This is a genomic window from Pseudomonas moraviensis, assembly GCF_900105805.1.
Classification (GTDB): Bacteria; Pseudomonadota; Gammaproteobacteria; order Pseudomonadales; family Pseudomonadaceae; genus Aquipseudomonas; species Aquipseudomonas moraviensis_A.
Genome location: NZ_LT629788.1, coordinates 2,450,008 through 2,507,678, shown reverse-complemented (window position 1 = coordinate 2,507,678; position 57,671 = coordinate 2,450,008). Strand labels below are relative to the sequence as shown.

The following is a 57,671-nucleotide window of genomic DNA, read 5'->3' as shown; positions in this document are numbered from 1 at the left end:
TGCAACTGGAAGCCCTGGCGCATGCGTTCCCAGATGTCCTGGGGCGCCACGGGAGTGGGCTTCTCGGTCAGCCAGATCGGCTTCTGCTTGGCTCGCGCAGCAATGTTCGGCGTGTGCGTCGCTTCAGTCTGCGGAGCGTGGCTGGAACAACCCGCCAGCGTGGCGGACACAGCCACCGCGATGGCTTGCGCCAGGCGGGTCAAAGCATCTGAATTGACGGACTTACGTATGGATGACGACATTGGCTGGAAGTAAGTTCCGGGCAAAAATGTCGGGCGATTCTAGAAAGCGCACCCCCTGCGGTCAACCATTGAGAATTTCCCTGCCCGCCAGCCGCTTGCTCAGAACGTGTCTTTCCAGGCTCGCAACACTGCAAACACCTCGCTCGGCGCCCGGTTTTGAGCGCCTTCCCGTTCGTCCACTTTTTGTGTAACCAATGTTTCAGAAGTGCGTAAAAACGGATTGGTGAGCTTTTCCAGGGCCAGCGTCGACGGCAGCGTCATCACGCCGTTCTGCCGTTGCTGAGTAACCTTTTCCAGACGAGCGGCAGTGTGCGGATTGCCTGGCTCGACGGCGGCGGCAAATTTGAGATTGCTCAAAGTGTATTCATGGGTGCAGTAGACCAGCGTATCTTCCGGCAGGGCCGCGAGACGGCTGAGCGAGTGATACATCTGCTCGGGTGTGCCTTCGAACAGCCGGCCGCAACCGGCGGCGAACAGGGTGTCGCCGCAGAACAGCAGACCATGGTGGTAATAGGCGATGTGCCCCAGGGTGTGGCCGGGCACCGCATAGACATCGAAGTCCCAGCCGAGCACGCTGACGCTGTCGTTGTCTTTCAGCGCTACGTCGCGCGCCGGGATGCGTTCGCTGGCCGGGCCGTAGACTTTGGCACCGGTCGCCGCTTTCAGGCGCTCGACACCGCCGACATGATCATGGTGATGGTGGGTAATCAGGATGTCGCTGAGCACCCAGCCCGGATGCGCGTCGAGCCACGCCTGCACCGGGGCGGCGTCGCCCGGATCGACCACCGCACAGCGCTGGGTCTGATGATCCTGTAACAACCAGATGTAGTTGTCGGTGAAGGCGGGCAGGGCACTGATCTGTATCATCGTCGGATTCGCCAAGCGGAAAACATTGGCGCATCTTAGTAGTTCCTGGCGCGTTGGAGAATGACATGACCGATAAAGCGTTCGCTCAGGCCGATCCCGACTGGCTGGCATTGATCAGCGCCGCCCGCGAATGGCTGTCGGGGCCGCTCGGGCAATTTCTGCTGGATGAAGAACGGCGCATGCTCGATGACGAGCTCGGCCGGTTCTTCGGCGGTTATCTGGTGCATTACGGCCCGTCCGCCGAAACCCCGCCCGCTGCGCCGCAAGTGCAGCGCAACGTGCGGCTCGGGGCGCCGTTGCCCGGGGTCGAGATCGTCTGCGAAGAGCAGGCCTGGCCGTTGAGCGAGCATGCTGCCGACGTGGTGGTGATGCAGCACGGTCTGGATTTCTGCCTGTCGCCCCACGGCTTGCTGCGTGAAGCGGCCAGCAGCGTGCGTCCGGGCGGGCATCTGCTGATCATCGGCATCAACCCCTGGAGCACGTGGGGCCTGCGGCATTTCTTCGCCAACGATGCCCTGCGCAAGGCGCGCTGCATATCGCCGTCGCGGGTCGCCGACTGGCTTAATCTGCTGGGCTTCGCGCTGGAGAAACGCCGCTTCGGATGCTATCGTCCGCCGCTCGCGTCGCCCAAGTGGCAGAACCGTCTGGCCGGCTGGGAACGCAAGGCCGGTGACTGGCAATTGTCCGGCGGTGGCTTCTATCTGCTGGTAGCGCGCAAGATCGTGGTGGGGCTCAGGCCGTTGCGTCAGGAGCGCCGCGAGCCGATGGGCAAGCTGATTCCGCTGCCGATGGCCAAGGTCAACCGTCGCCGCATCGAACCGTAAACCCTCTTTTATTTGTGGCCGGGCTTGTCCCGGCCGCGGTCATTGTCGATCCGTGATTGGCAGGACAGGCATTTTTCTGGAAAGACTGGCATGAGCGAAAGCGTGGAAAGCGTCGACACCGTAGAACTGTTCACCGACGGCGCCTGCAAGGGCAATCCCGGCCCGGGTGGCTGGGGCGCTCTGCTGGTGTGCAAGGGCGTCGAAAAGGAACTGTGGGGCGGCGAGGCCAACACCACCAACAACCGCATGGAACTGCTCGGCGCGATCCGCGGCCTCGAAGCACTCAAGCGCCCGTGCGAAGTGCTGCTGGTGACTGACTCGCAATACGTGATGAAAGGCATCAACGAGTGGATGGCCAACTGGAAGAAGCGCGGCTGGAAAACTGCCGCGAAAGAACCGGTGAAGAACGCCGATCTGTGGAAAGAACTGGACGAGCAGGTCAACCGCCACAAAGTCAGCTGGAAATGGGTGCGCGGGCACATCGGCCATCACGGTAACGAGCGGGCGGACCAGTTGGCCAATCGTGGCGTGGATGAGGTTCGTGGGTACAAACAGTCCTGAGTTTTCCTGATAGTCCGTGGTGCCTCATTCGCGAGCAGGCTCGCTCCCACAGGGAAATGTATTCCAGACCTTGAATTGGAATACATTCCAATGTGGGAGCGAGCCTGCTCGCGAAGGACTCGCCACGGTCTGACTGAAACACCCCACCGAGCGTGTTAACATCCGCGCCTTTGCACGATTGACCCGTTGAGAGCTGAGCACTGATGGCCACCAGATCCGTTGTACTCGATACCGAAACCACCGGCATGCCGGTGACCGATGGTCACCGGATCATTGAAATCGGTTGCGTCGAACTGATCGGTCGGCGCCTGACGGGCCGGCACTTTCACGTTTATCTGCAGCCGGATCGCGAGAGCGACGAGGGGGCGATCGGTGTGCACGGCATCACCAATGAATTCCTCGTCGGCAAGCCGCGCTTTGCCGAGGTCGCCGACGAGTTCTTCGAATTCATCAAAGGCGCGCAGCTGATCATCCACAACGCGGCGTTCGACGTTGGCTTCATCAACAACGAATTCGCCTTGATGGGCCAGCACGATCGCGCTGACATCACCCAGCACTGCACGATCCTCGACACCCTGATGATGGCCCGGGAACGTCACCCGGGACAGCGCAACAGCCTCGATGCGTTGTGCAAACGTTACGGCGTCGACAACTCCGGCCGTGAACTGCACGGCGCCTTGCTCGACTCGGAGATTCTCGCCGACGTCTACCTGACCATGACCGGCGGCCAGACCAGCCTGTCGCTGGCCGGCAACGCCTCCGACGGCAACGGCACGGGTGAGGGCGCGGATAATTCGGCCACGGAAATCCGCCGTCTGCCGGTCGATCGCCAGCCAGCGCGCATCATCCGCGCGACCGAAGACGAACTGGCGGCGCATCTGGTGCGGTTGGAAATCATCGCCAAATCGGCGGGAGCGCCGGCGTTGTGGACGCAGATTGCCGAGGCTGATGCGCAGGCCTGAATGATCGAAAAATCAAAAGAACTGAAGATCAAAAGATCGCAGCCTTCGGCAGCTCCTACGGGGATTGCATTCCAGAGTTGAGAGACGAGGAAGGCTGCGATTTTTTGCGTTTGGCGACATGAAGCCAAGTTGCCACCCTCGCCACATTCGCTGCAACCCTCTACCCTGAGTGCATTGGCGGGTGCAGATCTGCCGCCTCAGGACACTGAGCCTCATGTACAAACAGTTGAAATTTGCGCTGGCAATCATCCATCGCGACATCAAGGTCGACAGCGTCGGCTGCGTCAAGGAATGAGGACCTTTCCCAGTATGCAACCGGTCATGAATCCGAAATACCCAGGGTTGTCGGTACGCGTCGCCGACGAAGGTTTTGCGCCGTATATCTGGGGCAGCGACTTCAGTTTCGAGGTCGCCGCCTATGGTGCAGCCGTGATCGGCAAACCGGTCGCACAATGGCCGGTGACGCCGATCGTGCCGTACCGCAAGTGCTACGGCATCGATCCGGAGGAGTTCAGCGCCTTTCACAACGCGCCCGACAGCGCAATTTTCATGGCGTATCTGGACGACGAGCCGGTCGGCCATCTGGTGATCAGCACCAACTGGAACGGCTTCGCCCACATCGATGAACTGGCGGTGCACGCCCCGGCCCGGCGCCACGGGGTGGCCAAGGCGCTGCTCGATGTGGCGCAGTTCTGGAGTCGCAAGAAAAAGCTGCCGGGCATCATGCTCGAAACCCAGAACAACAACCTCGGCGCCTGTCGGCTGTATGAGCGCTGCGGTTACGTGATTGGCGGCATCGATCAACTGCGCTATCGCGGCATCGATCCACACACCGCCGAAGTCGCGTTGTTCTGGTATCGCCTGTTCGACAACCCGTTGGAAAAACCCCTCAGCTCGACAGCATCGCCTCGGCTTGTTCCGTGATGATCGCCAGCAGCGACTGAATCGCCGCTGACGGCGCGGCGTGCTTGAAGGTCAGGGCGTAGAGGCTGATCAGCACCGCCGGTGACAGCGGGCAAACGTCCAGCCCACTGGCGCGAGCGCCCAAAGCGGTGAACGGATCGACGATGGCCAGACCTTCGCCGGCCTCGACCATGCTGCGCATCATCTGATGGGTCTGCACGCGGGTCTGAATGCTCGGTGCCGGGCGCAACGCCTGCAGCTTGTTTTCCAGTGCCGGGCTCAGCGGATCCTGACCTTCGAGACCGACCATGGCCTGACCGGCCAGGTCTGCCAGAGAGATATATTTCTGTTTCGGTTGCAGCCAGCCGTGCGGCGCAAGCAATTGCAGCTTGCCCTGGGCCAGCGGCTGACAGTGGATGTCGGGGTGTTCGGGATCGTGCAGGCTCAGGCCCAGATCGCTTTCGCGCAATAACAGGCTGCGGACGATGTCGCGTGTCGGCGCGCTGAGGAGGCTGCAAGGTGCGTCGGGCAAGCGTCGGCGCAGGGTCGCAAGACTTTGTGGCAGTAATTGTTGGGCCAGCGGCGGGGTGCCAATGATGCGCAAGGGCGGGGCGAGGTATTGCTTGAGGCTGCTGGCCAGACGCTGCACCGGCTCCAGCGCTTCATAGACGTGTGCGATTTCCACCTGCAGGGCGCGCGCTTCGGGCGTCGATTGCAGGCGCCCGCGAACGCTGGCAAACAGCATGAACCCCAGCTGACTCTCGGCTTCGCGCAAACGCTCTTCGACCTCGGTCACGGGCAATTGCAGCCATTCGGCGGCGGTGCCCAGGTGACCGGTCTGCAAGAGCGCCTGAATCACTTCGATGTGGCGTAAACGCATGCGTGAAGTCCATGTTCAGCAGGTGGGGTCAGACGCTGAATCCTACCCCAAGTCTGCACGCATGACTTCTGCTCATAACGCAGGGTTATTGAGCGACGGTTGGCTCAGGTTCGCGGATCAGGGTAATGCCTGATTGAACCAGGAGAAACTCGCTGTCACTGACCTTGTTGACGCGATCGCCAATGGCCAGTCTGTAAATGGGCTCCGAGCCAGTGGATCCGCCTGCAGACGGGTTCGATTCCTGGAATTCATGCACGGAATAAACACGGCCTTCCGCGTCTCTTGCATGAAACTGACCGACGAGTACTGCTGCCATCTGCTTAGAACCTCTGGAGATAAAACGCTTGATTTGCGGCTTTGTAGACCGTCACCAAGCTCGGTAAGTTTTCTTACAGGAAAAAAATATTCCTAGCGCAGGAAAAACCAATGATCACTGGTGAAAGCGTCACTGGATCATCTATAACTAGCGACTCTTCCCACAGACCATCGAGAGTCTTCCATGAGCAATGTCTACAACGTCGCTGTAGTGGTCGGTAGCCTGCGCAAAGCATCGATCAATCGCAAAGTCGCACTGGCCCTCGCCGAACTGGCACCGGCCAATCTCAAGCTCGAGATTGTCGAAATCGGTGAACTGCCGTTGTACAACGAGGACATCGACGGCGATTCTCCGCCCGCAGCCTACAGCACTTTCCGTCAGAAAGTGGCGTCATCCGACGCAGTGCTGTTTGTCACCCCCGAGTACAACCGCTCGATCCCGGCACCGTTGAAGAACGCCATCGACGTCGGCTCCCGTCCTTATGGCCAGAGCGCGTGGAGCGGCAAGCCCGGCGCGGTGATCAGCGTATCGCCAGGCGCCATCGGCGGTTTCGGCGCCAACCAGCACCTGCGCCAGACCTTTGTTTTCCTCGATATCCATTGCCTGCAACAGCCGGAAGCGTATCTGGGCGGTGCGGGCAATGCGTTTGACGAAGCGGGCAAGCTGAGCGAATCGGTGAAGCCGTTCCTGCAGAAATTCATCGATGCCTACGGCCAGTTCGTAGAGCAACACAAGAAGTAATCTCGTACACGGTCCCATGTAGGAGTGAGCCTGCTCGCGATAGCGGTCTTTCAGCTGACAATAATGCTGACTGATACACCGCTATCGCGAGCAGGCTCACTCCTACAGTTTTATCTACTGACTTTTTGAAGGCTTCTGCGAATGCTCGCTGCGTCACTGATTTTCCTGCTGACCATCACCCTCGTCATCTGGCAACCCAAAGGCCTCGGCGTCGGCTGGAGTGCAACGCTGGGCGCCGTGCTGGCGTTGATCTTCGGCGTCGTTCATCTCACGGATATTCCGCTGGTCTGGCAGATCATCTGGAACGCCACCGGCACCTTCGTCGCACTGATCATCATCAGCCTGCTGCTTGACGAGGCCGGCTTTTTCAATTGGGCGGCGCTGCATGTGGCGCGTTGGGGGCGGGGCAGTGGGCGCAAGCTGTTTGCCTTCATGGTGCTGCTCGGCGCGCTGGTCTCGGCGCTGTTCGCCAATGACGGCGCGGCGCTGATTCTCACGCCGATCGTGATTTCAATGCTGCTGGCGCTGCGATTCTCGCCAGCGGCGACCCTGGCCTTCGTCATGGGCGCCGGGTTCATCGCCGATACGGCGAGCCTGCCGCTGGTGGTGTCGAACCTGGTCAACATCGTTTCCGCGGACTTCTTCCACATCGGCTTCAACCGCTATGCCGCGGTGATGGTGCCGGTCAACTTCGTCAGCGTTGCGGCGACGTTGGGCATGTTGCTGTGGTTCTTTCGCCGCGACATTCCTGCGTCTTACGACCCTGAACAACTGGAAAACCCGAGCACCGCGATCCACGACAAGGCGACGTTCCAAGCCGGTTGGGCGGTGTTGGTGATCCTGTTGATCGGCTGCTTCGCCCTCGAACCGCTGGGCATTCCGATCAGCGCTATTTCCGCGGTGTGCGCCGCGCTGCTGCTGGGTATCGCCGCGCGCGGCCACAAGATCTCCACGCGCAAAGTGATGAAAGAAGCGCCGTGGCAGATCGTGATTTTCTCGCTGGGCATGTACCTGGTGGTGTACGGCCTGCGCAATGCCGGACTCACCAGTTACCTCGCCGGGTGGCTGGACGTATTCGCCGGCCACGGCGTGTGGGGTGCGGCCATGGGCACCGGGGTTTTGACGGCGCTGTTGTCGTCGATCATGAACAACCTGCCGACCGTGCTGATCGGCTTGCTGTCAATCGACGCGAGTCAGGCCAGCGGGGTGATCAAGGAGGCGATGATCTATGCCAACGTGATTGGCAGCGACCTGGGGCCGAAGATCACCCCGATCGGCAGTCTGGCGACGTTGTTGTGGCTGCATGTGCTGGAGCGCAAGGGCATCCATATTGGCTGGGGCTATTACTTCCGTGTCGGAATTGTGTTGACCGTACCGGTGTTGCTGGTGACGTTGGCGGCGCTGGCTTTGCGGCTTTCGCTGTAGACCGGGCTGACCCCAATCGCGAGCAGGCTCACTCCTACAATTTGAAATGCGTTCCCCTGTAGGAGTGAGCCTGCTCGCGATGGCGGTGGCACAGGCACCACAAATCTCAGGCTTGGCCGGGGACATTCGGCCAGAGATCCGCCACCAGAAACAACCGCTCCGCCTCTTCCCATTCGCCTTGGGCATTCTCGGTCAGGCGCACCATCAATTGCGCCGGGGCCAACGCTGGCAGGTCTTGCAGCCACAAACGCAAATGCTCATCCGCCCAGACCTGATCCGCCGGGTAGTGCGCCGGCGCCAGCCAGGCGTGGCGGGGCAGGGGTTGCCAGCGTCCTGGCGGACGTTGCGCGACAAACGCCGGCCAGTCCTGCTGATGCAGCCAACTGCCACGCAGATGTTGCGGATGGGCGCCGTTTGGTGAGTCGGCCTGCCGGGGCCACGGATACAGCAGATAACCGCCCAGCCACAACTGCGCGCTGAACGTTTCGATGTCCAGCGCCGCCAGCGCTTCGCGGCTTTCCGGGCGCGCCGAGATCGGTAACTGATGCTCGGCCAGATGCGCCAGTTTGCGATCCAGCCGGTCATGACAACCCGGCCCCAGCCACTGCGCGGGATCGCGGCCGTCGCCAGCCTGCGGGCCCAGGTAGAGCTTGATCGCCAGTTCCAGATGGTGCACGCCGTCGCGGTCACGCAACAGCATGTCCAGTTCGCCGAGGGTGTGCCCGGCGCGGCGGATCGGCAGGTTGGCGGCGATCAGTTCGATGCCCGGCGCATGCTCCACGGCGAACTGCCACAGGCGTTCGTAATACAGGCCCAGACGCCGGGTGCGCGCCTGGGACAGCCATTGCAGCAGGCCGTAACTGTCGCGGTCGAGCTGACGCAGCCAGTGTTCGAGACGCTGCGGGTCGTGCACCCAGTCGCTGCCGGCCAGCGGATGGCGCTGTGGCCACGGCGTGTCGGCGAGCATCGGCGGCGCGAGGATCACCCACGCCAGGTCCCGCACTTCGGGATGGCGTAATTGATGGGGCAGCTGAAGCAAATCGGGAAACAGGATCATCTTGCGAGCATAGCCTTAAACCTGAGCCCACCCTTGAGGCTGAAAGGATTTTGTCTATCTGGCGCTTTCGCCCATAATCGGGTTTTCGCGTTTTCGATTGTCCGCAGAGGTCCCATGGAGCAATTTCGTAATATCGGCATCATCGGTCGCCTGGGCAGTTCCCAGGTGCTGGATACCGTCCGCCGACTGAAACGCTTTCTGCTCGACCGTCACCTGCATGTGATCCTCGAAGACACCATCGCTGAAGTCCTGCCGGGCCACGGCCTGCAAACCTCGTCGCGCAAGATGCTCGGCGAAGTCTGCGACATGGTCATCGTCGTCGGCGGTGACGGCAGCCTGCTCGGCGCCGCGCGGGCGCTGGCCAGGCACAATATTCCGGTTCTGGGCATCAACCGTGGCAGCCTTGGCTTCCTCACTGATATTCGCCCGGACGAGCTGGAAATCAAGGTCGCCGAAGTGCTCGACGGCCACTATCTGGTGGAAAACCGCTTCCTGCTGCAAGCCGAAGTGCGTCGCCATGGCGAGGCCATCGGCCAGGGCGATGCGCTCAACGATGTGGTGCTGCACCCGGGCAAATCGACGCGGATGATCGAGTTCGAGTTGTACATCGACGGCCAGTTCGTCTGCAGCCAGAAGGCCGACGGCCTGATCGTCGCCACGCCCACCGGGTCCACTGCTTACGCGTTGTCTGCCGGCGGGCCGATCATGCATCCCAAGCTCGACGCTATTGTGATTGTGCCGATGTACCCCCATACCTTGTCGGGACGGCCAATCGTGGTCGATGGCAACAGTGAGCTGAAAATCGTCGTGTCCAAAGATATGCAGATCTACCCGCAGGTCTCCTGCGACGGCCAGAACCACTTCACCTGCGCACCGGGCGACACCATTACCGTGAGCAAGAAAGCGCAGAAACTGCGCCTGATTCATCCGCTCGATCACAATTACTACGAGGTGTGCCGGACCAAGCTTGGCTGGGGCAGCAAGCTGGGGGGTGGAGGCGACTGATGCTCGATCCCGCGCGCAGTTACGACCTGATCGGTGACGTGCACGGATGCGCTCTGACCCTCGAACACTTGCTGGACCGTCTCGGTTATCACAAGCAGGGCGGGGTCTGGCGCCATCCTTCACGCATGGCGGTGTTCGTCGGCGACATCATCGACCGTGGCCCGCGGATTCGCGAGGCGCTGCATATCGTCCACGACATGGTCGAGGCGGGGCAGGCGCTGTGCATCATGGGCAACCATGAATTCAACGCGCTCGGTTGGGTGACTCCGGCGCCACCGGGCAGCGGCAAGCAGTTCGTGCGCGAACACACCAAGCGCCATGCGCGCCTGCTGCAGGAAACCCTGACGCAATTCGAAAACCATCCGGGCGACTGGCATGACTTCCAGCAGTGGTTCTACGAGCTGCCGCTGTTCGTCGATGCCGGACGCTTCCGCGTCGTCCACGCCTGCTGGGATGCCGGCTTGATCGAGCCGCTGCAGGCGTTGTTCCCCGACGGCTGCGTCGATGAGCATTTCCTCCAGGCGTCGGCCGTTCCCGGCAGTTTCGCCTGCACCGTGTTCGACCGTTTGCTGCGTGGCACCGATATGCGCCTGCCGGGCGGCCTGACCATGACCAGCGGCGACGGTCTGGTGCGTTCGTTCTTCCGCACCAAGTTCTGGGAAGACGACCCCAAAACCTACGGCGATATCGTGTTCCAGCCAGATGCGTTGCCGGAACCTGTCGCGCAAACGCCGTTGACGTCCATTGAAAAGAATTCCCTGCTGCGCTATGGCGTCGACGAACCGTTGCTGTTCGTCGGCCACTACTGGCGCAGCGGCAAACCGGCGCCGATCCGCCCGAACCTCGCGTGCCTGGATTACAGCGCCGTGCTCTACGGCAAACTGGTGGCCTATCGTCTGGATCAGGAAACGCGCCTGGATCCGCAAAAATTCGTCTGGGTCGATGTCGAGCGGCCGGAGGTGCTGCAATGAGTGCGGTAGCGGTATTGCGCCTGCCGTTGGCGGTGGATTTGAGCGGCTTCGTCAAGCTGCTGCAACGTATGCAAGTGCCCCATCGGGTCAGCGAAGCAGCGGGCGAGCAGGTGCTGTGGGCGCCGGAGGAAATCAGCGAGGACGTGCGTTCGCTGTACGAGCGCTTCCCGGCCGGCGACCCGGATCAGCAACTGGACATGCCTGTGGGCCAGACCTTCAAAAGGCCGGGTTTTGCCGAACAGCTGAAACACGCCAGGGCCACCGGATTCATTCTGCTGTTGAGCCTGATCGTCGGCGGTCTGACCTTTCTCGGCGAAAATCTGGAAACGCTGCGCTGGCTGACCTTCCTCGATTTCCGCGTGATCGGCGAGTACATCCACTTCACGCCGCTGGCCGACAGTCTGGCAGCAGGGCAGTGGTGGCGGCTGATCACGCCGATGCTGATCCACTTCGGCATCCTCCATCTGGCCATGAACGGCATGTGGTACTGGGAGCTGGGGCGGCGCATCGAGTCGCGCCAGGGCAGCATCAACCTGATCGGCCTGACGCTGCTGTTCAGTCTGGTGTCCAACTATGCGCAGTTCGTCTGGAGCGGCCCGAGCCTGTTTGGTGGGCTGTCCGGCGTGCTCTACGGTTTGCTCGGGCATTGCTGGATCTTCCAGTTGCTGGCGCCGAACCCGGCCTATCGCCTGCCGCGCGGGGTGCTGGTGATGATGCTGGTGTGGCTGGTGGTGTGCATGTCCGGGCTGGTCTCGCTGATCGGTTTCGGCCAGATCGCCAACGCCGCGCACCTGAGCGGGTTACTCATCGGATGCTTCACCGGTTTGTTGGGCGGTTTGTATAACCGCCGTAAACTGGCCGTCTAAAATTTTTGCTTCAGTAAAGAGCACGGAGACCCTGATGTCCTCTTTCAACGACATGATCAGCAACATCACCCCGGACATCTACGAGAGCCTGAAACTGGCCGTGGAAATCGGCAAATGGTCGGACGGCAACAAACTCACCGCCGAACAGCGCGAGCTGTCGTTGCAGGCGATGATCGCCTGGGAAATCCAGAACCTGCCGGAAGACCAGCGCACCGGTTACATGGGCCCGCAAGAGTGTGCGTCGAAGTCGATCGAAGTGCCGAACATCCTGTTCAAGTCGGATGCCATCCATTGATCGAGATTGGCCGCGGTGCAATCAGCAAAATGTCGGCGCGCCTGGACGGGCCGAACGTGCAGTACGCGTTTCGTCTGGATGATGTCGAGGTGCCGGTCAATCCGTTGATCGGCAGCACGCTGCGTCTGGAGTTCCTGGGCGCGATCCATTGCAGCCATTGCGGGCGCAGGACCAAAACCAGTTTCAGTCAGGGCTATTGCTACCCGTGCATGACCAAACTGGCGCAATGCGACCTGTGCATCATGAGCCCCGAGCGCTGCCATTTCGACGCCGGCACCTGCCGCGATCCGGAGTGGGGCGAGAAATTCTGTATGACCGACCATGTGGTTTACCTGGCCAATTCGTCAGGCATCAAGGTTGGCATCACCCGTGCTACGCAGTTGCCGACCCGCTGGCTCGATCAGGGCGCGAGTCAGGCGCTGCCGATCATGCGCGTGTCGACACGCCAGCAATCGGGGTTTGTCGAAGACCTGTTCCGCAGTCAGGTGGCGGACAAGACCAACTGGCGCGCATTGCTCAAGGGCGACGCGGCGGCGGTGGATCTGGCGCAGGTGCGCGATCAGTTGTTCGAAAGCTGCGCCGAAGGCCTGCAAGGTTTGCAGGAGCGATTCGGCCTACAGGCAATTCAGACGATTGCCGATGTCGAACCGCTGGAAATCCGCTATCCCGTCGAACAATACCCGGCGAAAATCGTCAGCTTCAACCTGGACAAGAACCCGATTGCCGAAGGCACGCTGCTGGGGATCAAGGGCCAGTACCTGATCTTCGACACCGGCGTGATCAACATTCGTAAATACACGGCCTACCAGCTCGCCGTGCATCAATAAGGATTCCAGCATGCGCACCGAACAACCGAAGATGATTTACCTCAAGGACTATCAGGCGCCCGAGTACCTGATCGACGAAACGCACCTGACCTTCGAGTTGTTCGAGGACCACAGCCTGGTTCACGCGCAACTGGTGATGCGCCGCAACCCTGAGCGCGGTGCCGGCTTGCCGCCACTGGTGCTCGACGGCCAGCAACTGGAGCTGATCTCGGTGACGCTGGCGGACCAGGAGCTGAGCGCTGCCGACTATCAAGTCTCCGACAGCCACCTGACCCTGCAGCCAACCAGCGAAACGTTCACGCTCGACACCAGCGTGCGCATCCACCCGGAAACCAATACCGCGCTGGAAGGCCTGTACAAGTCCGGCACGATGTTCTGCACCCAGTGCGAGGCCGAAGGCTTCCGCAAGATCACCTATTACCTCGACCGCCCGGACGTGATGAGCAAGTTCACCACCACAGTGGTGGCCGAACAGCACAGCTACCCGGTGCTGCTCTCCAACGGTAACCCGATCGCTTCCGGCCCTGGCGAAGACGGCCGGCACTGGGCGACCTGGGAAGATCCGTTCAAGAAACCGGCGTACCTGTTTGCACTGGTCGCCGGTGATCTGTGGTGCGTCGAAGACACCTTCACCACCATGAGCCAGCGCAATGTCGCGCTGCGCATTTACGTCGAGCCGGAAAACATCGACAAGTGCCAGCACGCGATGAACAGCCTGAAGAAATCCATGCGCTGGGATGAAGAGGTCTACGGTCGCGAGTACGATCTGGACATCTTCATGATCGTCGCGGTCAACGATTTCAACATGGGCGCGATGGAGAACAAGGGCCTCAACATCTTCAACTCCAGCGCCGTGCTGGCCCGCGCCGAAACCGCCACCGACGCCGCGCATCAGCGGGTCGAGGCGATCGTAGCCCACGAATATTTCCACAACTGGTCGGGCAACCGCGTGACCTGCCGCGACTGGTTCCAGCTGTCGCTCAAGGAAGGCTTCACGGTGTTCCGCGACGCCGGTTTCTCCTCGGACATGAACTCGGCGACGGTCAAGCGCATTCAGGACGTGGCCTATCTGCGCACCCACCAGTTCGCCGAAGATGCCGGCCCCATGGCCCACGCCGTGCGCCCGGACAGCTTCATCGAGATTTCCAACTTCTACACCCTGACCGTGTACGAAAAGGGTTCGGAAGTGGTTGGCATGATCCACACCTTGCTCGGTGCCGAAGGTTTCCGTAAGGGCAGCGATCTGTATTTCGAACGCCACGATGGTCAGGCCGTGACCTGTGACGATTTCGTCAAGGCCATGGAAGACGCCAATGGCGTCGACCTCAGTCAGTTCAAGCGCTGGTACAGCCAGGCCGGCACGCCACGTCTGGCAGTGTCCGAGTCCTATGACGCCGCCGCGAAAACCTACAGCCTGACCTTCCGCCAGAGCTGCCCGCCGACTCCGGACAAGGTGGAAAAACTACCGTTCGTGATTCCGGTCGAGCTCGGCCTGCTCGACAGCCAGGGCAACGAAATCGCCCTGCGTCTGGCTGGCGAAGCCTCGGCACAAGGCACCACTCGGGTGATTTCGGTGACCGAAGCCGAACAGACCTTCACTTTCATCGATATCAACGAACAGCCGTTGCCATCGCTGCTGCGTGGCTTCTCGGCGCCGGTGAAACTGAGCTTCCCGTATAACCGCGATCAACTGATGTTCCTCATGCAGCACGACAGCGACGGCTTCAACCGCTGGGATGCCGGTCAGCAATTGGCGGTGCAAGTGCTGCAGGAACTGATCGCTCAGCATCAGAAGGGCGAGAGCCTGACGCTCGATCCGCGTCTGGTGTCGGCGCTGCGCACGGTGCTGTCCGACGAGTCGCTGGATCAGGCGATGGTCGCCGAAATGCTCTCGTTGCCGGGTGAGGCGTATCTTACCGAGATCAGCGAAGTGGCCGACGTCGAGGCGATTCATGTCGCGCGCGAATTTGCCCGCAAGCAACTGGCCGAAGGCTTGTTCGAAGCGCTGTGGCTGCGTTATCAGGCCAACCGCGATCTGTCGAAAAAGACTCCGTACGTAGCCGAGGCCGAGCACTTCGCCCGACGCGCGCTGCAGAATATTGCCCTGTCGTACCTGATGCTCAGCGGCAAGCCGGAAGTCCTGGCGGCGGCGCTGGAGCAGTTCGAGACGGCCGACAACATGACCGAGCGCCTGACCGCGCTGGCGGTGCTGGTCAACTCGCCGTTCGAAGAGCAGAAGGCCGCGGCTTTGGCCAGTTTCGCCGAGCACTTCAAGGACAATCCGCTGGTCATGGATCAGTGGTTCAGCGTGCAGGCCGGCAGCACCTTGCCAGGCGGGCTGGAGCGCGTGAAGGCATTGATGCAGCACCCGGCGTTCAACATCAAGAACCCGAACAAGGTGCGCGCACTGATCGGCGCCTTCGCCGGGCAGAACCTGATCAACTTCCACGCGGCGGACGGCTCCGGCTATCGCTTCCTCGCCGATCTGGTGATCGAACTGAACGGCTTCAACCCACAGATCGCTTCACGCCAACTGGCGCCGCTGACCCGCTGGCGCAAATACGACAGCGCGCGTCAGGCGCTGATGAAGGGTGAGCTGGAGCGGATCCTGGCGTCCGGAGCGTTGTCCAGCGACGTGTATGAAGTGGTAAGCAAAAGCCTGGCGTAACCCGATCCTGTAGGAGCTGTCGAGTGAAACGAGGCTGCGATCTTTTGATTTTGATGATCACCGCCCCTCACCCTAACCCTCTCCCAGAGGGAGAGGGGACTGACCGAGGTGCCTTTTTCTATCCGCCGACCTGAATTACCGAGTCGAACTCAGGATCTGGAAAGCCCTCGATCGGCTCCCTTTCCCCCTCTCCCATTGGAAGAGGGCAAAGCAGACACAAAAATGCCGCTCAACGAGCGGCATTTTCATTGGCACAACAACCAGCTATTTACGCAGATCAAACCGGTCCAGATTCATCACCTTCGTCCATGCCTTGACGAAATCGTTGACGAACTGCGTCTTCGCGTCGGAACTGGCATACACCTCGGCCAATGCGCGCAATTGCGCATTCGAGCCGAACACCAGATCCACCCGCGTCGCCGTCCATTTCGCCGCTCCGGTCTGGCGATCACGACCCTCGAACTCGTCGGCATCCCGCGAGGTCGGCGTCCACTCCACACCCATGTCCAGCAGGTGGGTGAAGAAGTCATTGCTCAGCGCTTCGGTTTGGTCGGTGAACACGCCATGCCGGGTCTGCCCGACGTTGGTGTTCAACACCCGCAGACCACCCACCAGTACGGTCATTTCCGGCGCGGTGAGGGTGAGCAATTGCGCCTTGTCGATCAGCAGGGTTTCCGCCGCAACCGTGTATTTGCCTTTGCTGTAATTGCGGAAACCGTCGGCGATCGGTTCGAGGAAGCCGAACGATTCGACATCGGTCTGCTCCTGCGAAGCATCGACGCGGCCCGGTGAGAACGGCACCGACACCGAATGCCCGGCGTTTTGCGCGGCTTTCTCCACCCCGGCATTGCCGGCCAGCACAATCAAGTCGGCCAGCGAGATCTTCTTGCCACCGGCCGCGCCGTTGTTGAAGTCGTTCTGAATGCCTTCGAGTGTGCTCAGCACCTTGTCCAGTTGCTCCGGCTGGTTGGCCTGCCAGAACTTCTGTGGGGCCAGACGCAAGCGCCCGCCGTTGGCACCGCCGCGCTTGTCCGAGCCGCGGAAGGTCGACGCTGCCGCCCACGCGGTGGAGACCAGTTGCGAGACCGACAGTCCTGAATCCAGCACCTTGTTCTTCAGCGCCGTGGCGTCGCTGTCATCGATCAGCGCATGCGTTACGTCGGGCAGCGGATCTTGCCAGAGCAACTCCTCTTGCGGCAGTTCCGGGCCGAGGTAGCGAGAGAGTGGCCCCATGTCGCGATGGATCAGCTTGTACCAGGCGCGGGCGAACGCGTCGGCGAGCTGATCGGGATTGGCCAGGAAGCGTCGCGAGATCTGCTCATAGGCTGGATCGAAACGCAGCGCCAGGTCGGAGGTGAGCATGGTCGGCGAGAGCTTCTTGTTCGGATCGTGAGCGTGGGGAACGGTGCCTGCACCGGCGCCGTTTTTCGGTTGCCACTGATTGGCGCCCGCCGGGCTTTTGCTCAGCTCCCATTCGAAGCCGAACAGGTTTTCCAGATAGTTGTTGCTCCACTGTGTTGGCGTGGTGGTCCAGGTGACTTCCAGGCCGCTGGTGATGGTGTCGGCGCCTTTCCCGGTGCCGAAAGCGTTTTTCCAGCCCAGACCTTGTTGTTCAAGGCCGGCCGCTTCCGGTTCGGCACCGACATTGTCGGCAGGGCCGGCGCCGTGGGTCTTGCCGAACGCATGACCGCCGGCGATCAGCGCCACGGTTTCTTCGTCGTTCATGGCCATGCGGCCGAAGGTTTCGCGAATGTCCTTGGCCGAGGCCACCGGGTCCGGGTTGCCTTCAGGACCTTCCGGGTTCACGTAGATCAAGCCCATCTGCACGGCGGCGAGGGGATTTTCCAGATTGCGTTCGCCCTGATCGGTGCGGCTTTCTTCGCGGCCATGCAAGTCGGGCTCAGCCACCAGTGTGCCGTCGCCGGGTTCCTGCACCGGGCCGTTGCTTTTGCCATAACGGTTGTCGCCGCCGAGCCACTCGGTTTCCGAGCCCCAATAAACGTCTTCATCCGGTTCCCAGACATCCGCGCGGCCGCCGGAGAAACCGAAGGTCTTGAAGCCCATGGATTCCAGGGCGACGTTGCCGGTGAGCACGATCAGGTCGGCCCAGGAAATATTGCGTCCGTATTTTTGCTTGATCGGCCAGAGCAGGCGGCGGGCCTTGTCGAGGCTGACGTTGTCCGGCCAGCTGTTGAGCGGCGCAAAGCGTTGCTGACCGGAACCGGCACCACCCCGGCCATCGGCGGTGCGATAGGTCCCGGCGCTGTGCCAGGCCATGCGCACGAACAACGGACCGTAATGGCCGAAGTCGGCTGGCCACCAGTCCTGGGAGTCGGTCATCAGCGCTTTGATGTCTTGTTTCAGAGCCTGGAAGTCGAGGCTTTTGAAGGCTTTGGCGTAGTCGAAGTCCTGGCCCAGCGGATCGGACTTGGGTGAATGCTGGCTGAGGATCTTGAGGTTGAGTTGGTTCGGCCACCAGTCACGGTTCGTCGTACCGCCACCGGCGGCGTGGTTGAACGGGCATTTCGATTCGTTTGCCATGTTCGTATCCCTATCAGGTCTGCGGCCGGCTCGTGCCGACTTCGGACTGGTAAGGCTAGACCCGAGTTGGCAACTCGGCTAATAGCCCGACTATTGGACACTGATAGGCAAACTCTTTCGCCGCACATGCAGGAGCTGCCGAAGGCTGCGTTTTTTTGATCTTGTTGTTCACCGATAAATCAAAAGCAAAGATCGCAGCCTTCGGCAGCTCCTACAGGGGTTAGCTCGATTGCGCGGTGTCGTCCTCCGGCACGTCGTCGAGGATGTCGTCCTGGCCAGGCAATTCGGTGATGACGCTGAAGTCGCTGACTTCGACCGCGCCATTCCCATACCCCAACAAATGAAACGAAAAGGCCTTGCGCGGTTGTGGGTTGTCGAAACTGAAATCCATCTCCAGTGGCTGATCCGCCGTGGCGACCATTTCTGCCGGCAGGCCCAGTTGCACGTCCTGTTCGAATTCCTTGGCCTTGAGCTGAATGTACGCCGCCTGCTGCGGGTCGACCGAACGCACGGTGAGGCGTACGCGGGTGTGTGAGCCTTTGGGCATTTCCAGGTATTGCGCGCCGATCAGGTTGTCGGCCCAGTCATCCTTTATCTGCGCTTGCAGAGGGATGATGTTGTTGCTGCCGAACTGGTAGCGATGGTTGAGCGGCGTGCGCAGCAAGGACAGGTCCAGGGCGTCGGCGCGCGCGGCGATCTGCCGGGCCGGGTGGCCGCTGTAGGTGCCTTTGTAGGTGGCGCTTTCGGCGATGAAGCCGGGGCTTTGGTAATAGCGGCAGCGGCGCGGCAGGTCGCACTCGGAGAAAATGCCCTGACCGTTGTGGTAGCGCAGTTTGCCGTTGGTGAACGACATGATTTCGCGCCCGGAATCGTAGTCGCGAAACAGCGAACGACCGCTCAGCGCCGTCGGTACGGGCAGGTCGAAATAGTCGAGGATCGAAGTGCTCAGATCGACGTGGCCGTACACCCCGGCATTCAGGCGCGGCAGTTGCGCCTGTTCCGGTGCCAGCGTCAGATTGAAACCCCATGAAGAGGCCAGCCGCACGCCGTCGATGCCGTGGGATTCATCCGAGGTGATCACCACCAGCGTGTCTTTCAGAATGCCCTGGCGTTCCAGCCCCGAAAGAAACTGATCCAGCGCATCGTCGAGGTAACCGACGGCGGCCTGCTTCGGCGTCTCATAGCGCTGCAGGTAATCGTCCGGTGCGGAGTAGGGCTGGTGGGTGCCGACCGTCAACAACGTAAGCATCCACGGCTGTTTGTGCTTTTTCAGTTGGCCGACGTAATCCAGCGCGCCTTCGAAGAACGCCTTGTCATCCTTGCCCCACGGGAACTCCAGATAGTTGCTGTTGCTGAACCATTCCAGGCCGTGGGTCGCATCGAAACCGATGTGCGGCATGATCTTGTCTTTGGCCATGAAGCGCAGGCCGGCGCCCTGTAGATAGTGGGTGCTGAAACCGTGCTCGCGCAGCTGCGCCGGCAGGCAGGCCTGATTGCGCTCGTTGAGAGTGAGCATTTCCACGCCCTTGGGCGTGCCGTTGTTGAGCTTGTCGTAGTCACCGCAGAGCATGGCGTACAGACCGCGAATGGTCTGATGGGTGTGCAGCACGTAATCCGGCGTGTTCATGCCGCGCTCGGCCCAGCGGCTGAGGTTGGGCATCAGGTCTTCCTGATAATGACTGCCGATCGCCTCGCGGTTGGCACGGATGTAGGCGCCGGGAATGCCTTCCAGGGCGATGATCAACACGTTGCGCGCCTGACCCGGCGCGGTCAGCAGCTTCTGGCCATTGAGGTCGACGTCGGTGAGCCCCGCCATTGCGGGCGTCGGCTCTTCGAGGTCACCGTCCAGCCATTCCTCGGCCTGGATCTGCAGGTCGGCGACTTCACTGGCGAGCAATTGATGCGGCAGGTTGTACAGGCGCCATGCGTCGCCGTCGTTCGGCCACAGGTTTTGCGCAGCCCAGTGTGCGGCGAACAACACGATTGGCGCGGCCCAGAACGCGCGCGGCAGTGCCGGACGAGACAGACCACGTCCGGCCACTTGAGTGAGCAGCCAGAAACTCAATGCCCCCAACAAAGCGAAAGCCAGGGCAGGGTGCGCAAGTCCGCCGCCGGTGGAATTCTCGACGAACTGCGGGTCGATCAAATAATGAATATCCGAAGGCGTCGGCAGGCGGCCGACGGCGCTGACCAGTTCTGCCGTGGCGATCGCCAGCAGCGCCCAGAACACCAGCACCGGCAAGGCCAGCCACCAAGCGCGACGATGCAGTGCTACCACCAGCAGACTGCCGACGGCCAGATCCGACAAAAAGCCCAGCGGTGTCGACCAGCCCAACGCCGCGCGCAGGCACACCGGTACGATCAATACCAAAACGATCAAGGACAGGAGGCGGGCATTCGGCCGCCGCAGCCAGTTGAAAAGAGCACTCACAAAAAAGGCCTGCATGTCATCAAAGGGTCAAAAAAGTGTGGGTGATGATACCAAGGACAGGCCGGCTGATCGGCTTTTTAAACCTGCGGCTGGCGATCCTTTAAATGTCGTGGACCCAGATCGGGCACGGGTTCTGGACGTATTGCGGCTTTAAAGTCAGCGGAGTTTTTTGTTTCAGACTGTTGTAAGTCCGTCCGCCTCTCGCGATATCCACGCAACAGACAGCCAACCGCTCAGTGCTATCGATATGCGATAAAGATATTTAATTTCTATTTTTTATAGCTATAAAGTCAGACCTTTCAGCCCACCCCCATGCTGCGAGGTTGTCATGGCCACACCGTTCAAACGTTCCGCGCTGACTCTGTTGGCCGCTACTCTGGCAGCGGGCGCGCTGTTCAGTAGCGGCGCTCAGGCCGAAGGCAAGATCAGCATCGCCCAGCAATTCGGCATTGGTTACCTGATTCTCGACGTCGTGCGCGACCAACAACTGATCGAGAAACATGGCAAGGCCCAGGGCCTGGAGATCAAGGTCGACTGGAACAGCATTTCCGGCGCCACCGCCATGAACGAAGCGCTGCTGACCGGTGCGCTGGACGTGGTCTCCGCCGGCGTGCCGCCGATGCTCACCGTGTGGGACCGCACCAAGGGCAAACAGAACGTCAAAGCCATCGCCGCGCTGGGCTCGATGCCCAATTATCTGCTGACCAACAACCCGAACATCAAAACCCTGAAGGACTTCAGCGACAAGGACCGCATCGCCGTGCCAGCCGCGGGCGTAGGCTTCCAGTCGCGCACGCTGCAGATCGAAACCGCCAAGGAATTCGGCGACGACCAGTTCAAGAAATTCGATAACATTTCGGTCAGCCTGCCGCACCCGGACGCCACCGCCGCGCTGATCGCCGGCGGCTCGGAAATCAACTCGCATTTCTCCAGCCCACCGTTTCAGTATCAGGCGCTGCAAAACCCTAACGTGCACAAAGTGCTGAGTTCCTACGACATCCTCGGCGGCCCGGCGACGTTCAACGTGCTCTACACCACAGAAAAATTCCACGACGAAAACCCGAAAACCTACAAGGCGTTCTACGACGCACTGGCTGAAGCCGAGAAAATCATCAAGGCCGACAAACCCGCCGCCGCCCAGGCCTATATCCGCGTAGAACAATCGAAACTGCCGCTGGCCCTGGTCGAGCAAATCGTCAAAGACCCGGAAATCGACTTCACCGTCGTACCGCAACGCACGTTCATCTATGCCGAGAAATTGCAGGAACTGGGTGTGTTGAAAAACAAGGCGGCGAGCTGGAAGGATTACTTCTTTGAAGAGGCGCATGGTGGCGCGGGGAGTTGAGGGATTGGGCATCACCCGGCACTAGTGTAGGAGTGAGCCCGCTCGCGAAAGCGTCGGGTCATTCGACATTTTCGTGACTGACACACCGTGATCGCGAGCAGGCTCGCTCCTACAGGGGATTTGTGGCGGATGCCAAATGGGGCATCACCCGGAACTACTGTGGGAGCGAGCCTGCTCGCGAAAGCGTCAGGTCATTCGACATTTTCGTGACTGACACACCGTGATCGCGAGCAGGCTCGCTCCTACAGGGGATTTGCGGCGGATGCGAAGTGGGGCATCACCCGGCACTACTGTGGGAGTGAGCCTGCTCGCGAAAGCGTCAGGTCATTCGACATCTTCGTGACTGACACACCGTGATCGCGAGCAGGCTCGCTCCTACAGGGGATTTGTGGCGGATGCGAAATGGGGCTTCACCCGGCACTACTGTGGGAGCGAGCCTGCTCGCGAAAGCGGAGTTTCAGCCACAGGTGATTTGCCTGACCTGACGCCATCGCGAGCAAGCTCGCTCCCACAGGTTTTTCTGCCAGGCGAACAGCATGTCCGTCAGCGATCAATGCGTCTTGCTGTGATCGTGGCCGCCCATGTTGGTCAGCGCGCGAACCGGTGCTTTGACCTCAATGATTTCTTTCTCGCCCTTGGCGTTTTCCACGGTCAGGGTCAGCGGCACGCTTTCGCCTTCCTTCAACTGACCGGTCAGGCCCATCAGCATGACGTGGTAGCCGTTCGGGTCGAAGCTCACGGCTTTGCCGGCGGGCAGGTCAACCGACTTCACCGGGCCCATGTTCATGACGTCGTTCTTCATGCTCATCTCATGAATCTGCACGTCCTTGGCCACTGGCGAGGCGACGCTGAGCAGTTTGCTGTCGCTGTCGGCAGTGACGGTCATGAACGCGCCGCTGGCAGACTGGGTCGGCACGGTTGCACGGACCCAGGCGTCGTCGACTTTGGTCTGCGCGGACGCCTGAAAGGCCAGGCCGAGCAGGGACAATGCACACACTGTGCTTTTAAGGTGGTTCAGAACGGGATGCATCAGCAGACCTCCATAACAGTAAGCAAATCTTCCGTGCACTCTTGGGCTGTCAGCGAAGTGGACAGGCCCAGGCGCAACTCACCACGCGAGTCGTAGACGTAGCTGGTGGACGTATGGGAGATGGTGTAGGTGTCGCCGGCCGGGACTTTTTCGTAGAACACGTCGAATTCCTTGGCGGTGGCCTTGGTTTCCTCAAGCGTGCCGTACAGCGCGACGAAGCTCGGGTCGAAGGCTTTGACGTAGGCGTCGAGGATCTGCGGCGTGTCGCGTTCGGGATCGAGGGTGATAAACACCACTTGCAGGCGGTCGCCGTCGCGGCCCATGAGTTTCTTGATCTGCGCGGCGCGGGCCAGGGTGGTGGGGCAAACGGCCGGGCATTGGGTGAAGCCGAAGAAGATCATCGGCATCATCCCGCGAAAGCTCGACAGCGACATGGTTTCGCCTTCAGGGTTCTTCAGCTTGAAGGTGCGTCCGAGGATCTTGTCGCTCAGATCCTTGCCGTACTTGTACGACAGTTGGCCACGGGTATCGCAACCGGCGAGCAGGCCGAGCCCGAGCACGCCCATTCCCGCAAGTACCTTGCGGCGAGTCAACAAAGCCGTCATCTAATACCGCCCTTTGCAGCCCGCAAGTCGGCAGGACTGGCGGGGGGTTAACCGTAAAAGCGCCGCATGATAGCAAACTGAGGCTGATCGCCGGCCGCCGATCGCCGCGCGGTGCCGGATCGGGCGACAAAAGGTGTAAGAAGAAATGACCGAAGATCAGCGCAGCGCCGGCGCCTCCGTCTGCCAGCCACCGCCCAGCGCGGTGTACAGATTGACCTCTGCAACCAGTTGCGCGAGGCGGTCGCTGATCAAGGCTTGTTGCGAAGTGAACAGCGAACGCTGCGCATCGAGAAAGGTCAGGCTGCTGTCGACGCCGTTGCGATAACGGTTCTGCGCCAGGTTGTAGTAGTCCTGCGTGGCTTGCACCAGATCGCGCTGGGCCTGCAGTTGCTGCGCATAGGTGCTGCGCGCCGCCAGTCCGTCGGCGACTTCCTGAAACGCCGTCTGGATCGATTTTTCATACTCGGCGACGGCCACGTCTTTTTGCAGCCGCGCGTAGTCCAGACTCGCGCGCAGGCTGCCGGCATTGAAGATCGGCAGGCTGATCTGCGGCTGGAACGTCCACGCGCCGGAGCCTGCGCTGAACAACCCGGAGAGATCGCGACTGGCGGTGCCGGCACTGGCGGTCAGGCTCACGCTGGGGAAAAACGCTGCGCGCGCCGCGCCGATGTTGGCGTTGGCGGCTTTGAGCCGGTATTCGGCCTGGAGAATGTCCGGGCGCCGTTGCAACAGATCCGACGGCAGCCCGGCCGGCAGCGGCGATACCAGCTCACTGGCCAGTGGCAGCGCCGGCAATTGCTCGGGTACCGGCGCACCCACCAGTAAGGTCAGGCTGTTCAGGTCCTGGGCGACCAGACGCTGATAGCGCGCCAGATTGACCCGCGAACTGTCGACGCTGGTCCGCGCCTGCGCCTGTTCCAGCGCCGAAGACTTGCCAGCCTCACGGTTGCGCGTGGTCAGGTGCAGGCTCTGCTCGTCCGCGGCGAGGGTGTCGCGGCTCAATTCCAGCAATTGCTCATCGGCGCGCCAGGTCAGATAGGCGCTGGCAACGTTGGCCACCAGACTCAGCTCGGCACTGCGTCGCGCCTGCTCAGTGGCGAGCCAGCTCTGCAACGCTTGTTCGCTGAGGCTGCGCACCCGACCGAACAGATCCAGCTCATAAGCACTGATGCCCAGATTGACCGTGTACGCCGAGGTGATTTGCGCCGGGCCGCCGGTGACGCTGGACGGCAGGCGCTGGCGCAACTCGTTGGCGTTGGCCGACACCGCCGGCAGCAGGTCGGCGCGCTGAATGCGGTATTGCGCCTGAAACGCTTGAACATTCAGCGCTGCCACGCGCAGGTCGCGATTGTTGCTCAGCGCGGTTTCGATCAGTTGCTTGAGGGCCGGGTCGTTGAACAGCGTGTGCCAGTCTTCGCGGTTCGTGGTCGGCTGGGTCGCCACCGGGTACTGCGCGGCGCTTGGCGACGGCGGTCGCTCATAATCAGGGATCAGCGAACACCCGGCCATGAGTAGAGCCGTGCACAGTAGGGGAAGGCGTAAGCTCGAACACCTGCGTTTCGGCTGCACATGCGGTAAAGGTCGAGAAGGGTTCAAGCGCCGGCCATCCATTTCGCCAGGCCATGTCGCCCGCTGACACCCAGTTTGGCGGCGGCGCGCTTGAGATACGTCTCGATCGAGCTGTTCTTGACCCGCAGTTTTTCCGCCATTTGCGGCACGGTAGCGCCGGTCAGCAGACCCAGACAGACTTCCTTCTCGCGGGCCGACAGGACAATGGCGCTCAACGCCAGCCGCTCATCGAAGACCTGCGCCAGCGGCGCCTGCTCCAGCTCGGCCAGCGCCGGGCGAGGCAAGCGGGCGAGGCTTTGTCGGGTCATTTGCGCGTGCCGCTCGATCAGCGGCAGCAAGGTGTCGGACAGGCTTTTCAGAAACGCCAGCTCCGGCAGGGAGAACACCCGCTGGGTATGCGGCCGGTACACCGAGATCACACACCGGCGATTGGACGTGCGTGACACCAGATTGCATTGGTGCACGCCGTGTTGCGGATGGCGTGGCAGCAAGGAGGCTTTCAACTGGATCAGCAGTGAGTCGTTCATCTCGATCATTTTCTGCAACAGCGGATGATCGTCCGGTCGCTCGATCGCTGCATGGCATTCGCCAGCCGAAGGCAGGCCTGCACAGCCCAGCGGTTTGATCTCGACCACGCTGGCCTGACGCTCATCCAGCGTCCACTCACTGAGGTCGAGGCGGTTGACCGGCACCAATGTGTCGACCAACTGGAACATGTTGCTGGCGAAATGATCGTCGCCGGTGCTGGCTATCAACTCTCCAAGTTGCCAGTAGAAGTGCGGGTTTTCCATGTTGCGAATACTGCCGGTCAGATTCATATCCTTCTCATCCCTGGTTCAGAGTCATCACCGCTTCGTCTACCGTTCATGCACACGTCACCGCGCAATCATTTCTCCTTGAACTGAGCTGCAGCGGAATTTAATCCTATGCATTTGTCCTGCGTCTGTAGGGGAAAACAGGGACACAAAGTGCCACTATTTCCGCTGAGATGCTGATGGCAGGCGGCTGCGCTCAATCGGCATGCGTGACTGATGAGTCATGCCGAACGCCCGGATTATCGGCAGATGAAGTCTTCCCGGCGTCGACTGCCCAGCGAAAAGCGCTACCTCGGAATGGTGTTTTTCCTACAGATTTTTCAGTCGTTGCTTCAGCAAACAGGGCGCGGCGCGCCTGAGTTCGGGGGGGGAGGGCGAGTGGGGCAGGGAAGCGTTGCGCTTGTCCGGGTTTCAGGTGTCATCCCGTAAACGGGGCCGATGCTTGAATATCCGGCAAATCACATGAGATGGATCTTATGCAGCCTACTTCTGCTCCCGCAGCGGACGATCTGTCCGTGCCTCGCGAAACCTTCGCGCTGACCGCCGCCCAACGAGATATCTGGCTCGATCAACTCAGTCGCGGTGATTCGCCGCTGTACAACATTGGCGGATACGTAGAGCTAAATGGCCGGCTAGACCCGGCGGTCATGCAGGCAGCGCTGCAATCGCTGGTCGCCAACAATGATGCGTTACGCACCGTCCTGTTGCCGGTCGCCGGGGCCGATGGCATGCCCCTGCAAACTTTCGCCTCGACGATGCCAGTGGCCGTGCCGCTGTTTGATCTAGCGGCGCTGGACGATGCGCAAGCGGCGGCGCAGGCGTTGGTAAAGCAGCAAATGCAGCAGGTCTATCGCCTGGACGGCGATCCGTTGTTCCGTTTCTGTCTGATTCGTCTGGACGAAGAGCGTCATTGGCTGGCGACCCAGGCCCATCACCTGATTCTCGACGGTTGGGGCTTTGGCCAGATGCTCAGGTCGCTGGGCGAGATCTACAGTGCACTGAGCGAGGGACAACCAGCGACCCTTTCGGCGCCGTCCTATGTCGATTTCATTGCCGACGACGCGCGCTATCAGGGTTCGGATCGGCACGCCCGCGATCGCGCCTACTGGCTGGACAAGTACCGGACGCCGCCGGAGCCGTTGCTCCTGCCGCGCCATCGTCAGGATTCCGGCCAAGTGTCGCGGGCGGCGCAGGCCCATGTGCAAGTCATGCCCGCGTTGCTGCATCAGCGCATGCAGCAAGCGGCGCGAGAGCATGGCGCTTCGGCGTTTCATGTTTTCTTGGCGGCCTTGCATGTGTATTTCAGCCGCACCGCGCAACGCGACGATTGGGTGGCGGGCCTGCCGATTCTCAACCGCTCCGGTGCCCGTTTCAAACCCACCCTCGGCCTGTTCGCCCAGGTCAGCGCAGTGCGCCTGGATTTTGCTCGGGACTTGCCATTTGCGCAGTTGGTGCAAGCCATCGCCGCGCAGCTGAAACAGGATCTGCGCCATCAGCGGTTTTCCCTGAGTGAAATGAATCGCGCGCTCGGCCTGCTGCGCGAGGACCGCGCCCAATTGTTCGAAGTATCGGTGTCCTACGAGCAGGACGACCACGATTACCGCTACGGCGCGGCCTCGGCGCGCACCGTCAAAGTCTCCAACGGCCACGAAGCCACACCGCTGGCGATCCATCTGCGCAGCAATTGCTTCGACGCTCAGGCCTGGCTGCATCTGGTCTACGACCAGGCGTACTTCGATGCCCAGGAAGTTGAAGCGCTGGGCGCACGGTTGCTGTTGATCCTCGAGCAGGGGCTGGAGCAACCGGCGGTGTCGACGGCAGAGTTCGGTCTGAGCACCGCAGACGAAGCGCAGCTGTTGCAGCAATGGAACGACACGCGGATGGATTTTCCGCAGGGCCAGACCATTGCCCAGCGTTTCAGCGCGCAAGCAGACCAGCGCCCTGACGCCATCGCTGCTGTTTATCAAGGGCAGCAACTGACCTATGGCCAACTCAACAGCCAAGCCAATGACCTCGCCCGACATCTGCTTGAACTCGGGGTAAAACCCGATGATCGCGTCGCCGTGGTCGCCCGGCGCGGGCTCGATACGCTGGCGGGACTGCTCGCTGTGCTCAAGGCCGGCGCAGCTTATGTGCCGATCGACCCGGCGCAGCCGCGCGAGCGTTTGAGCTACTTGCTGACGGACAGCGCACCGCTGGCCGTGCTGATCCACAGTGATTTGCGCGCTCGCTTGCAGTTGCTGCAGGTGCCGGTGATTGCCCTTGATCAACCTGATTGGCCGACCGCCAACGAGGCCGACCCGGTAGTGGCGGGAGTGACCGTGGCCAACCTCGCCTACGTGATTTACACCTCCGGCTCCACCGGCCTGCCCAAAGGCGTAATGGTCGAGCATCGCACGCTGGGCAATCTGATCGACTGGCATTGTCAGGCCTTCAGCCTCGGCCCCGGCCAGCACACCTCCAGCCTCGCCGGATTCGGCTTCGACGCGATGGCCTGGGAAGTCTGGCCGGCCCTGTGTGCTGGCGCGACCTTGCATCTGGCACCGGCCCGTGAAGGCAGCGAAGACATCGATGCGCTGCTGACCTGGTGGCGTTCGCAACCGCTGGATGTGAGTTTCCTGCCCACGCCCGTCGCCGAATATGTCTTCAGCCGCAAAATCAAGCATCCGACCCTGCGCACCCTGTTGATCGGCGGCGATCGTCTGCGCCAGTTCAATCGTGCGCAGTCATTCGAGGTGATCAACAACTACGGCCCGACAGAGGCCACTGTGGTCGCGACGTTCGGCAGAATCGAACCAGGACGAGCGCTGCATATCGGTCGACCAGTGAGCAACGCCACGGTGCATGTGCTCGACCAACAGCAGCGGCCACTGCCAATCGGCGTGACCGGCGAGCTGTACATCGGCGGCGCCGGTATTGCCCGGGGATACCTGAATCGCCCGGAACTGACCGCCGAACGCTTTCTGCGCGACCCGTTCAGTAATGACCCGGCGGCGCGCCTGTATCGCAGCGGCGATCTGGTGCGCTGGCGCGCAGATGGCACCCTTGAATATCAGGGGCGCAGCGATGATCAGGTGAAAATCCGTGGTGTGCGTGTGGAACCGGGCGAAGTCGAGGCCGCGCTGAGTCGCCATGACGCGGTTCAGGAGGCAGTGGTGCTGGCGCGGGACGGCCAGTTGCTGGCGTGGTTCAGCGAACGCCGACCGGTGCAAGTCCTTGAGTTGCACACCTTTCTGCAAGCGCATTTGGCCAGTGCCCTGCTGCCGCAGGCGTACGTGCGTGTGCCGGCGATGCCGCTGACCGCCAATGGCAAAATCGACCGCAAGGCCTTGCCGGCCCCGGGCGCTGAAGCGTTGATACGCCGTGAATATGAAGCGCCGCAGGGCGAAGTGGAAAGCGCATTGGCGCAGATCTGGGCCGAGGTTTTGCAAGTAGCGCGAGTCGGGCGCCACGATCATTTCTTCGAACTGGGCGGGCACTCGCTGCTGGCAGTGAGCCTGATCGAACGTATGCGTCAGCTCGGCATGACTTGTGATGTGCGCGTGTTGTTTGGCCAACCGACGCTCGCCGCACTGGCGGCGGCCGTTGGCAGTGGACGAGAAATCGAAGTGCCGGCCAATCGCATTGCCGCCGGTTGCACCGCGATCAGCCCCGACATGCTGGCGCTGATCGAGCTGGATCAGGCCACTCTCGATCGCGTTGTCGCCAGCGTGCCCGGAGGCGCGGCCAACGTGCAGGATATCTACCCGCTGGCGCCGTTGCAGGACGGCATCCTTTATCACCACATCACCGCCGCGCAGGGCGATCCGTACCTGCTGCAATCACATCTGGCGTTTGCCAGTCTGGAGCGCGTCGAGGCCTTCGCCGACGCTTTGCGTGCGGTCATGGCGCGCCACGACATTCTGCGCACCGCGGTGGTCTGGGAGGGGCTGGTCACGCCAGTGCAAGTGGTGCTGCGCCACGCCGAACTGCCGCTGCGGGAGATCGAAATCGATCGTGCTCAGGGCGACGTTCTCGAGCAATTGCATCAGCGCTTCGATGCCCGGCGCTATCGCCTCGACGTCAGTCAGGCACCGCTGCTGCGCTTGCTGTTTGCCCATGATCCCGCCAACTCGCGGCTGGTCGGCGTGTTGCTGTTCCATCACCTCGCGCTCGATCACATAGCCCTAGAAGTGCTGCGCGCAGAAATGTCCGCCAGCCTCGCCGGACTGCGCGAGCCTCTGCCGCCGGCGGTGCCGTACCGCAATTATGTGGCGCAAGCGCGGCTGGGCGTCAGCGAAGCGGAACATGAGGACTTCTTCCGTGAAATGCTCGGCGATATCGATGAGCCGACCTTGCCGTTCGGTTTGCACGACGTACAAGGCGATGGCCGGGGTATCGAAGAATCGCAGCAACATCTGGCCAGCGAACTGGATGGCCGACTGCGCCAGCAGGCGCGCCGACTCGGTGTCAGCGTCGCCAGCCTGATTCATCTGGCCTGGGCGCGGGTACTGGCGGCAACCTCGGGGCAGGAGCGCGTGGTGTTCGGCACGGTGTTGATGGGCCGCATGCAGGGCGGCGCCGGCGCTGATCGTGCGTTGGGGGTGTTCATCAATTCCTTGCCGTTGCGCGTCGATGTCGACGCTGCGGCGCGAACCGCCGTGCAGGCGACCCACCGGCGCTTGACCGGTTTGCTCGGGCACGAACACGCATCGCTGGCACTGGCCCAGCGCTGCAGCGGCGTGGTCGCGCCGATGCCGCTGTTCAGCGCACTGCTCAACTATCGCCACAGCGAGCGACAGCTCGGCCAGGCAGAAGGGCCGCAGTGGCAGGGCATCGAAACCCTCGCCAACGAAGAACGCACCAACTACCCGCTGACCCTGAGCGTCGACGATTTCGGCGATGGTTTGCAGTTGACCGCCAGAGCCGTGACCAGCATCGGCGCGCGCCGCATCGGCGACTACATGCACACGGCCCTGGGCGGGCTGATCGAGGCACTGGAGCATGACTCGGATCTACCGCTGAGCCGACTGCCGATTCTGTCACCGGCAGAGCGCGACCAGTTGCTGACCCGCTTCAACGCCACCGCAGTTGACTGCCCACTCGAGCAACCGCTGCACGTGTTGTTCGAGCAGCAGGTGCAACGCCGGCCGGATGCAATCGCGTTGCAGGCCGGCGATGCACAACTGAGCTGGCGGCAACTTAACGAACAGGCCAACCGTCTGGCCCGTCACCTGCGTGAGCAAGGCGTGGGACCCGATGCGCGGGTGGCGATCTGTGTCGAGCGCAGTCTCGAGCTGGTGATCGGCCTGCTGGCGATTCTCAAGGCCGGTGGCGCCTACGTGCCGCTGGACCCGGATTATCCGTTGGCGCGTCTTGAATTCATGTTGCGCGACAGTGCCCCGGTGGCAGTGCTGCTGCATGCAGCGACCCGTGACCTGCTGCGTGACACGGATGTAACCGTGGTCGACCTCGACCGCAGCACCTGGGACGAGGCATCAAGCGACAATCTGCAGGTGGCGGACCTGAGTGCGGCGAACCTGGCTTACATGATCTATACCTCGGGCTCCACCGGCACGCCCAAGGGCGTGATGATCGAGCATCGCAGTGTCTGCAACCTGATGCACTGGGGCTCGCAGATCCGCCCGCCGACCGAGGACGGCGCGCTGTTGCAAAAGGCGCCGTTCAGTTTCGACAGTTCGGTATGGGAGATTTTCTGGCCGTTGAGCGCCGGTCTGCGCCTGGTGCTGGCGCGCCCCGACGGCAACCGCGATTCGGCCTACGTCACGCAAGTGATTCGTGAACAGCGCATCAGCGTGGTCAAGTTCGTCCCGGCGTTGTTGCAGCAGTTCCTCGAGCAGGAAGACGTCAGCAGCTGCACCAGCCTCACCGACGTGTTCTGCGGCGGCGGCGACCTGACCATCGCCATGGTCCGTGCCGTGCGCGACCGCTTGCCGTGGGTGCGCCTGCACAATGTGTACGGCCCGACCGAAACCACGGTCGACAGCAGCGCCTGGACCCTCGAACCCCATGAACCGCTGCCCGAGCGGGTCATCCCGATCGGCAAGGCACTGTGCAACACGCGGCTGTATGTGCTCGATCGCAACGATCAGCCGGTGCCACTGGGCGTCAGCGGCGAGTTGCACATCGCAGGCGTTGGCGTCGCCCGCGGTTATCACCAGTTGCCGCAGGTCCAGGCCGAACGCTTCATCGACAGCCCATTTGTGGCGGGTGATCGCTTGTATCGCAGCGGTGATCGGGTGCGCTATCAGGCAGACGGCAATCTCGAGTTTCTCGGCCGCACCGACTTCCAGCTGAAACTGCGCGGCCTGCGTCTGGAACCGGGAGAAATCGAAGCGCGGCTGCTCGAGCATGCTGCCGTGCGCCAGGCCGTGGTGCTGGTGCGCGATGAGCGCCTGGTCGCCTATTTCACCGTGGGCGAAGGCCACCCGGCGCCTGCCATCGAAGCGCTGCGTGAGCATGTCTTGCAGCAATTGCCCGAGTACATGGTGCCAGCCGCCTTCGTGCTGCTGGCGGCGATGCCACTGACGCCGAATGACAAGGTTGATCGCAAGGCCTTGCCGGCCCCCGGCGCCGAACACCTGCTCAGCCGCGCCTACGTGGCGCCCGAGGGCGACCTCGAACAGGCCGTGGCGCGGGTCTGGGCCGAGACGCTGGGCATCGAGCAGATCGGGCGCAACGACAATTTCTTCGAGTTGGGCGGGCATTCGTTGCTGGCGGTGAGTCTGGTGGCACGCATGCGTCAGGCCGGGCTGCACGTCGATGCCCGCACGCTGTTCAGTCAGCCGACGCTGGCGGCACTGGCGGCGCAGACCTCGCGGCAGACGCACAAGGTCGACATCGCGCCCACCACCATTCCGCAGCTCAACCGCAAGCGGCGGATCTGACCGGGCCAGGGCGTCTGCGCTGCTGTGCGGAGCGGGGCTTGTCCCGGCTTCCCATGTCAGACAGCGCCGCGCCGATGTTTTAGTTTTTCCGGGCTGCGCGCGGTGAGCATGGACTCGCTGCTGCGTGCGCCTTTTTTCTTGTCTTTACAGCAGGTTATCCCATGCATTTCAGCGAACTGATGGCAGTTATTTCGACCCATGCGATCCGCCTTCAACAGGAAGATGAAGACCTGGTCATTCTGGGCAGTGACGACGCGCTGGATGATGCGTTGTGGGACAGCCTCGCCGCTCACAAGGCACAACTGCTGGAACTGGTCGCGCAGCACAACGGTGACTGGTTGAGTCCGGCTTATCGCATCACCCCGGACATGCTGCCGCTGGTGGCGCTCGATCAGGTCAGCCTCGACCGCATTGTCGCCGGTGTGCCGGGCGGTGCGGCGAATGTGCAGGACATCTACCCCTTGGCGCCCTTGCAAGAGGGCATGCTTTATCTGCATCTGGCGGCAGCGGCGGGCGACCCGTACGTGTCGCAGGCGCGCTTTGCCTTTGTCAATCGTGAGCGCCTGCAAGCCTTTTCCGATGCGCTGCAATGGATGATCGGCCGCCACGACATCCTGCGCACTTCGTTTGTCTGGGAGCGCCTGGACGAACCGTTGCAAGTGGTCCAGCGCAAGGCTGCGCTGCACTGCGAAGAGCTCGAATTGAACGGCAATGGCGAGGTGCTCGAGCAACTGTTGCAGCGCCACGACCCGCAGCATTTCCGTCTCGATGTGCGGCAGGCACCGCTGCTGCGCCTGGTGTTTGCCGACGATCCGGGCAATGGCCGCGTGGTTGCCTTGTTGCTGTTCCATCACCTGATCATGGATCACCTGGCGCTGGACGTGATCCGTCGCGAAGCCCAGGCGTTTCTGCTCGGGCACAGCGCGCAAGTGGCGGCGCCAGTGCCGTATCGCGATCATCTGGCGCGGGCGCGGCTGGCCGCAAATGAATCGGCCCACGAGGCATTTTTCCGCGAGATGCTCGCCGACATCGACCAGCCGACGCTGCCCTGCGGCTTGCGCGATGTGCAGGGCGACGGCCACTCGATCGAAGAAGTCTCGCTGCTGCTCGACGGCGCCCTGAGTCGCCAATTGCGCGAGCAGGCGCGGCAACTGGGGGTGAGCGTGGCCAGTGTCATGCACCTGGCCCTGGCGCGGGTTCTCGGCGAATTGTCCGGGCGCACGGCGGTGGTGTTCGGCACCGTGCTGCTCGGGCGCATGGCGGCCGGCGAGGGTGGTGAACACGCGCTGGGGATGTTCATCAACACCTTGCCACTGCGGGTCGATGTCGGCGCCGACGACGTGCGCGCCGGCGTGCTGTTGACCCATCGCCGCCTGACCGCGCTGCTCGGCCATGAGCAAGCCTCGCTGGCGCTGGCGCAACGTTGCAGTGCGGTGGCAGTGCCGACGCCGCTGTTCAGCGCGATCCTCAACTACCGTCACAGCAGCGTCGATGAAGTCGCCGAAATCATCGAGATCGCCCCGGGCGTGCAAGTGCTGGGCGCGCGCGAACGTACCAATTATCCGCTGACCGTCAACATCGATGACCTGGGCGAAGACTTGCGTATCACCGCACTCGCGGAGTCGAGTCTGGGCGCGCAACGCATCGCCGATTATCTGCAGACCACCCTGCAAGGCCTGGTCGATGCGTTGCAGACGAGCACGCCGACGCCGCTGCACAGCGTCCGGATTCTGCCGGCCGCCGAGCGCGAACGGCTCTTGCACGGCGCCCATGCAGCGCTTGCGCATTTCCCCGATACGCCATTGATTCATCAGCAGTTCGAAGCGCACGCCCAGGCCCGGCCGGATGCCACCGCGTTGCTGTTCGACGGGCAGAGCCTCAGCTACGGCGAACTCAATCACCGTGCCAACCAAGTCGCTCATCATCTGCTGGGGCTGGGAATTCGCCCGGATGATCGCGTGGCGATCTGCGTCGAGCGTGGCCCGCAAATGCTCATCGGCCTGCTCGGTGTGCTCAAGGCCGGCGCCGCGTATGTGCCGATCGACCCGGCCTATCCGCAGGAGCGAATCGCTTTCACCCTGCAGGACAGCGCCCCGGTGGCACTGCTGCTGCAAGCCGCCACCCGAGAGCGGGTCGGCGCGCTGCCAGTGCCGCTGATCGATCTCGACGATCACACTCTGCGCGGCGAATCCGAGCGCGATCCGCAGATCGCCGGGCTCACTCCGGCGAGTCTGGCCTATGTGATCTACACCTCCGGCTCCACCGGTTTGCCCAAGGGCGTCATGGTCGAGCATCGCAACGTGGCGCGGCTGTTTTGCGCCACAGCGCACTGGTTTCAGTTCAATGAGCGCGACGTCTGGGCGCTGTTCCACTCGTTCGCCTTTGATTTCTCGGTGTGGGAAATCTGGGGGGCGCTGGCCTTCGGCGGGCAACTGTTGCTGGTTCCACAAACCGTCAGTCGTGCGCCCGATGAATGCTATGCGCTGCTGTGCCGCAGCGGCGTCACCGTGCTCAATCAGACCCCTGGCGCGTTCCGCCAGTTGATCGCCGCGCAGGGCCGCAGTGGGTTGCAGCATTCGCTGCGTGAAGTGATTTTCGGCGGCGAGGCACTTGAGCCGGGACTGCTCAAACCGTGGTACGCCCGGGTCGGCAACGCCGGCACGCGGTTGGTGAACATGTACGGCATCACCGAAACCACCGTGCACGTGACCTATCGGCCGCTGCAGGCCGCCGATGCGCAATTGGTCGGTGTCAGCCCGATCGGCGGGCCGATTGCCGACCTGCAACTGTATGTGCTCGATCCTCAGGGCGAACCGGTGCCGGTCGGTGTGACCGGCGAGTTGTATGTCGGTGGCGCGGGCGTGGCGCGCGGATATCTCAACCGTCCTGAGCTGACCGCCGAGCGCTTCATTCGTGATCCGTTCAGCCGCGCCGCCGATGCGCGCCTGTACAAAACCGGGGATCTGGCGCGCTGGGCCGCCGACGGCAGTCTCGACTATCTGGGGCGCAACGATGATCAGGTGAAGATCCGCGGTTTTCGCATTGAGCTCGGCGAGATCCAGGCACGCCTGTCGGCCTGCGCCGGTGTGCGCGACGCCGTGGTCATCGCCCGCGAAGACAGCCCCGGCGACGCGCGACTGGTGGCGTACTGGACCGCTGCCGAAGGCGAAGAACCGAGCGTGGCGCAGCTGCGCGATACGCTGCTCGACTCGCTGGCGGACTACATGGTGCCCAGCGCCTTTGTGCGCCTCGACGCCTTGCCGCTGACCGCCAACGGCAAACTCGACCGCAAGGCACTGCCGGCGCCGGACAGTGATGCGTTTGCGCGACGCGGATTCGAAATGCCCCAAGGCGCGGTGGAAAGCCTGATTGCCGGTATTTGGCAAAGCCTGCTCGGCGTCGAGCAGGTGGGTCGGCATGACAACTTTTTCGAGCTCGGCGGGCATTCCCTGCTGGCGGTGAAGCTGATCGAACGCATGCGTCAACACGACTTGCACTGCGATGTGCGAGTGCTGTTCGGCCAGCCAAGCGTGGCGGCGCTGGCGGCTACCCTCGGCGCGACACAAGTGCATGCCGTACCGGCCAATCGTATCGAAGCCGGTTGCACGGCGATCACCCCGGAGCAATTGCCGTTGGCCGATCTCGATCAGGCTGGCATCGACACAGTGATCGCCAGTGTGCCCGGCGGTGTCGGCAATGTTCAGGACATCTACTCACTGGCACCGTTGCAGGCGGGCATTCTCTACCACCACCTCGCCAGCCACAGCGGCGATCCCTACGTGCTGCAGGCGCAATTTGCCTTTGCCGGCCTGGCGCAGATCAAGGACTTCGTGCGCGCCTTGAACAGCGTGATTACCCGTCATGACATTCTGCGCACCAGCGTGGTCTGGGAGGGGCTGGAGGCGCCGGTGCAAGTGGTCTGGCGCGAGGCGCCGCTGAATCTTGAGCGGGTCGATGCCGACGAGCTTGCCGGCGACGCACTGGAGCAGATGCAGGCGCGTTTCGATCCGCGTCACTATCGCCTCGATCTGACCCAGGCGCCGCTGATGCGTTTTGCCTATACCGAAGACCAGGCCAATCAGCGCTGGGTCGGCATCCTGCTGATGCATCACATCGTCCTCGACCACACCGCACTCGAAGTGCTGGTGGCGGAAATGAACGACCTGCTGCTCGGGCGCACGGATGATCTGCCGCCAGCCGTGCAATACCGCAATTACGTGGCCCAGGCCCGCGCCGGCGCCGATGACGAAGCGCACGCGGAGTTCTTTCGCGACATGCTCGGCGACATCAGCGAGCCGACACTGGCGTTCGGTGTGCAGGATGTGCTCGGCGACGGCAGCGCCATCGTTGACAGCCAATTGGCCCTCGACGTTGGCCTCGGACAACGTTTGCGCGGAGTGTCGCGGCGCCTCGGCATCAGCATCGCCAGTCTCGTGCATCAGGCCTGGGCACAGGTGCTGGCGCAGGTTTCCGGTCAGCAGGACGTGGTCTTCGGCACCGTTCTGCTGGGGCGCATGCAGGGCGGCGCTGGCGCCGATCGTGCGTTGGGCATGTTCATCAACACCTTGCCATTGCGCGTCACTGTCGGCGCCGAATCGGTGCAGGACAGCGTGCGTGTCACCCACCAACGCCTGGCGCAGTTGCTCGGCCACGAGCAGGCGTCACTGGCGTTGGCCCAGCGCTGCAGCGGTGTCGCCGCGACGTCGCCGCTGTTCAGCACGCTGCTCAATTACCGTCACAGTCAGGCGGACGCGGCTGCAGTGGAATGGGACGGCATCGACATTCTCTGCTCCCGCGAGCGCAGCAATTATCCGCTGGTGGTCAGCGTCGATGACCTCGGCGATGGTTTCCTGCTGAACGTGCAGGCGGTGCCGCAGGTGGACGGCGTGCGGGTTTGCGATTATCTGCAAACCGCACTGCACAGTCTGGTGAACGCCCTCGAATACTCGCCGACGCTGCCCGTGCAACAGTTGTCGATTGTCTCGCCGGGCGAACGCCAACAAGTGTTGTTCGGCTTCAACGACACCACGCAACCATTCCCGCCCGCGCAGACCGTGCAGCGCCTGGTCGAAGCGCAAGCGCTGGCGAATCCCGACGCCTGGGCGGCGGTGCAGGGCGAGCAGCGTCTGAGTTACGCGCAGCTGAACCAGCGCGCCAATCGTCTGGCCCAGCACCTGATCGGCCTCGGCGTGCAGCCGGACGATCGTGTCGCCGTATGCCTGCGCCGCAGCCCGCAGATGCTCGTCGCGTTGCTGGCAATTCTCAAGGCCGGCGCGGCTTACGTGCCGGTCGATCCGGCCCATCCCCGCGAGCGCATCGCCTATCTGCTGCAGGACTGCGATCCGCTGGCAGTGCTGGCCGAGGCCTCGACCCGCGACTTGCTCGGCACGGTGCCGCTGATCGATCTGGACAATAACGGCTGGGCAAATTTGTCCGACGCCAACCCGCAATTGCCGGCGCTGACCCCGGCCCATCTCGCCTATGTGATCTACACCTCCGGCTCTACCGGCCAGCCAAAAGGCGTAATGGTCGAACACCGCACCCTGGAAAACCTGGTGCACTGGCACGCCGCCGCCTTCGATCTGCATGCCGGCAGCCATACCGCCAGCGTCGCCGGGTTCGGTTTCGACGCCATGGCCTGGGAGGTCTGGCCGGCCTTGTGCGTGGGCGCGACCCTGCACTTGCCACCGGCATCGATCGGCAATGAACACCTCGATGAATTGCTCGAATGGTGGCGCGCGCAGCCATTGCAAGTGAGCTTCCTGCCGACCCCAGTGGCCGAGTACGCGTTCAGCCGCGAGTTGGGCCATCCGACCCTGCGCACGTTGTTGATCGGCGGCGACAAGCTCCGGCAGTTCCCGCGTAACCAGACCTTCGACGTGATCAACAACTACGGGCCGACCGAAGCCACGGTGGTGGCGACGTCCGGGCGCATTGAGGCGGGGCAGGCGTTGCACATCGGTCGGCCGATCGCCAATGCCAAAATCTATCTGCTCGACAGTCAGCAACAACCGGTGCCGGTGGGGGTGCAGGGCGAACTGTATGTGGGTGGCGCCGGGGTCGCTCGTGGCTACCTGAATCGCCCGGCACTGAGTGCCGACATGTTCCTCGAAGATCCGTTCAGCGATGAGCCCCATGGGCGCATGTATCGCACTGGCGATCTTGCCCGTTGGCGCGCCGACGGCACGCTCGAATATCTGGGGCGCAATGACGATCAGGTGAAACTGCGCGGCGTGCGTATCGAGCCGGGGGAAATCGAAGCTGCGCTGAGTACGCACAGCGCCGTGCAAGACGTAGTAGTGCTGGTGCGTGACGGGCGCTTGCTGGCGTGGTTCAGCGAGCGCAGCGCGGTAGACATCGCTGATCTGCGCCGCCACTTGCAGAGCCGACTGCCCGAGGCACTGATTCCCGCCGCTTATGTCCGCGTCGAGGCGATGCCGCTGACCGCCAACGGCAAGCTTGACCGCAAAGCCTTGCCGGAGCCGGATCACAGCGCCTGGCTCAGCCACGAATACGCAGCGCCGCAAGGTCCATTGGAGCAGGCGTTGGCGCAGATCTGGAGCGATCTGCTCAAAGTCGCGCAGGTCGGTCGGCATGACAATTTCTTCGAACTGGGCGGGCATTCGTTGCTCGCCGTCAGCCTGATCGAGCGCCTGCGCCAGCTCGGCCTGAGCGCCGATGTGCGGGTGCTGTTCAGCCAGCCGACCCTCGCCGCACTGGCGGCGGCGCTGGGCAGCGGTCGCGAAATCGAGGTGCCGGCCAATCGCATTACCGATGACTGCCGCCACATCACCGCGGACATGTTGAGCCTGAGCGAACTGGACCAGGCCAGTGTCGAACGCATCGTCGCCACGGTGCCGGGCGGCGCGGCCAACGTGCAGGACATTTATCCGCTGGCGCCGTTGCAAGAGGGCATTCTTTATCACCACATCAGCGCCGGCGCGGGCGATCCGTATCTGCTGCAATCGAGTCTGGCCTTTGCCGACATCGACCGCCTGTATGCCTTCGCCAAAGCCCTGCAGGGCATTATCGAGCGCCACGACATTCTGCGCACCAGCGTGGTCTGGGAGGGATTGCCGAGCCCGCAGCAAGTGGTCTGGCGACGGGCGCCGTTAGCGGTCGACGGTGTGGCGCTGGACCCGGCAGAAGGTGATGTGCTTGCCCAGTTGCAAGGGCGTTTCGCCGCCCGGCACTGGCGCCTCGACCTCGGTCAGGCGCCGCTGATGCGCCTGGTGTATGCCGATGACCCTGAGCACAAACGGGTCGTCGCCATGTTGCTGTTCCATCACATCGCCCTCGATCACACGGCGCTGGAGGTGGTGCGGCAGGAGATGCAGGCCGGCTTGCTCGGCAACAGCGAGCCACTGCCCGCAGCAGCGCCGTATCGCAATTACGTGGCGCAGGCTCGCCACGGCGTCAGCGAGCAGGAACACGAGATATTCTTCCGCGAGATGCTCGGCGACGTCGACGAGCCGACCCTGCCGTTCGGTTTGCGTGAAGTTGAAAATGACGGCAGGGACATCGAAGGGCATGTCAGCGCAATGCCGCTTGAGTTAAGCAGGCGTTTGCGGGCGCAGGCGCGCAGTTTCGGGGTCAGCGCAGCCAGTCTGTTCCACCTCGCCTGGGCGCACGTGCTGGCGGCCACCGCCGGGCAGCCCCGCGTGGTGTTCGGTAGCGTGTTGCTCGGTCGCCTGCAGGGCGGTGCGGGGGCCGATCGGGCACTGGGGATGTTCATCAATACCTTGCCGTTGCGTGTCGACGTCGATGAGGCCAGCGTCGGTGCGACACTGCGCGGCGTGCATCAGCGGCTGGCTGCGCTGCTCGGTCACGAACACGCTTCACTGGCGCTGGCCCAGCGTTGCAGTGCGGTTGCCGCACCGTTGCCGCTGTTCAGTTCGGTGCTGAATTATCGCCACAGCGCCTCGCGCCAGTCTGACGAGGAGGCGTGGCAGGGGATCGAGTTTCTTGCTCATGAGGGGCGCAGCCATTATCCACTGACGCTGAGCATCAACGATCTCGGCGAGGGCTTCGATTTGTCGGTGCTGACGCCGGCCGAGGTTGGTGCGCAACGGGTCTGCGAGCTGATGCACAGCGCGCTGGCAGTGCTGGTGGCGGCGCTGGAGCAGGATCCCGAACAGGCACTGGATCGGCTGGCGATCCTGCCGCCATCCGAGCGCGAACGAGTGCTCACACAGTTCAACGCCAGCGCTGTGGCCTTCCCGCCAGCGCAGACGGTGCACCGCCTGTTCGAGGCGCAAGTGCTGCTCAACCCGCACGCGCTGGCGCTGCACGCGGACGAACACCAGCTGACCTATGCGCAGCTCAATCAACAGGCCAACCGCCTCGCGCATTACCTGCTCGAGCTGGGCGTACGGCCCGACGCGCGGGTGGCGATTTCCACCCGGCGTGGCCCGCACATGCTGCTGGCCATGCTCGCGGTGCTCAAGGCTGGCGCGGCCTATGTGCCGATCGACCCGGCACATCCGGCCGAGCGCATTGCCTATCTGCTGGCCGACAGCGCACCGCTGGCGCTGCTGGTGTCCGGCGTGGAACCGGGCAGGGTGGCGGTGCCGGTGATCGATCTTGGCGACGAGCGTTGGCATGACCGGCCGGACCGCAATCCTGAAGTCGGCGGTTTGACGGCCGATCATCTCGCCTACGTGATCTACACCTCGGGCTCCACTGGCCAGCCAAAAGGCGTAATGGTCGAACACCGCACCCTGGAAAACCTGGTGCACTGGCACGCCGCAGCCTTCGATCTGCGCGCCGGCAGCCATACCGCCAGTGTCGCCGGATTCGGTTTCGACGCCATGGCCTGGGAGGTCTGGCCGGCCTTGTGCGTGGGCGCGACGTTGCACCTGCCGCCGGCGTCGATCGGCAATGAACACCTCGATGAGTTGCTCGAATGGTGGCGCGCGCAGCCGTTGCAGGTGAGCTTCCTGCCGACGCCAGTGGCGGAATATGCCTTCAGCCGCGAGCTGGGCCATCCGACCTTGCGCACGCTGTTGATCGGCGGCGACAAGCTCAGGCAATTCCCGCGTGACCAGAGTTTCGAAGTGATCAACAACTACGGCCCGACCGAGGCAACGGTGGTGGCGACCTCGGGGCGCATCGCGGCCGGGCAGGCGTTGCATATTGGCCGACCGATTGCAAATGCCAGGGTGTATGTCCTCGATGGCCGGCAGCAGCTGTTGCCGGTTGGGGTCAGAGGCGAGTTGTACGTCGCCGGCGCAGGCGTGGCCAGGGGGTACCTGAACCGCGATGAGTTGACCGCCGAGCGCTTCCTCGCCGACCCGTTCAGCCATGAGCCTGGGGCGCGCATGTATCGCACCGGCGACCTTGTGCGCTGGCGCACCGACGGCACGCTGGAGTATCTGGGGCGCAATGACGATCAGGTCAAACTGCGCGGCGTGCGCGTGGAACTCGGCGAAATCGAAGCGGCGCTGGCCAGTCATCCGGCGCTGCAGGACGCTGTGGCACAAGTGCGCGACGGGCAGTTGCTGGCGTGGTTCACCGCGCGTGGGCCGCTCGATCTCGAGGACCTGCGTGAGCATTTGCAATCGCGCTTGCCGCAAGCGTTGCTGCCGGCGGCCTACGTGCGCCTCGACGCCTTGCCGTTGACCGCCAACGGCAAACTCGACCGCAAGGCCTTGCCGAAACCGGAGCAAAGCGCCTGGCTCAGCCGTCAGTACCAAGCGCCGCAAGGACCGGTGGAAACCGCGCTGGCGCAGATCTGGAGCGAGGTGCTCAGGGTTGCGCAGGTTGGCCGCCACGATAACTTCTTCGAGCTCGGCGGGCACTCGTTGCTGGCGGTCAGCGTCATCGAACGCATGCGTCAGATCGACCTGACTACCGACGTGCGTGTGCTGTTCAACCAGCCGACACTGGCGGCGCTGGCGGCGGCGATCGGCAGCGGTCGCGAGATTGAGGTGCCGGCCAACGGCATCGCCGCGCACTGCACCTGCATCACGCCCGACATGCTCAGCCTGCTGCAACTGGATCAGGCCAGCATCGAGCGCATCGTCGCCACGGTGCCGGGCGGTGCGGCCAATGTGCAGGACATTTACCCGCTGGCGCCGTTGCAGGAAGGCATTCTCTACCACCACATCACCGCCGGGCAGAACGACCCGTACGTGCTGCATTCACGGTTGACGTTCGCCAGTGTCGAGCGCGTCGAGGCGTTCGCCCGTGCGTTGCGTCAGGTCATGGCGCGCCATGACATCCTGCGCACTTCGATCGTCTGGCAGGGCCTCGACGCGCCGGTGCAAGTGGTGTGGCGCGAGGCGCAATTGCCGGTGGAGGAAGTCGCGTTCGAGCAACTGTCGACGTGTTCGCTGGATCTCGGCAAGGCGCCGCTGATCCGCTTGTTGTACGCCCGCGATCCGGCCACCGGACAAGTGGCCGGCCTGCTGCTGTTCCATCACATCGCCCTCGATCACACGGCGCTGGAAGTCGTGCGCGAAGAAATGCAGATCAGCCTTGCTGGCGAACAGCGCTCGCTGCCACCGGCGGCGCCGTACCGCAACTATGTAGCGCAGGCGCGGCTGGGCATCAGTGAGGCGGAGCACGAAGGGTTCTTCCGCGACATGCTCGGCGATGTCGATGAACCGACGCTGCCGTTCGGTCTGCATGAGGTCAATGCTGCGGCGGGTACTTATGAGGAAGCGGCGCTGGCACTGCCCGATGCGCTGGCACAGCGTCTGCGCAGTCAGGCGCGACAGCTGGGCATGAGCGTCGCCAGCGTGTTTCATCTGGCCTGGGCGCAAGTGCTGGGCGCCACCTCCGCCCAGCAGCGGGTGGTGTTCGGCACCGTGCTGATGGGCCGGATGCAGGGCGGGGCGGGGGCGGATCGCGGGCTCGGCATGTTCATCAATACCTTGCCGCTGCGCGTCGATTTGGGCGCGCAGACGGTGCGCGCGGCCCTGGCGGCCACCCATGAGCAACTCACCGGCCTGTTGGCGCATGAGCATGCTTCGCTGGCGCTGGCCCAGCGTTGCAGCCGGATCGCCGCACCGGCGCCGTTGTTCAGCGCGATGCTCAACTATCGCCATGGCAGCGCGACGCCAGCGCAAGCGCACCCGGCTTGGCAAGGCATCGAGACCTTGCACAGCGAGGAACGCACCAACTATCCGCTTAGCCTCAACGTCGACGACTTTGGCACGGGTTTCAGGCTCAGCGCGATCACCTCGGCGGAGGTCGGTGCGTTGCGCATCTGCCGCTATATGGAAACAGCGTTGCAGCGCTTGGTCGATGCCCTGGAACAGACGCCGCAGCAACCGATCGAGCAGTTATCGGTGTTGCCGGATGCCGAGCGTCAGCGCTTGCTGTTCGACTTCAACGCGACGGCGGTCGATTACGACTTGCAGCAAACCCTGCACGGCCTGTTCGAAGCTCAAGTGCTGCGCACGCCGCAGGCCGTCGCCGTGCAGATGGCTGATCAACGGGTGGATTTCCAACAACTCAACGAGCGCGCCAATCGTCTGGCCCACCACCTGATCGGACTCGGGGTGCAGGCGGACTCGCGGGTGGCGATCTGCGTCGAACGCAGTGTCGCCATGGTTGTTGGCCTGTTGGCGATCCTCAAGGCTGGCGGCGCTTATGTACCGCTGGACCCGGACTACCCGGCCGAACGCATCGCCTACATGCTTGCCGACAGCGCACCGCTGGCGGTGCTGGTGCAAGGCAGCACGGCCGCGCTGGCCGGTGCACTGGCAGTGCCGGTGATCAATCTGGAGCAGGAGACCTGGCGCGATTTGCCGGCGAGCAATCCGCCGGTCAGCGGCCTGACGTCAGCGAATCTGGCCTATGTGATCTACACCTCTGGCTCGACCGGTCAACCGAAAGGCGTGGCCAACGAGCACGGCGCAGTGGTCAACCGTTTGCTGTGGATGCAGGATGCCTGCGCGCTGACGGCGGCGGACACCGTGCTGCAAAAAACGCCATTCAGTTTCGACGTATCGGTCTGGGAGTTTTTCTGGCCGCTGATGACCGGCACACGCCTGCTGCTGGCGCGTCCTGGCGGGCACAAGGAACCGGTCTACCTGAGCGAGCTGATCGAGCGCGAACAGGTCACGACTGTGCATTTTGTGCCATCGATGCTCGACATGTTCCTCGCCCACGGCCAGACCGAGCGCTGTGCCGGGTTGCGCCAGGTGATGTGCAGCGGTGAGGCGTTGCCCGGCAGTCTGGTGCGGCGTTTCAAACAGCAGTTGCCCGCCAGTCAGTTGCACAACCTGTATGGCCCGACCGAAGCGGCGGTGGACGTCACCGCGTGGAATTGCGCCGGGCCGCTGCTGGACACGCCGGACAATACGCCGATCGGCAAACCGATCGCCAATACGCGGATGTACATCCTCGACGCGCAGCAACAACCGGTGCCGCAAGGCGTTGTCGGCGAGCTGTATATCGGTGGCGTGCAGGTGGCGCGCGGCTATCTGAACCGCGCCGAGCTCAGCGCCGAACGCTTCCTGCGCGACCCGTTCAGCGCCCAGGCGCAAGCGCGTATGTACCGCACCGGCGATATCGCTCGCTATCGTGCCGACGGCAATATCGAATACCTCGGGCGCAATGACGATCAGGTGAAGATTCGCGGCCTGCGCATCGAACTGGGTGAAATCCAGGCCTGCCTGAGCCGGATCGACGGCGTCCAGGAGGCGGCGGTAGTGGCCCGCGAAGACGTGCCGGGGGACAAACGCCTGGTGGCGTACTACACCGGCTCGCGGCTGGACATCGACATCCTGCGTGCGACGTTACTGCACGGTTTGCCGGACTATATGGTCCCGGCGACTTTCGTTCATCTCGATCGGTTGCCGCTCAGCCCCAACGGCAAACTCGATCGCAAGGCGTTGCCCGCACCGAATCAGGATGCGCTGATCAGCCGGCCGTATGAGGCGCCGGTCGGCGAGGTGGAAATCACCCTGGCGCGGCTGTGGTGCGAGTTGCTCAATGTCGAACGGGTAGGGCGGCATGACCACTTTTTCGAGCTGGGCGGGCATTCGTTGCTGGCGGTGAGTCTGGTTGGCCGGTTGCAACAGGAAGGCATGGAGGCTGACGTGCGGGCGTTGTTCGAACAACCGACGCTGGCCGGTTACGCAGCAATCACGGAAAGAATGGAGATCGTCCTGTGAACCTCAATCCCTTGTTGGCGACACTCAAAGCCCGCGACATCCAGTTGACGGTCACGGACGACCAGTTGCGCGTCAATGGCAACAAGCAGGCGCTGGGCGATCCGGCATTGCTGGCTTCGTTGCGCGAACACAAGGCGGCGCTGATCGAGCTGATCAAGGCCGGCGAATATTCAGCGGCCAGGGTCGGCCAGGTCGAGGTGCCGGCCAATGGTATTGCGGCCGGCTGCACCCACATCACCCCGGCAATGCTGACCCTCGCGCAACTGAGCCAGGAGAGCCTCGATCAGCTTCTCCAAGGCATTCCCGGCGGCGCTGCCAACGTGCAGGACATCTATCCGCTGACGCCGTTGCAGGAAGGCATTCTCTATCACCACGTCAGCGCGCAACACGGCGACCCCTACGTCATGCAGGCGCATTTCGCGTTCAGCGGAGCGCAGCGTTTGCAGGCATTCGTCGATGCCTTGCAGACGGTCATCGACCGCCACGACATCCTGCGCACCGCAGTGTTCTGGGAAGGTCTCGATACGCCGTTGCAAGTGGTCATGCGTGAGGCGCGCCTGCCGCTGGAAGAAGTGCGGCTGGAGGCCGATGGCGGCGATGCGTTGGCACAATTGCACGCCCGTTTCGACGCCCGCGAGTTTCGCCTCGACGTCACCCGCGCGCCGCTGTTGCGGCTGGCGCATGCCTGGGATGAACGCGAGCAACGCATCGTCGCCATGCTGCTGTTTCATCACATGGCGATGGACCACTCGGCACTGGCGGTGGTCAGCGAGGAACTGCAGGCTTGCCTGAGCGGGCACGCCGCGCGGTTGGGCGCGCCGGTGCCGTTTCGCAATTACGTGGCGCAGGCGCGTCTGGGCATCAGCGAGGCGCAACACGAAGCGTTTTTCCGCGACATGCTGGCTGACATCGACCAGCCGACGCTGCCCTACGGCTTGCAGAGTGTGCACGGCGACGGCAGTGACATCGTCGAATTCAGTCAGGCGCTCGAGCCGCCACTGGAGCGTCGCTTGCGCGCGCAGGCACGCCGCCAGGGCGTCAGCGTCGCCAGCCTGTTCCACCTAGGTTGGGGCCAGGTGCTGAGCGCCCTCACCGGGCAAGCGAGCGTGGTGTTCGGCACGGTGCTGATGGGGCGCATGCACAACGCAGAAGGCACCGAACGAGCGCTGGGCATCTTCATCAACACCTTGCCGCTGCGGGTCGACATCACGGCGCTGGCGGTCAGTGAGGCGATCAAGGCTACCCACGCGCGGCTGACCACGCTGATGCGTCACGAACATGCGCCGCTGGCATTGGCGCAGCGTTGCAGTGGCGTGGTCGCGTCGTCGCCGTTGTTCAGCACGCTGCTCAACTATCGGCACAGCGCTTCCAGCGCCAATGCCAGCGCCGAAGCACTTGCCGCGTGGGAAGGCATCAGCGTGCTGCGTTCGGAAGAACGCACCAATTATCCGCTGACCCTGAGCATCGATGACTTCGGCGACCGCTTCAGCCTGACCTTGCTGGCCACTCGCGCCGTTGAGGGGGAACGTCTCTGCGCCTATCTGCTGCACGCGGTGGAACAAGTGCTGTCGGCGCTGGAACACGCGCCGGAGACGCCGCTGAATCGGTTGTCGGTACTGCCCGCCGCCGAACGCGAGCAACTGTTGCACGGGTTCAATGCCAGTCAGGTCGATTACCCGGCGGCGCTGCCGATCCAGCAGCGTTTCGAAGCGCAAGTGCTGGCGCGGCCGGATGCGCTGGCGGCGGTGCATCTGGGCGAGTCGCTGACGTTTGCCGAGTTGAACCACCGGGCCAATGCGCTGGCGCACCAGTTGATCGACTTGGGCGTGCAGCCTGATGACCGCGTTGCCATCGTCGCGCGCCGCGGGCTGCACGCGCTGGTGGGTTTGCTGGCGATCCTCAAGGCCGGCGCCGGTTATGTGCCGGTCGATCCGGCGCACCCGGCCGAACGCCTGCTGCATCTGCTGCGCGACAGTGCCCCGGTCGCGGTGTTGACCAGCGCCGATCTGCGCGACCGCTTGCCGCTGCTGGCGGTGCCGGTGCTCAATCTCGACCCGCGTACCTGGCCGCTGGGCATCACCCGCAACCCGCAGCTGCCGAATCTGCAGGCCAGCTATCTGGCCTACGTGATCTACACCTCCGGCTCGACCGGTTTGCCCAAGGGCGTGATGGTTGAACACCACACCCTGTCCAACCTCGTCGATTGGCACTGTGCGGCCTTTGACCTGTGTGCCGGCCGCCACACTTCGAGCCTTGCCGGATTCGGTTTCGATGCCATGGCCTGGGAGGTCTGGCCGGCGCTGTGCGCGGGGGCGACCTTGCACATTGCGCCGGCCCATGACGGCAGCGAAGACATCGACGCCTTGCTCGACTGGTGGCGCGCGCAGCCGCTGGACGTGAGTTTCCTGCCCACGCCGGTGGCCGAATACGCCTTCAGCCAACACCTGGAACACCCGACCTTGCGCACGCTGCTGATCGGCGGCGACCGCTTGCGCCAGTTCTCGCGCAACCAGCGTTTCGACGTGATCAACAATTACGGCCCGACCGAGACCACGGTGGTCGCCACTTCCGGGCGCATCGACAGCGCTGATGCGTTGCACATCGGCAAACCGGTGAGCAATGCCACGGTGTATCTGCTCGACGAGCAACAGCGCCCGGTGCCGATCGGCGCGGTCGGCGAGTTGTATATCGGCGGCAGCGGCGTCGCCCGGGGTTATCTGAACCAGCCGCAGCTGACCGCCGAACGCTTTCTGCGCGATCCATTCAGCAGTGCGCCGCAGGCACGCATGTACCGCTCCGGCGACCTTGCGCGCTGGCGCTGCGACGGCACCCTGGAGTACCTCGGGCGCAACGACGATCAGGTGAAAATTCGCGGCGTGCGCATCGAACCGGGAGAGATCGAAAACCGCCTCAATCAGCTGCCCGGTATTCAGCAAGCGGTGGTCGTGGCCCGTGAGGATCAGCCGGGGCAGCCGCGGCTGGTGGCGTATTTCACCGAGCAGGCTCAGGTGCAGGCGCTGGCCGTGGCTGAACTGCGCGCGCTGCTGCTCAGCCAACTGCCGGAATACATGGTGCCGTCCGCCCTGGTCAAACTCGACGAACTGCCGCTGACCGCCAACGGCAAACTCGACCGCAGGGCCCTGCCGAAACCCGAACGCTCGGCGCTGTTCGCCCGCGAATACGCCGCGCCCCAGGGCGAAGTGGAGACCGCACTGGCGGACATCTGGGCCGAGGTGTTGCAGGTCGAGCGGGTAGGGCGCGAGGACCATTTCTTCGAACTGGGCGGGCATTCGCTGCTGGCCATGCGCATGGTCGCGCAGGTCAGGCAGCGACTGGGCGTCGAGCTGGTGCTCAGCGACCTGTTTGCCAACGCCGAGCTGGCGGCGGTGGCGCAGGTGTTGACCGAGGCCGGGCGCTGCACGCAACCGCCGATCCTGCCGGTACCACGTGAAACGGCGCTGCCGCTGTCGTTTTCGCAGCAGCGCTTCTGGTTTCTGACGCAGATGGAGGGCGCCAACACCGCCTACAACATCCCGATCGCCCTGCGCTTGCGCGGTGCCCTCGACGCCGCTGCCCTGCAACGCGCGCTGGCGCGTATCGTCGCGCGCCACGAGACATTGCGCAGCCGTTTCGCTCCGCTGGATGGCGACGCTCAGGTGCTGATCGCGCCGGTCGACAGCGGCCTGCTGTTGCGCGTCGAGGATCTGCGCCAGCACTCGCAGGCGGACGAGGCGTTGCAGGCGCTGATTCAGGGCGAAGCCTCGGGGCCGTTCGATCTGCTTGATGACCCGCTGATACGCGGGCGTCTGGTGCGTCTGGCCGATGATCATCACGTGCTGCTGCTGACCTTGCACCACATCATTTCCGACGGTTGGTCGATGGGTGTGCTGACCCGTGAACTGATGGCGTTGTATCAGGCGTTCAGTCAGGGCGAAGACGATACGTTGCCGGCGCTGACCCTGCAATACAGTGACTACGCGGTGTGGCAGCGGCGCTGGTTGAGCGGCGAGGTATTGCAGCGTCAGAGCGAATACTGGCAACGCACCCTGCGCGAGGTGCCGGCCTTGCTCACCCTGCCCACCGATCGGCCGCGACCGGCGCAGCAGGACTACGCCGGCAGCAGCATTGACCTGCAACTGGATGAGCGTTTGAGCGCCGGGCTCAAGGCCTTGAGCCAGCGCCACGGCGTGACGTTGTACATGACCCTGCTCAGCGCCTGGGCAGTATTGCTCGGGCGTCTGGCCGGGCAGACCGATGTGGTCGTCGGCTCGCCGGTGGCCAACCGCAATCGGGTCGAAGTCGAGGGCATGATCGGCCTGTTCGTCAACACCCTGGCGCTGCGCATCGACACCTCCGGCGAGTTGACCGGCGCAGCGCTGCTGGCGCGGGTCAAGGCGCTGACGTTGCAAGCCCAGGCGCATCAGGATCTGCCGTTCGAACAAGTGGTGGAAATCACCCGGCCGGTGCGAAGTCTGGCGCACAGTCCGTTGTTCCAGACCATGTTCAACTGGCGCAACAGCGACGGCCCGGCGCTGGCCCTGGGCGATCTGACCCTGGAAGCGGTGGCCGAGCCGAGTCACTTTGCCAAGTTCGACCTGACCTTGACCCTCGGCGACACGCCCGAGGGCATTGGCGGCTGGCTGGAATACGCCACGGCGCTGTTCGATGAAACCACGGTGCAGCGTTTCGTCGGTTACCTGCGGCAATTGCTGCAGGCCATGGTTGCCAACGATCAGGCGCTGCTCGACGAGGTGCCGCTGGTGCAGGACGAAGAACGCCAGCGCTTGCTGGTGGACTTCAATGACACCGAGCGCGAGTACCCGCAGAACGACACGGTGCAGCGTTTGTTCGAAGCGCTGGCCTTGCAACAACCCGACGCTGTCGCCGCGCTGCATGGCGAGCAAACCCTGAGCTATGCCGAGTTGAACCGCAGGGCCAATCGGCTGGCGCATCATTTGCTCGGCGAGGGCGTGAAACCCGGCGATGCGGTGGCGATCCTGTTGCCGCGCTCGCTGGATCTGCTGATCGCGCAACTGGCGATCGGCAAGTGCGCGGCAGCGTGGGTGCCGCTGGATATTCATGCACCGAGCGAGCGTCTGGCGTTCATGGTCGAGGATTGCCAGGCGGCCGCGCTGCTGAGCCACAGCACAACCACGCTGACGTTTGCCGCACGGCGCATCGATCTCGATCGGCTGGCGCTCGGCGCTCAGCCCAGCCACAACCCGGATCTGCCGCAGTCGGCAGAGTCGCTGGCGTACATCATGTACACCTCCGGCTCCACCGGCATGCCCAAAGGCGTGATGGTCCCGCACCGGGCGATCACGCGGCTGGTGATCAACAACGGCTACGCCGATTTCAATCGGCAGGACTGCGTGGCATTCGCCTCCAACCCGGCATTCGACGCGAGCACCATGGACGTCTGGGGCGCACTGCTCAACGGCGCGCGGGTGGCGATCATCGAGCATGCCACCTTGCTCGATCCGCAGGCGTTCGGCGCCGAACTCAAGCGCAGCGGCGCGAGCATCCTGTTCGTCACCACCGCGCTGTTCAACCAGTATGTGCAGCTGATTCCCGACGCCCTCAAGAGTTTGCGCATTCTGCTCTGCGGCGGCGAGCGCGGCGATCCGGCGGCGTTTCGCAAGTTGCGCGCCGAGGCGCCGCAGCTGCGTCTGGTGCATTGCTACGGGCCAACGGAAACCACCACTTACGCCACCACGTTTGCCGTGCAGAGCGTCGCCGAGGATGCCGACAGCGTGTCGATCGGCGGGCCGATTTCCAACACTCAGGTGTATGTGCTTGATGGCTGTCAGCAACCGGTACCGTTCGGCGTTACCGGTGAGTTGTACATCGGCGGGCAGGGCGTTGCCCTGGGTTACCTCAATCGTCCCGAGCTGACGGCGGAGAGATTCCTCCACGACCCGTTCAGCCGCCGGCCCGAAGCGATGATGTACCGCACCGGTGATCTGGTGCGCTGGCTCGCGCCGGGGCAACTTGAGTGCATCGGTCGCAATGACGATCAGGTGAAGATTCGCGGTTTCCGCATCGAGCTGGGCGAGATCGAAAACCGCCTGCTCAGTTGCCCCGGCGTTAAAGAGGCGGTGGTACTGGCGCGGCGAGACGGCACGCGAACACGCTTGGTCGCCTATTACAGCGCCGCCGATGCCGAGCTGCAAAGCGCCACGCTGCGCGCGTTGTTGCAGGCCCGGCTGCCGGAATACATGGTGCCGTCGGCGTGGGTGCGACTGGCGACGTTGCCGCTGAACAACAACGGCAAAATTGATCGCAAGGCCCTGCCGGCACCGACGCAAGAGGCAATGCTCAACCGCGTGTACGAGGCGCCGGGCAATGCCGTGGAAAGCCGTCTCGCCGAGTTGTGGCGCGAGGTTCTCCAGGTAGAACGGGTGGGTCGCCACGACAACTTCTTCGAACTGGGCGGGCATTCGCTGCTGGCAGTGAGGCTGGTCAACGAGATGCAGCAGGCCGGTCTGCCGATGACCCTGGCCGAGCTGTTCCAGCACCCGAGCATCGAGGCGGCGGCTGCGCTGCTCGCTGAACGTGACGGCGTCATCGAGGAGGAATTGGGGCTGATCGTGGTACGCGCTGGCGATCACGGCACGCCGTTGTTTCTGGTGCATGAATTCAGCGGTCGCGATGTGTATTTCCCGGCGCTGGGACGGCACATCGATGGGAGTTTTCCGATTTACGGTTTGCCCGGCATCGAGTTCGGCCAGACGCAACTGCGCACCCTCGAATGCCTGGCCACACGCATGGTCGGGATCATTCGTCGCAGACAGCCCCACGGGCCTTATCGATTGGCAGGCTGGTCGTTTGGCGGGGTGCTGGCTTATGAAGTCGCCCAGCAATTGCTGGGGCTGGACGAAAGGGTCGAGTTCATCGGCCTGATCGACAGCTATGTGCCGCGCCTGGCCGATCCGCACAAGGCTCGCTGGAACGATGCCCACGTGCACAAGCGCCAATTGCTTCTGCATTGCACCGCGCACTGGCTTGGCCTTGGCGACGATGGCCAGCGCGGGTTGACGGCGCTGACAGCGTTGCAAGCCGAACTGGAAAGCCTGACCTTCGCCGAACTGCTCGAGCGCTGCCAACAGCAGCAATTGCTCCATCCCGAGTTGTCGGTTGCCTCGGCAGCGGATGCCTGGCATTACCTTGATCGCGAAGTGGCGCACGGACATGCGCTGGCGCATTACCGCATCAGTCCGCTGCCGGTGCCGCTGCATGTGTTCCGCGCGCAGCAACGTTCGGCGGCAATGGCGCCGCTCAGCCCGACCCTCGGCTGGGCCGAAGATCTGCCAGATGCCGAGTTGCACTGCATCGATGTGCCCGGCGATCACCAGAGCATGATGAAAGCGCCGCATATTCAAGCGCTGGGTCAGGCCATCGGTCAGGCACTGGAGGCGGCCCAGGCGCCGGCATTGCCGGTCTATCAACCGTTGGTGACCATCCAGACTGGCGACAGTGCCCGGGCGCCGATCTTCTGCGTGCCGGGTGCCGGCGACAGTGTCACCGGTTTCATTCATCTGAGCGAAGCCCTCGGTTCCGAATGGCCGATCCATGGTCTGCAACCGCGCGGGCTGGACGGCGGCGCGGTGCCGCACAGTCAGGTCGAGGTGGCGGCGCGGTTTTACCTGCGCGCTATTGAGCGACTCTATCCGCACGGGCCGTTGCACTTGATCGGGCATTCCTTCGGCGGCTGGGTGGCGCATGCCATGGCCGCGCAATTGCAGGCCGAGGGGCGCGAAGTGGCGTCATTGACGCTGATCGACAGCGAATCCCCCGGCGGCAACGGGGTGATCGGCAAACCCTACACCGCGACCGCTGCATTGCAGCGGCTGATCGAGGCGTTGCAACTGTCGTCAGGCACCTCCCTGGACATCGATGCCGAGGTTTTCTCCGAGGCCGATGACTCCACGCAATTGCGTTTGTTGCACGAAGGCATGGTGCGTGCGGGGGTGCTGTCGGCGCGGACAACGCCGCAGTCCTTGCTTGGCTCGACGCGCACCTTCGCCAGCGCCCTGCGCACGGTTTATCAACCGCGTCAGCGTTACAGCGGCCCGGTGCGCCTGGCGCTGGTTGACGATCCGACACTGGATGCGGCGGGCAATCAGCGCGAGCAGGCGGCGATGATCGAAGGCTGGCGTCGCGAGGTGACGGATCTGACGGTGTGGTACGGCCCGGGCAACCATTTCACGTTGCTCAAGGCACCCAACGTATTGAATTTCGCCGCGTGGTGGCACGAGGGTCTGAAACGGCCGGCCAAGGCAATGCTCTCCTGATTGATGTGGACGTCTTGCAGCCCGGTCGCTGGCCGGGCTCAACCCTGAACGGATTTGTGGTCATTTATGGAAAAGTCGAAGTTGCGCAAAGTCGCTATGGGTGTGGCGCTGACGGCGGTGGCCGGGTTGTTGTTGTACGCGGTGCAGGCACCGGCGGAGGCGCCGCAGTATCTGACCGCGACGGTGGAGCGCGGTGATATCGAGAACGCGGTACTCGCCACCGGGTTGCTCGAGGGCATCAAGCAGGTCGATGTCGGCGCGCAGGTGTCGGGGCAACTGAAGTCGCTCAAGGTCAAGGTCGGCGACAAAGTGAAGAAGGGCCAGTGGCTGGCGGAAATCGATCCACTGGTACTGCAGAACACACTGCGTCAGGCCCAGGTCGACGAAGAGAACCTGCAAGCGCAGAAGCGTGCGACCCAGGCCCAGTTGCGCCAGACCAAGGCGTTGTTCGAGCGTTATCGGAATTTGCAGGAGGACGCTTCGATCTCCCGTCAGGATTTCGAAACCGCGCAATCGAATTACGAAGTGCAGCAGGCCAACCTGTTGTCGCTGGACGCGCAGATCAAGAGTGCGCACATTCAGATCGACACCGCCAAGGTCAATCTGGCCTATACGCGAATCATTGCGCCCATCGACGGCGATGTGGTCGGTATCGTCACCCAGGAAGGCCAGACTGTCATCGCTAACCAGTTGGCGCCGATCCTGCTCAAACTGGCTGATCTGGACACCATGACTGTCAAGGCGCAGGTCTCGGAAGCGGATGTGATTCACATCGCGCCGGGGCAGGAGGTGTATTTCACCATTCTTGGCGAGGACAAGCGTTACTACGGCAAGCTGCGCGGCACTGAACCGGCACCGCAGAACTTCCTCGAAACGCCTCCGGCCGGGACGCCGAAGCAGAACACGGCGGTGTTTTACAACGCACTGTTCGAGGTGCCGAACCCGGATCATCGCCTGCGCATTTCCATGACTGCGCAAGTCCGCGTGGTGCTCGACACCGCCAAGTCCGTGCTGACCATTCCGGTGGCGGCGCTCGGTGCGCGCAACAGTGACGGCAGCTATCCGGTGCGGGTGCTCGACGCCAAGGGCCAGGCCCAGGTTCGCACGGTGCAGGTCGGGATCAACAACAACGTCAAGGTGCAGATCAACGACGGCCTGGCGGAAGGCGACCGCGTGGTGATCGGTGATCCGGTGTCCGCCGTGGCGGGGTCCTGACCATGGCCGAAGCCCTGCTGCAACTGAGCGGCATCACCCGCAGCTTTACAGCGGGCGACCGCGAATTCCTGGCGCTGAAAAACATCGATTTGACGATCCACGCCGGGGAAATGGTGGCGATCATCGGTGCGTCTGGCTCTGGCAAGTCGACCCTGATGAATATTCTCGGTTGCCTGGATTACGCCACCGCGGGCAGTTACAAAATCAACGGCCGGGAAACCCGCGACCTCGACAGCGAGGCGCTGGCGGAACTGCGCCGCGATTACTTCGGGTTCATCTTCCAGCGTTATCACTTGCTGCCGCACCTCAGCGCCATGCACAACGTCGAGATTCCGGCGATCTACGCCGGAACACCGGAGCCGCAACGCCATGCCCGCGCCCGTGAGCTGTTGGCGCGGCTGGGTCTGGAGCGACATCTGACGCATCGGCCGAGCCAGCTCTCCGGGGGGCAGCAGCAGCGCGTGAGCATTGCCCGCGCGTTGATGAACGGCGGTGAAGTGATCCTCGCCGATGAACCGACCGGCGCCCTCGACACCACCAGCGGCAAGGAGGTCATGCACATTCTGCAAGAGCTGCACGCCGCCGGGCACACGGTGATCCTGGTGACCCACGACCCGAAAGTCGCGGCGAATGCCGAGCGGATCATTGAGGTCAGCGACGGCGAAATCCTCAGCGACCGCCGTAATGTGCCGGACAGTGACGCGTCGGCGAACGACGATCGGCTCGCGCCGCACGCGACCGCAGCGCGGCGTCTGGTCGCCAGCCTCGGGCTGTTCAAGGAAGCCTTCAACATGGCCTGGGTCGCGTTGATTTCCCATCGCATGCGCACCTTGCTGACCATGCTCGGCATCGTCATCGGCATCACTTCGGTGGTATCGATCTCGGCGATCGGCGAGGGCGCCAAGCGTTACGTGCTCAAGGACATTCAGGCGATCGGCAGCAACACCATCGATATCTATTCCGGGACCAGTTTCGGCGACAGCCGATCCGCCGCCATCGAAACCCTGGTGCCCGCCGATGTTGCAGCGCTCAATCAGCTGTATTACGTCGACAGTGCGACGCCAGTGGTCGGGCGCAATCTGCTGTTGCGTTACCGCAATATCGATGTCGATGCGCAGGTCAATGGCGTCAGCGATCTGTACTTCCAGGTGCGCGGGATCAAGATGGCCGCGGGCATTCACTTCAGCGAAAGCGATGCGCGGCGGCAGGCCCAAGTGGTGGTCATCGATCACAAGACCCGCCAGCGCCTGTTCGGCGAGCAGGTCGATCCGCTGGGGCAGGTGATCCTGATCGGCAATCTGCCGTGCACGGTGATCGGTGTGGCGGCGGAGAACAAGAACCTGTTTGCCGCGAGCAAATCGCTTAACGTCTGGGTGCCCTACGAAACCGCTGCCGGGCGCCTGCTGGGCCAGCGTTATCTGGACAGCATCAGCGTGCGCATCAAGGATGGCCAGCCGAGCAAAGTGGTGGAAGACAACGTCAACAAACTGATGCTGCAGCGTCACGGCACCAAGGATTTCTTCACCAACAACCTCGACAGCATCATGCAGACCGTGCAGAAGACCAGCCGCTCGCTGGCGTTGCTGCTGTCACTGATCGCAGTGATTTCGCTGGTGGTCGGTGGCATCGGCGTAATGAACATCATGCTGGTGTCGGTCACTGAGCGTACCCGCGAGATCGGTATCCGCATGGCGGTCGGCGCCCGGCAGTCGGACATTCGTCAGCAGTTTCTGGTGGAAGCGGTGATGGTCTGTCTGATCGGTGGCGCGATCGGCATTTCCCTGTCGTATGCCATCGGCCATCTGTTTTCGCTGTTCATCAAGGAATGGGAGATGGTGTTTTCAATGGCCTCGGTAATGACGGCGGTGTTCTGTTCGACCCTGATCGGTGTGGTGTTCGGCTTCGTACCCGCGCGCAACGCTTCGCGGCTCGACCCGATCGAAGCGCTGGCGCGGGACTGACCTCCCGTGGTCAGGGGGAGGCCGGGCTGTCCTGCGGCGAATACATCCACTTCATCAGCGAGTGCCGGCCGCTGATGCCCAGTTTGATCGCGGCGCGCTTGAGGTAACTCTCGACGGTGTTGACCTTCAGCTGCAACTGCGCGGCCAGTTCCGGCGCGGTGTGCCCGGCGAGCAGGCCGATGCACACTTCGCTTTCGCGGTTCGACAGTTTCAGCCCCAACTGCTGCAAACGCTCGTTGAAGCGCAGGCGCAGGGTCTCCAGCCCGCTGGTTTCGCTGGCTGGCGCCAGACTTTGCGCATCGACTTCAAGCGGCTGCACAGCGTTGATGTGTTTTTCCACCATCGGCAGCAGCACCGGGGAGATGTCCTGCAACAGGCTGCGTTCCTGAGCGGAAAAACGTTCCGACTGATCGTTGCGGTACACCGAAATCACGTAGCGGT

Annotated in this window: 30 protein-coding genes (2 of these 30 only partly in view); 18 read left to right on the top strand and 12 right to left on the bottom strand. The window is 63.0% G+C overall.

What is annotated here, in order from left to right; all coding sequences use genetic code 11:
• Both BLU71_RS11190 and gloB read right to left on the bottom strand, forming a co-directional pair.
• A protein-coding gene (locus tag BLU71_RS11190; RefSeq protein ID WP_041480626.1) for a transglycosylase SLT domain-containing protein crosses the window boundary here: on the bottom strand, positions 1 to 242 show its 5' portion. The gene continues 1,222 nt to the left of window position 1, outside the view; only the first 242 of its 1,464 coding nucleotides appear in the window; its start codon is at positions 240 to 242; its stop codon lies beyond the left edge, outside the window.
• Between the two features lie 99 nt (positions 243 to 341).
• Positions 342 to 1,109: a hydroxyacylglutathione hydrolase gene (gene gloB, locus BLU71_RS11185; RefSeq protein ID WP_083354333.1), complete on the bottom strand. Its 768-nt coding sequence runs from the start codon at positions 1,107 to 1,109 to the stop codon at positions 342 to 344.
• A 65-nt stretch (positions 1,110 to 1,174) separates the two neighbouring features.
• Between gloB and BLU71_RS11180 the strand changes: the two genes are divergently transcribed.
• The 4 genes from BLU71_RS11180 to BLU71_RS11165 all read left to right on the top strand — a co-directional run bounded on the left by BLU71_RS11180 (position 1,175) and on the right by BLU71_RS11165 (position 4,380).
• Complete coding sequence (locus BLU71_RS11180; RefSeq protein ID WP_041480625.1) at positions 1,175 to 1,933, top strand: class I SAM-dependent methyltransferase; 759 nt, start codon at positions 1,175 to 1,177, stop codon at positions 1,931 to 1,933.
• A gap of 90 nt (positions 1,934 to 2,023) precedes the next feature.
• Positions 2,024 to 2,494, top strand: a complete 471-nt coding sequence (rnhA, locus tag BLU71_RS11175) for a ribonuclease HI (protein ID WP_073475300.1) — start codon at positions 2,024 to 2,026, stop codon at positions 2,492 to 2,494.
• A gap of 203 nt (positions 2,495 to 2,697) precedes the next feature.
• Positions 2,698 to 3,456: a DNA polymerase III subunit epsilon gene (gene dnaQ, locus BLU71_RS11170; protein WP_042609552.1), complete on the top strand. Its 759-nt coding sequence runs from the start codon at positions 2,698 to 2,700 to the stop codon at positions 3,454 to 3,456.
• 309 nt (positions 3,457 to 3,765) lie between these two features.
• Positions 3,766 to 4,380: a GNAT family N-acetyltransferase gene (locus BLU71_RS11165; RefSeq protein WP_042609553.1), complete on the top strand. Its 615-nt coding sequence runs from the start codon at positions 3,766 to 3,768 to the stop codon at positions 4,378 to 4,380.
• Here BLU71_RS11165 and BLU71_RS11160 read toward each other — a convergent pair.
• Both BLU71_RS11160 and BLU71_RS11155 read right to left on the bottom strand, forming a co-directional pair.
• Entirely contained in the window at positions 4,346 to 5,239 is an 894-nt protein-coding gene (locus tag BLU71_RS11160; RefSeq protein WP_083353092.1) for a LysR family transcriptional regulator, read from the bottom strand. The genes BLU71_RS11165 and BLU71_RS11160 overlap by 35 nt on opposite strands.
• An 85-nt stretch (positions 5,240 to 5,324) precedes the next feature.
• Positions 5,325 to 5,555 (bottom strand): hypothetical protein, encoded by a 231-nt coding sequence (locus BLU71_RS11155; protein WP_042609555.1) that lies wholly within the window; start codon positions 5,553 to 5,555, stop codon positions 5,325 to 5,327.
• A 183-nt stretch (positions 5,556 to 5,738) separates the two neighbouring features.
• On the opposite strand from BLU71_RS11155, the gene BLU71_RS11150 reads away from it, so the two are divergent.
• Together BLU71_RS11150 and BLU71_RS11145 are read left to right on the top strand one after the other, a co-directional pair.
• Positions 5,739 to 6,296, top strand: a complete 558-nt coding sequence (locus BLU71_RS11150) for an NADPH-dependent FMN reductase (RefSeq protein ID WP_042609556.1) — start codon at positions 5,739 to 5,741, stop codon at positions 6,294 to 6,296.
• Between the two features lie 141 nt (positions 6,297 to 6,437).
• Positions 6,438 to 7,721, top strand: a complete 1,284-nt coding sequence (locus BLU71_RS11145; protein WP_064362003.1) for an arsenic transporter — start codon at positions 6,438 to 6,440, stop codon at positions 7,719 to 7,721.
• A gap of 106 nt (positions 7,722 to 7,827) precedes the next feature.
• On the opposite strand, the gene BLU71_RS11140 is transcribed toward BLU71_RS11145, so the two are convergent.
• Complete coding sequence (locus tag BLU71_RS11140) at positions 7,828 to 8,778, bottom strand: DUF1853 family protein (RefSeq protein ID WP_083353091.1); 951 nt, start codon at positions 8,776 to 8,778, stop codon at positions 7,828 to 7,830.
• A 114-nt stretch (positions 8,779 to 8,892) separates the two neighbouring features.
• Here BLU71_RS11140 and BLU71_RS11135 point away from each other — a divergent pair, with 114 nt between their 5' ends.
• From BLU71_RS11135 to pepN, 6 genes are read left to right on the top strand one after another with little or no spacing between them, the layout of a single operon-like run.
• Entirely contained in the window at positions 8,893 to 9,783 is an 891-nt protein-coding gene (locus BLU71_RS11135) for an NAD(+) kinase (RefSeq protein WP_041480619.1), read from the top strand.
• Positions 9,783 to 10,754 (top strand): metallophosphoesterase, encoded by a 972-nt coding sequence (locus BLU71_RS11130; RefSeq protein WP_064362001.1) that lies wholly within the window; start codon positions 9,783 to 9,785, stop codon positions 10,752 to 10,754. The genes BLU71_RS11135 and BLU71_RS11130 overlap by 1 nt, the downstream gene beginning before the upstream one ends.
• Positions 10,751 to 11,620: a rhomboid family intramembrane serine protease gene (locus BLU71_RS11125; protein WP_083353090.1), complete on the top strand. Its 870-nt coding sequence runs from the start codon at positions 10,751 to 10,753 to the stop codon at positions 11,618 to 11,620. Before BLU71_RS11130 ends, BLU71_RS11125 begins: the two co-directional genes overlap by 4 nt.
• A 34-nt stretch (positions 11,621 to 11,654) precedes the next feature.
• Positions 11,655 to 11,915: a YeaC family protein gene (locus BLU71_RS11120; RefSeq protein ID WP_042609561.1), complete on the top strand. Its 261-nt coding sequence runs from the start codon at positions 11,655 to 11,657 to the stop codon at positions 11,913 to 11,915.
• The gene (locus tag BLU71_RS11115; protein ID WP_042609562.1) at positions 11,912 to 12,742 is read left to right on the top strand and encodes a DUF2797 domain-containing protein; all 831 of its coding nucleotides are present in this window, start codon (positions 11,912 to 11,914) and stop codon (positions 12,740 to 12,742) included. Before BLU71_RS11120 ends, BLU71_RS11115 begins: the two co-directional genes overlap by 4 nt.
• A gap of 10 nt (positions 12,743 to 12,752) precedes the next feature.
• Entirely contained in the window at positions 12,753 to 15,410 is a 2,658-nt protein-coding gene (pepN, locus tag BLU71_RS11110; protein ID WP_083353089.1) for an aminopeptidase N, read from the top strand.
• 264 nt (positions 15,411 to 15,674) lie between these two features.
• On the opposite strand, the gene katG is transcribed toward pepN, so the two are convergent.
• Both katG and BLU71_RS11100 read right to left on the bottom strand, forming a co-directional pair.
• The gene (gene katG / locus BLU71_RS11105; protein ID WP_064361996.1) at positions 15,675 to 17,951 is read right to left on the bottom strand and encodes a catalase/peroxidase HPI; all 2,277 of its coding nucleotides are present in this window, start codon (positions 17,949 to 17,951) and stop codon (positions 15,675 to 15,677) included.
• A gap of 220 nt (positions 17,952 to 18,171) precedes the next feature.
• On the bottom strand, positions 18,172 to 20,382 hold the full coding sequence (locus tag BLU71_RS11100) for an LTA synthase family protein (RefSeq protein ID WP_083354332.1): 2,211 nt from the start codon (positions 20,380 to 20,382) through the stop codon (positions 18,172 to 18,174).
• Between the two features lie 328 nt (positions 20,383 to 20,710).
• Between BLU71_RS11100 and BLU71_RS11095 the strand changes: the two genes are divergently transcribed.
• On the top strand, positions 20,711 to 21,727 hold the full coding sequence (locus BLU71_RS11095) for an ABC transporter substrate-binding protein (RefSeq protein WP_065617021.1): 1,017 nt from the start codon (positions 20,711 to 20,713) through the stop codon (positions 21,725 to 21,727).
• 550 nt (positions 21,728 to 22,277) lie between these two features.
• Here the strand turns inward: BLU71_RS11095 and BLU71_RS11090 are convergent.
• From BLU71_RS11090 to BLU71_RS11075, 4 genes are all read right to left on the bottom strand, one after another.
• Positions 22,278 to 22,757: a copper chaperone PCu(A)C gene (locus tag BLU71_RS11090; protein WP_083353088.1), complete on the bottom strand. Its 480-nt coding sequence runs from the start codon at positions 22,755 to 22,757 to the stop codon at positions 22,278 to 22,280.
• Positions 22,757 to 23,362, bottom strand: coding sequence for an SCO family protein (locus BLU71_RS11085; protein WP_016774221.1), 606 nt, complete (start codon positions 23,360 to 23,362; stop codon positions 22,757 to 22,759). Before BLU71_RS11085 ends, BLU71_RS11090 begins: the two co-directional genes overlap by 1 nt.
• A 156-nt stretch (positions 23,363 to 23,518) precedes the next feature.
• Positions 23,519 to 24,931: an efflux transporter outer membrane subunit gene (locus BLU71_RS11080; protein WP_269457544.1), complete on the bottom strand. Its 1,413-nt coding sequence runs from the start codon at positions 24,929 to 24,931 to the stop codon at positions 23,519 to 23,521.
• Positions 24,932 to 24,954: 23 nt separating this feature from the next.
• The gene (locus BLU71_RS11075; RefSeq protein ID WP_083353086.1) at positions 24,955 to 25,749 is read right to left on the bottom strand and encodes a helix-turn-helix transcriptional regulator; all 795 of its coding nucleotides are present in this window, start codon (positions 25,747 to 25,749) and stop codon (positions 24,955 to 24,957) included.
• 473 nt (positions 25,750 to 26,222) lie between these two features.
• On the opposite strand from BLU71_RS11075, the gene BLU71_RS11065 reads away from it, so the two are divergent.
• From BLU71_RS11065 to BLU71_RS11045, 5 genes are all read left to right on the top strand, one after another.
• A complete protein-coding gene (locus tag BLU71_RS11065; protein WP_083353084.1) occupies positions 26,223 to 32,633 on the top strand; it encodes a non-ribosomal peptide synthetase in 6,411 nt (2,136 codons plus the stop codon).
• 161 nt (positions 32,634 to 32,794) lie between these two features.
• On the top strand, positions 32,795 to 45,760 hold the full coding sequence (locus BLU71_RS11060; protein ID WP_083353083.1) for a non-ribosomal peptide synthetase: 12,966 nt from the start codon (positions 32,795 to 32,797) through the stop codon (positions 45,758 to 45,760).
• Positions 45,757 to 54,054: a non-ribosomal peptide synthetase gene (locus tag BLU71_RS11055; RefSeq protein WP_083353082.1), complete on the top strand. Its 8,298-nt coding sequence runs from the start codon at positions 45,757 to 45,759 to the stop codon at positions 54,052 to 54,054. Before BLU71_RS11060 ends, BLU71_RS11055 begins: the two co-directional genes overlap by 4 nt.
• Positions 54,055 to 54,120: 66 nt before the next feature.
• Positions 54,121 to 55,269: a macrolide transporter subunit MacA gene (macA, locus tag BLU71_RS11050; protein WP_042609572.1), complete on the top strand. Its 1,149-nt coding sequence runs from the start codon at positions 54,121 to 54,123 to the stop codon at positions 55,267 to 55,269.
• 2 nt (positions 55,270 to 55,271) lie between these two features.
• On the top strand, positions 55,272 to 57,230 hold the full coding sequence (locus tag BLU71_RS11045) for a MacB family efflux pump subunit (protein WP_083353081.1): 1,959 nt from the start codon (positions 55,272 to 55,274) through the stop codon (positions 57,228 to 57,230).
• A gap of 10 nt (positions 57,231 to 57,240) precedes the next feature.
• On the opposite strand, the gene BLU71_RS11040 is transcribed toward BLU71_RS11045, so the two are convergent.
• Positions 57,241 to 57,671 carry the 3' portion of a helix-turn-helix transcriptional regulator gene (locus BLU71_RS11040; RefSeq protein WP_083353080.1) on the bottom strand. The gene runs 292 nt beyond the window's last position, so only the last 431 of its 723 coding nucleotides appear in the window; its start codon lies beyond the right edge, outside the window — the gene reads right to left on this strand; the stop codon is at positions 57,241 to 57,243.

Coding starts and splice junctions, on each gene's coding strand:
- gloB (WP_083354333.1), bottom strand. CDS start 1,109: ATGATACAGATCAGTGCCCTGCCCGCCTTCACCGACAACTACATCTGG.
- BLU71_RS11180 (WP_041480625.1), top strand. CDS start 1,175: ATGACCGATAAAGCGTTCGCTCAGGCCGATCCCGACTGGCTGGCATTG.
- rnhA (WP_073475300.1), top strand. CDS start 2,024: ATGAGCGAAAGCGTGGAAAGCGTCGACACCGTAGAACTGTTCACCGAC.
- dnaQ (WP_042609552.1), top strand. CDS start 2,698: ATGGCCACCAGATCCGTTGTACTCGATACCGAAACCACCGGCATGCCG.
- BLU71_RS11165 (WP_042609553.1), top strand. CDS start 3,766: ATGCAACCGGTCATGAATCCGAAATACCCAGGGTTGTCGGTACGCGTC.
- BLU71_RS11160 (WP_083353092.1), bottom strand. CDS start 5,239: ATGCGTTTACGCCACATCGAAGTGATTCAGGCGCTCTTGCAGACCGGT.
- BLU71_RS11155 (WP_042609555.1), bottom strand. CDS start 5,555: ATGGCAGCAGTACTCGTCGGTCAGTTTCATGCAAGAGACGCGGAAGGC.
- BLU71_RS11150 (WP_042609556.1), top strand. CDS start 5,739: ATGAGCAATGTCTACAACGTCGCTGTAGTGGTCGGTAGCCTGCGCAAA.
- BLU71_RS11145 (WP_064362003.1), top strand. CDS start 6,438: ATGCTCGCTGCGTCACTGATTTTCCTGCTGACCATCACCCTCGTCATC.
- BLU71_RS11140 (WP_083353091.1), bottom strand. CDS start 8,778: ATGATCCTGTTTCCCGATTTGCTTCAGCTGCCCCATCAATTACGCCAT.
- BLU71_RS11135 (WP_041480619.1), top strand. CDS start 8,893: ATGGAGCAATTTCGTAATATCGGCATCATCGGTCGCCTGGGCAGTTCC.
- BLU71_RS11130 (WP_064362001.1), top strand. CDS start 9,783: ATGCTCGATCCCGCGCGCAGTTACGACCTGATCGGTGACGTGCACGGA.
- BLU71_RS11125 (WP_083353090.1), top strand. CDS start 10,751: ATGAGTGCGGTAGCGGTATTGCGCCTGCCGTTGGCGGTGGATTTGAGC.
- BLU71_RS11120 (WP_042609561.1), top strand. CDS start 11,655: ATGTCCTCTTTCAACGACATGATCAGCAACATCACCCCGGACATCTAC.
- pepN (WP_083353089.1), top strand. CDS start 12,753: ATGCGCACCGAACAACCGAAGATGATTTACCTCAAGGACTATCAGGCG.
- katG (WP_064361996.1), bottom strand. CDS start 17,951: ATGGCAAACGAATCGAAATGCCCGTTCAACCACGCCGCCGGTGGCGGT.
- BLU71_RS11095 (WP_065617021.1), top strand. CDS start 20,711: ATGGCCACACCGTTCAAACGTTCCGCGCTGACTCTGTTGGCCGCTACT.
- BLU71_RS11090 (WP_083353088.1), bottom strand. CDS start 22,757: ATGCATCCCGTTCTGAACCACCTTAAAAGCACAGTGTGTGCATTGTCC.
- BLU71_RS11085 (WP_016774221.1), bottom strand. CDS start 23,362: ATGACGGCTTTGTTGACTCGCCGCAAGGTACTTGCGGGAATGGGCGTG.
- BLU71_RS11075 (WP_083353086.1), bottom strand. CDS start 25,749: ATGAATCTGACCGGCAGTATTCGCAACATGGAAAACCCGCACTTCTAC.
- BLU71_RS11065 (WP_083353084.1), top strand. CDS start 26,223: ATGCAGCCTACTTCTGCTCCCGCAGCGGACGATCTGTCCGTGCCTCGC.
- BLU71_RS11060 (WP_083353083.1), top strand. CDS start 32,795: ATGCATTTCAGCGAACTGATGGCAGTTATTTCGACCCATGCGATCCGC.
- macA (WP_042609572.1), top strand. CDS start 54,121: ATGGAAAAGTCGAAGTTGCGCAAAGTCGCTATGGGTGTGGCGCTGACG.
- BLU71_RS11045 (WP_083353081.1), top strand. CDS start 55,272: ATGGCCGAAGCCCTGCTGCAACTGAGCGGCATCACCCGCAGCTTTACA.